Genomic DNA, 50049 nt, shown 5'->3' on the forward strand with positions numbered 1-50049 from the left:
GGGGGGGGGGGGGGTGGGGGCCCCAGGCACAGTGCCTGCTTCGCCTTCACCCCGGCCCTCTCCCGCAAGCGGGAGAGGGAGAAGAGCCTCAGCCCTTCACCATCGTCCGGTAGTCGAGACGGCGGTGGAACCAGTAAGCGAAGCCGGAGACGTTCTTCTGCATCGCGACGTTGAGGTAGGGCTGGTACAGCGGGACGCGCGGGATGTCCTTGAAGGCGAGATCGACGAAGCCCTTGACGTCGCTGTCGTAGGTGGCGGTGTCGCCGGTCGCGGCGGCGACGCGGGAGCTGTCGATCAGCTTGTCCATCTCGGGCGAGTCGTAGCCCATGGTGTTGAAGATCGACTTGCCGGAGTGGTAGCACCAGTAGAAGAAGTATTCCGGATAATCGAGCCATCCCGAGAAGATGTTGACGTAGAGCGGCATCACCTTCTTGTTCAGCTCGGTGCGCCAGTTGGCGCCCGGAATCTTGTTGATGGTGCAGCGGATGCCGATCTGCGCCAGGCTCTCCTGGATCAGGATGCACATCGGCTCGTTGACGCCGGCAAAGCCGAGATCGAACGACAGCGTGGTGTCGAAGCCATTGGCGTAGCCGGCCTCGGCCATCAGCGCTTTCGCCTTGGCCATGTCGGTATTGTACTTGGTCGGCTGCGGCCACTTCACCTCGGTCGCCTTGTCGGCGGCCGCGCCGAACATCGGGTTGGCGAGGCCGAACATCACCGCGTCGATGATCTTCTGATACGGCACCGCATAGGCCACCGCTTCGCGCACCTTCGGATTGTTGAACGGCGGCTGGGTGACGTTCATGCCGAGATACTGGATGCCGTTCGAGATCGGCAGCGACACCACGTTGACCTTGCCGTCGCGCTTCATCTCGGCGAAGTCCTGGTTCGGCAGCTCGTAGGAGATGTCGGCATCGCCGCGCTCCAGCAGCGCCCGCCGGTTGCCGGCTTGCGGCACCATGCGCCAGATCACGCGCTTGATCTTCGGCAGCGGGCCGCCGACCCACTTGTCGTTGCGCTCCATGATCACTTCGGTGCCGGCGGTCCACTTCACCACCCGATAGGCGCCGGAGCCGGCGGTGTTCTGCTTGGTGTATTCGAGGCCCCACGGATCCTTGTCGGTGGCGTGCTTCTTCACCAGCTCCGAGTTGACGACGCAGGGCACGATCACCGCGAGATCGGGGATCGTCAGCCTGTCCTTCTTGAGGAAATCGACCCGCACGGTGTGGTCGTCGACGATCACGAATTGCTCGGGCTTGGTCAGCGAGCCGGCGCTCATCTGGAAGGTCGGGAAGCCGCCGACGCTGACCGAGCGGTCGAGCGACCACTTCACGTCCTTGGCGGTGACCGGGGTGCCGTCCTGGAAGGTGGCGTTCTTCTTCAGCTTGAACGTCGCCGACATGTCGCCGATCACCATGTCGTCGGCGAGTTCGCCCTTGAATTTGTCCTTGTCGTAGTAAGGGACGCCGCCGGGGCCTTCCTTCATTTCGTGGGTGATCAAGCGATCGTAGCAATTCCAAGACACTTCATAGCCGGGGACATTGGTGCCGACGCCGTGGATGTCGAGATTGTTCGGACCGCTCTCCGAGACGACCAGCAGGCTCTCCGACCGTGCATCGGCCTTGGCGGCCGACCAGATGGCCGGGGCCGGCACCATTGCGCCGGCGGCGAGGGCGGTGGCGGACTTCAGGAAATCGCGACGCTTCATAAAGGGCTCCAAAGCACGAGACGGTACTGCTGGAACTCGTTTGCAATCGCTATGCCAGCCTTCTTTGGCTGATCAAGTATATGATTATGCAGAGAAAAACGCAGAATGCGGTGCCGCGCCCTCTCGCCTAGGATTGCGTATTGCATACAACAAGCAGAAACTGCCTAAAATATAGGCGATGGCTTGGCGTGGCTGATCTGTGGCCCTGCACCGTCGGCCGGAGTGCGGTCCCCATCGCGCACGCCGCCGAATGGGCGGCGAGCAAGAACAAAGGCGGCGGGGAAATCCCCGCCGCCCGACGTCCCGATGGATGGCTTAAACGATCCGCCCGAGGCGGTCAGTTCATCGTGGTGCTTTCGCTGCGCGCCGGCGCGTAGATCACCGTGTCTGTTGCGGACTTCGACTCGATCGCGGTGGTCGGCCGCGTCAGGGGACGATGACTGCGGTAGACTTCGAACGCGTACCACGCGGCGACGACGACGGCGATCAGCGCCACTTGGCTCGGCGGCAGGATCAGCGCCAGCGCGACCAGCGCGGTAGCAATCGTCGCGGCCTTCACGACGCTCTCGCCGTCGTGGAACATGGCGTTGAAGCGCTCCCAGTTTTCGCCCTTCCAGAACGGCGCGGAGAAACGATCGAGCGCGAAACGCGTCCAGGCGCCGGCGAAGCCGAGCTTCCGCGCCCACATCAGATAGAGTGAGCCCGCGAAGGCGAGCAACGACACCGCAGCCCCAACGGGGCCGGCTGCATAACCGATGACCACGACCAGCGCGGCCGTGAATGCAATGATCCAGTATTGCATTATGTGACCCTTTCGCCCGCGAACGGGCGCCTTTCAGATTGATTCGATGGCGGCGATAGCCAGCCTATTATGTGCTGTTTTCCACAGCCACGCCGCAAAAATATCGCGTGTTAGTTGTTCATCCGATTAGCAATTTGGCGAAAGGTATTAGGTGGTAGGTTGGTGTTGCTGCGGCAATGTTCCGTTGCGACAGAGCGCCGCAGAAATCGATCGGTCACGCAAGTAGCGATTAGTTTTCTGGATAATCATACCGTCGCGCTGACTTCATCGCGCGAGACGACTTTCAGCTTCGGCAATCTTGGCGTTCCGAATGCGTTTCGCATCGCGGCTTGCCATGAACGGCATGCCGAGCTTGCGCGCTTTCACTTGGACCGAAGAGCGCGCGCGCTTCAAGGCCGCGGCAGCCCGGACCGCCGATGCCCCGCTCGCGATCAGCTCCTTCAATCGCTCGACCTGCTCGTCGTCCCACGGCCTGCAGGCATTGCTCTTCACGGACATTGGCATCGGCTGCTCCTCTTGTGCTCAAGCCCCCGCCGTGATCGATGGCTCGGTCGGCGGGCTATTGGCGAATCTGCGATTTCAAGTGCGCAAGCGAACCATCGTCGGCTGTCGTTGCAGTCGGAGGATGTCACCGCGCGGCTCGGGCAATCAGCTGGCTGGCGGCTCCCAGTCTTTGCGACGGAATGCCGGCCGCAGCCACTTCTTGCCCAATTCCGATCGCGCGTGATTGTTCCGAGTGCTGCCGCAGAAGTTGCGCCAAGACCTCGAAGCTCTTGCCCGTCGCACGTCTGTCATCGGCCAACGATAGGGGGAGGACGTGCAGCGGCGAGATGCCGCCCGATCACCGAAAAATCCAGCGCGACTTCTGATCGTCTTGGGGGGCGCTCACCGGCCGGAATGGTCGCGATGGGGCGGCAATCGCATTGACGCTCGGGGCGATGCCTGCGCGATCCGGCGGTGCTCCAAGTCGCCCTCACAGCCTGAACCATGAGATCCGACGATGCCGCCGAAACCGATCCTGATTGCACAAATCTCTGATCTGCACATCAAGACGCCGAGCGGCTTTGCTGATGGCTCTGCCGATACAGCGATGGCGATCACGCGCTGCGTTGCGACGTTGAACGCGCTGGCGCCGCGGCCGGATCTGGTGGTGGTCTCCGGCGATCTGGTCGACACGCCGACGAAGGCGGAATACGCGTATCTGAGCGAACTGCTGGCGCCGTTGCAGATTCCGTTCGTTGCTCTTCCCGGGAGTCACGACTGTCGCGAGCTGATGCGGAGCGCGTTTCCGCAGCCCGCGTATCCGGACGAAGGACCGCTCAATCAGCTCCACCCGGTGGGCGCAATAGATGTCGTGCTACTGGATTCCAGCGTGCCGGGTCAGCCGCATGGCGAGCTCGACGCCGATACCTTGTTGTGGCTGGATACGGTGCTGTCGGCGTCGGACCAACGACCGGCACTGCTGTTCCTTCACCATCCCCCGTTTCGTACCGGCATCTACCAGACGGCCTGGCAGCCCCTGCGAAACGCTGCCGAGTTCGCCCTCCTGGTCGAACGCTACCCCTGGGTTCGTCTGGTCGCCTCCGGCCATGCGCATCGTGCCACAGCCACCGCGTTCGCCGGCACGGTGGCAACGATTTGCCCCACGCCTCATGGAGGGACGCGCATCCTGAGAGACCTGGCCGCTCCGTCTTTCGGCTCCGAGCCTGGAGCGTTCCACCTGCACGCTTGGTCGGAAGGAGGGCCTTTTGGCGAGCTGGTCACCCACCAGGTTACGATCGGCAGCTTTGGCGGGTCGCATCCGTTGTTTTCAACCCGCGACGAGACAGCCGAGGTGCCCCTCGCCGCGTCCCTCGTCGTTAACGACGCCTAAGAAATCTGGACAATTTTACCTAGGGACAATCCCGCAGCACGGGAACGATCCGCAGGCTGAGTCTTTGATGAATGGTCGAAGCGCGTACAGAGGATGGCGAAGGTGAGCAGGAGACCCGTCGTGCTGGTGGTCGAAGACGAACCGCTCCTGCGCATGAATGCCGTCGATATGATTCAAGCTGCGGGGTACGAGGTTCTCGAAGCCGGGTCGGCAGATGAGGCGATCACCATCCTCGAAAAGCGGACCGACGTCCGATTGATCTTCACCGATATCCAGATTCCCGGCTCGATGGACGGCCTCAAGCTGGCCCGTGCAGTGCACGGGCGCTGGCCGCCGATCAAGATCGTGACCACCTCTGGTCGGGTGAGTGTCGGCCCGAGCGACTTGCCGGATGGCGGAAAATTCGTACCGAAGCCGTATACCTCCGCGCAGATCAGCCGGCTGCTGCAGGAGATGCTGATGTGAGCCGCTCGTGCGACCTTGGTCCGAGCCCGCTCGGGACTTTCCGAAATTTAACCAGTGTCATTCCAGAACTAGGTCTTTTCGAGCTATCGTCTCGCCCCAGCTAAATGGTGAGGAAGGCGGGCGGGTCTGGAACAACGATGAAGCGACCACTGATTATCTTCATTTTGCTGAGCGCGGTGGCGATCGCGGCGTATTTCACGTTCAGCCACTGGGCGATCAAGCACGAGACCTTGACGTTCTTCGACCAGGAGCGCGGTCGGCCGGTCGCCGTCGATCTTGCAGTGCGGCGTGATGCCGAAATGAAGGCTGAAGCCGGCATGGTGACGCTTCCCGTCGCCATCGTCAGCCATGGCAACACCGTCAAGAATACCGAGTACTCGTTCCTGGCCAACGTGCTTGCTGCGCGGGGCTACCTGGTGGCGAGCATTCAGCACGACCTGCCCGACGACAAGCCGCTGATGACCGTTGCCGGCTCGCTCTATGTCGGGCGCCTGGCGGTGTACGAGCGCGGCGAACAGAACATTTTCTTCGCGATCAAGGAACTGAAGAAGATCGAGCCGAACGCCGATTACGGACACCTGACTCTGGTCGGGCATTCGAATGGTGGCGACATCTCGATGTTCTTTGCCCAGCAGCATCCGGAGCTGGTGCGGCGGGTGGTGACATTGGACAATCTGCGGGTGCCGTTCGTCACGTCCGGCTTCGCCAAGATCCTGTCGTTCCGCTCCAAGGATCCGCACTTCAAGACCGATCCGGGTGTCCTGCCTGATCCGAAGATCGCCAAGGAGGCGGGCATCGAGATCATCGACACCGGTGCTCAGCACACCGAGATGAGCGATCGCGGTCCGGAGAGCGTGAAGGAGCGGATCCAGTCGACGCTCGACAAATTCCTGTCGGACGACAGCGTCAGCAAGCTGCGTCCCCTGGACGTCCAGAAAGACATCAAGCGGATGTACAACGATCCACGGGCGATGGGGCCGTAGCGACTGCGCTCGGATCGACCTCGGTTAGATCGGCGATCGATCCAGTGCGAAGTGCTCGAGCCCCGGTGGTCGCTGGCCATCGATCAGGCGACCGATCATCCGGCTCGCCATGAAGCTGAATGTGATTCCGTTGCCGCCATAGCCGTAGGCGGCATAAATTCGCGGCTGACCGGGAACTTCGCCGATCAGCGGCAAGCCATCCACCGTGGTGGAAAACGCGCCCGACCAGACGAATTCCGGAACCGCTGCCGCCTGCGGCCACAGCCGATGCAGCTTGTCGAGCAGGATTCGCGCTTTCTCCGGCATCAGTGCGTCGCGCGCCTCCGGGTCGATCACCTCATCGTCGTCCTCGCCGCCGATAATGATCCGGTTGTCCGCCGTGGTGCGCGCGTACAGATAATCGGCCGAGGCCTCCCAGATCAGCGCACGATCCCGCCACAACTGCTCCGGCGGCTGCGGCAGTGTCGCCACCACCCAGCTCGATGCGGTCTTGTGCAGGTCGGATGTGACGATGTTAGGGAGGGTGTAGCCGGTCGCCAGGACGACATGCGCCGCCTCGATGCAGCAGCCGTTGTCGGTCGCAACGTGTACCCCGCGGCCGAAGCTGTCGTAGGCGGTCGCCTCGGCGTCGAACAGCATCGCGCCGCGCTCAGCGGCGGCGGTCAGCAGCGCGTGCGACAGCAACAGCGGATCGACCTCGGCAGATCCCGGCGAGACGATCGCCGCTTCGCGGTCGAAGCCGTATTCGGTCCGCAGTTCGCGGAAGTCGAGAAAGGCGCCAGGCAAGCCGGCGCGTTTGCGAAGTTCGTGCTCCTCCAGCAGCTCCTTCGCCCCATGATCGCCGGCGGCGAGATACACGGTGTCGCGCGGCCGCAGTGCACTTGGAAGCCGCAGCGAATGCGCCAACCGATACAACCCCGCCACGGCGTCGTGGCTGAGCCGGTACACATCGGCAGCGCGCTCGAAGCCGTAGAACGCCGCCAGTTCGGTCAACGATCGGTCGATCTCCCACTCCAGCATCGCCGTCGACGCCGCGGTGCTGCCGAAGCCGGGGCGTTCGCGATCGATGATGCAGACCTTGCGATCCTGCCGCGCCAGATGCTCGGCCATCATCGACCCGGTGATGCCGCCGCCGACGATCAGCACGTCGACAGCCATGTTGCGGTCGAGTGGTTGCCGGATCGGCCGTGTCAGACCCGCCGCCCATGGCGCGACGCCGCCGTGTAGTTCACTCTGCCGAGAAGCTCGAAACTGATCCATGACTCATCGTCTCCCGGCGAAGCTATCGACGCCCGATCGCGAAAAGGGCCTCGCTCCGTCGACACGGCCGAGGCCCTTTTCTGTTCCGTGTGCTGCCCGCGTCGGACTTAGCGCCAGAACAACGCCAGCAGAATAATGATCGGCAGCGGGACGCCGATCAGCCACATCAACGCACCTTTTCCGAACGTCATGCCTCATCCTCCAGTCATCTAACCTGCGGCAATAACAATGGCCTTCGCGAACGGTTCCGGGCTCGGATTTCGAATCCGGTTGCTCATCCTGATGCCGTCTTGACGGCTGCCCCGCGCCGGGCGAGGGATCAGGTCTGGTTCGAAGGCATGGAGTGCAAGATGGCTGCGAAGGTGAGCCCGCTGGCGGGTAAGACCGTCGATCCGAACAGTCTGGTCAACGTCCCGCGGCTGGTCACGGCGTACTTTGCCGGCAAGCCAGACCCTGCGGTGGCGACCGAGCGGGTAGCGTTCGGCACGTCCGGCCATCGCGGCTCGTCGCTGAACAACGCCTTCAACGAAAGTCACATCGTGGCGGTCAGCCAGGCGGTGTGCGATCATCGCCGTGCCGCCGGCATCGCCGGCCCGCTCTATATCGGCATCGACACCCATGCGCTGGCCGAGCCGGCGCTGGTCAGCGCGCTCGAAGTGTTCGCCGCCAACGAGATCGACGTGGTGATCGACGAGCGCGGCGGTTACACCCCGACCCCGGTGATCTCGCACGCCATCCTCACCCACAATCGCGGTCGTACCGACGGGCTGGCCGACGGCGTGGTGGTGACGCCGTCGCACAATCCGCCCGAGGACGGCGGTTTCAAGTACAATCCTCCGAACGGCGGCCCGGCCGACACCGACATCACCTCGGCGGTGGAGAAGGCCGCCAACGCGATGCTCGAAAACGGGCTGAAGGGCGTCAAGCGGATCTCCTATGATCGCGCCCGCAAGGCGAGCTGCGTGCATCGCCGCGATTACGTCACGCCCTATGTCGAAGACCTCGCCAATGTCGTCGACATGGAGGCGATCCGCAGCTCGGGTGTGAAGCTCGGGATCGATCCGCTCGGCGGCGCCGCTGTGCACTACTGGCAGCCGATCATCGAGCGCTACAAGCTCGACGCCAAGCTCGTCAGCGACGCAGTCGATCCGACCTTCCGCTTCATGACCGTGGATTGGGACGGCAAGGTCCGGATGGATTGCTCGTCGCCTTATGCGATGGCGCGTCTGATCGGGATGCGCGACGACTTCGATGTCGCGTTTGCCAACGACACCGATGCCGACCGCCACGGCATCGTCACCCGCTCCAGCGGGTTGATGAATCCGAACCATTATTTGTCGGTGGCGATTGCGTATCTGTTCGCGCATCGGCCGCATTGGGGCCGCGAGGCTGCGATCGGCAAGACTGCGGTGTCGAGCGCGATGATCGATCGCGTCGCCGGCAAGATCGGCCGCAACGTGGTGGAGACCCCGGTCGGCTTCAAATGGTTCGTTGACGGTCTGATCGGCGGCAGCTTCGGCTTCGCCGGCGAGGAGAGCGCCGGCGCCTCGTTCCTGCGCCGCGACGGCAGCGTCTGGACCACCGACAAGGACGGCATCATTCTCGGCCTGCTCGCAGCCGAGATCACCGCGGTGAGCAAGGCCGACCCGGGCGAATTGTATCAGCGGCTCACTGCCGAACTCGGTGCGCCGTTCTATGCGCGGATCGATGCGGCGGCGTCGCCGGCCCAGAAGGCGCTGTTCAAGACGCTGACCGCGGAGAAACTCGGCATCAAGCAGCTCGCCGGCGAGCCGGTCACTGCGACGCTGACTAAGGCGCCCGGCAACGGCCAATCGATCGGCGGCGTCAAGGTCACCACCGCCAACGGCTGGTTCGCGGCGCGTCCGTCCGGCACCGAGGACGTCTACAAGATCTACGCCGAGAGTTTCGTCAGCGCCGATCACCTCAGCCAGATCCAGCACGAAGCCCAGGCCGCGCTCAGCGCAATGTTCGCCGCAGGTTGACGCGCGACAACGTTGGAGTCGGCAAGCCGGGCGATGTCTGGCGCATAACCTGTCTTCGCTTCACTCCGTCATTGCGAGCGAAGCGAAGCAATCCAGATTTCCACGCACGACGCTGGATTGCTTCGTCGCTTCGCGCCTCGCAGTGACGGACTGCGACGCCAACGTGTGAGGTCGACCGTGTCCGGCTGGACTGAATTCGTCGCCGCCTTCGCCGTGTTCTTGCTCAGCCACGCGATTCCGGCGCGGCCGGCGGTGCGGGCGAGGTTGGTCGGGGCGCTCGGCGAGCGTGGCTTCCTGATCGCCTACAGCCTCGAGTCGTTGGTCGTGCTGACTTGGCTGATCGTCGCCACCGAGCGGGCGCCGTTCGTCGAGTTATGGCCGTTCGAGATCTGGCAGATGTGGCTGCCGAACCTGGCGCTGCCGCTGGCCTGCCAGTTTGCGGCGTTCGGCATCGGCGCTGCCAATCCGCTGTCGTTCGGCGGCGATCCGCGCAAGTCCTTCGATCCGCGACACCCGGGCGTGGTCGGCATCGTCCGGCATCCGCTGCTGTGGGCGATCGGCCTGTGGGCCGGCGCGCACGTTGTGCCGAACGGTGACCTCGCGCATGTGCTGTTGTTCGGCTTCTTCGCGCTGATCGCGCTGCTCGGGATGGTCATCATCGATCGCCGCAAGCGGCGCCAGCTCGGCGCCGAGCGGTGGGCCGAGCTGGCGGAGCGGACCTCGTTCTGGCCGTTTGCGGCGCTGATCAGTGGCCGTTTCAGGCCACAGACCTGGCGGATCAACCCGCTGCGGTTCGGCATCGGCCTAGCCGCGTGGCTCGCGCTGCTGCTGCTGCATCCGCTGGTGATCGGCGTATCGCCGCTGCCCTGACGAGCAGCAGAAACAGGCTCTCTGCAAATCGCTCGCGAGTTTGTCGTGGCACAACCAGCCTCGCGAACCGCCCGCCTACACCGGATGAAGCCGGCGAATACACCGCCGGCGTCAGACCCGGTGGACCGCAATGAGCAGCACGACAACCCAATCTTCCGCAGCCGGCCCCGCCAAACGCAAGCCGGTGCCACGATACTCGCCGCGGGCCGGCTGGACCGTGCTGTCGGCCGGCTTCCGTCCGTTCTTTCTGCTCGGCGCGATTTTCGCGGCGGTCGCGGTGCTGTTGTGGCTCCCGGTCTATCACGGCGAACTGACACTGCAGACCGCGTTCGCGCCGCGTGATTGGCACGTCCACGAGATGCTGTACGGCTACCTGCCGGCGGTGATCACCGGCTTCCTGCTCACGGCAATTCCAAATTGGACGGGCCGGCTGCCGCTGCAGGGCGCGCCACTCGCGACGCTGGCGCTGGTCTGGTTGGCCGGCCGGCTGGCCGTGACCTTCTCGGCGGATACCGGCTGGCTCGCGGCGCTGCTGATCGATGCGAGCTTCCTGGTGCTGGTGGCGCTCGCCGCGCTGCGCGAGATCATCGCCGGTCGCAATTGGCGTAACCTCAATGTCGTCGCGCTGCTGACGCTGCTGCTGGCCGGCAATGTCGCGTTTCATCTCGAGGCGCATGTCGGCGGGGCAGCGGACTACAGCATTCGCATCGGCATCGCGGTGGTGATCCTGCTGATCTCGCTGATCGGCGGCCGGGTCACGCCGAGCTTCACCCGCAACTGGCTTGTGCGCGAGCAGCCCGGCCGCCTGCCGCAGCCATTCAACAAGGTCGACATGGCGATCGTGGCGTTCAGCGCGCTGACGCTGGTGCTGTGGGTCGTGCTTCCGGTCAGCCGGATCAGCGGCGCCGCGTTGCTGCTCGCCGGCGTGCTGCATCTCGTCCGGCTCGCCCGCTGGGCCGGCGACCGCACCGTGAAGGAGAAGCTGCTGCTGGTGCTGCACGTCGGCTACTTCTTCGTCCCGCTCGGCTTTCTGCTGACGTCGGCGGCAGCGTTCGAGCTGATTCCGGCCAGCGCCGGCATCCATGCCTGGATGGTCGGTGGCGCCGGCGTGATGACGCTCGCGGTGATGACCCGTGCCTCGCTCGGCCACACCGGTCAGCCGCTCACGGCCTCGCTGTCGACCCAGGGAATCTATCTGGCGGCGCTGTTCGCCGTGGCCGCGCGGATCGCGGCGTCCCTGCTGCCGGACTGGAGCGATCCGTTGCTCCACTTGGCGGCGCTCGGCTGGGCCACAGCCTTCCTCGGCTTCGCGCTCGGCTACGGGCCGACGCTGCTCGCCCGCGGCAAGCCGCACTGACGATGTTCCGATCCGACCTTCAACCCCAGCCAGGACAGGACTCATGACCGAAGCTGCCACCGCCGAACGCGTCCTCGATGTCCGCGAGATCCCGCCGTATCAGCGCCACGAGATCATTCCGCGGCTGTTCGATCAGCTTGCGGTCGACGCGACGATGCAGATCGTGGTCGATCACGATCCGCTGCCGCTGCGACAGTTCTTCGCCGCCGTGCACGGTGAGGATTGCGAGTGGAGCTATCTCGAGCAGGGGCCCGACGTCTGGCGCGTGCGGCTGCGCCGCGCTGCGTAGCGCTCAGCGTGCGCCGAACTGCGCAAGTTCGTCGTCGGAAAAGCCGGCTTGCTGCAGGACCGTCTTGGTGTGCTCGCCGAGCCGCGCCACGCGCGGGTTCGGAGACGGATTGGCCGCCGACATCCGGAACGGCAGATTGAGCACCTTGAAGCTGCCGGCGTCGTCGTGCACTTCGGCGAGCGCCTGGCGGTGCGCGGTCTGCGGATCGGCCATCGCCTCGGCCACGGTGCGATACGCCGAGCAGGGCACGCCGAACTTGTCGAGCGCGGCGAGACATTGTTGCGACGTCAGCTTGCGCGACCAATTTTCGATCGTATCCATCAGCTCGCCCCAGTTGAGGCGGCGGTCGGCGTATTTTTCGAACCGCGGATCGGTGATCAGGTCGGGGCGCTCGGCCGCAAGCATGAAGCTGCGGAACGACTTCTCGCTCGCCACCGCGATCATGACATAGCCGTTGGAGGTTTCGACCGGCCCGAATTGCGGGCGCGACGACAGCGTCACCGGGAACTGCGACCACTGCATCTCGTTCAGCGTCAGCGTCAGCATCGATTCCAGCATCGAGACGTCGATATGCTGGCCCTCGCCGGTGCGCGTGCGCTGATACAGCGCCGAGGTGATCGCCCCATAGGCGTAGATGCCGCTGACCACGTCCGCCAGATAGATGCCGCAGTAATCGGGCCGGTCGCGGCCGGGCTGATAGGCGAGATGCGCCATGTCGAAGCCCGATGCGGCATGGATCGCAGGCGCGTAGGCCGGCAGTTCCGCCGAAGGCCCGGTCTGGCCGTAGCCGGAAATCGAGCAATAGATCAGCTCGGGATTGAAGCTGCGCAGCGACTCGTAGTCCATCCGCAGACGCTGCATCACGCCGGGGCGGAAATTCTCCACCAGTACGTCGGCGGAGGCGACCAGCCGCTGCACCGCTTCGAGCCCGGCCGGCGATTTCAGATCGAGCACGATGCTCTTCTTGCCGACGTTGAGCTGGCCGAACGCGGTGCTGCAGGCCTCGCGCACCGGCGGCCGGTTGCGCATGGTGTCGCCGTCGGCGGCTTCGACCTTGATCACCTCGGCGCCCATGTCGGACAGCATCCGGGTGCAATGCGGGCCGGCGATGGTGGTGGAGAAATCGAGCACGCGGAGCCCGTCGAGGGCTTTGGCGCCGGAAACCGGAGCGGTGGTGGCCTGCGGCTTCTGCGTCCGCGTGTCGACGGTCATTCGGTCCTCCCCATGCTTCCCGTTCGGATGACGGCGTCGAAGGCGCCGTCGCGCGGGATGTTCTGCTCGCTCAACCAGTGAGCAGGCTAGCGGGTCGTTCGGACCGGATCAACGGCTCGAGGCCGGGGGCGCCTATGGGTCGGACAGCCAGCCCATGCTGAGCGCGAACCGCACCACCTCGACGCGGTTGTGGAAGCCGAGCTTCGCCATGCCGCGCGCCTTGTAGGTTTCGACGCTCTTGGCGCCGATCTGCAGTTTGGCGGCGATGGTCTTATTGCTGTGGCCGATCGCGGCCAGCCGCAACACCTCGATCTCGCGGGTCGACAGTTCCGACACCGCGTTGTGCTCTTCGCCGTGGTGCGGGTGCGTCGTGGCGCGGCCGATCGCCCGCCCGGCGATCGCCGGGTCGAGATAGATGCCGCCGGTGCCGACAGCATGGATGCCGCGGATCAGTTCCTCGGTGGCGGAGCGCTTCAGCACGTAGCCGGCGACGCCGAGGTCGAGCAGTTGCCGCAAGTAAGCGCCGTCTTCGTGCACAGTCAGGACCAGCACCCGGCAATCCGGGCAGGCGGCGAGAAATTTGCGCGCCACCTCGATGCCATTGAGGCCGGGCATCGACAGATCGAGCACGGCGACGTCGGGTTTGAGTTCGGTGGCGCGACGCAGTGCGTTGGGGCCGTCGTTGGCTTCACCGACCACTTCGAGGCCGGGGTCGTCAGCGACCAGGGCTTTCATGCCGCTGAGCACGACCGGGTGATCGTCGGCGAGAAAGACGCGCAGTCGGGAAGATGCTTGCTGGTCCATCGCGGTCACTTCCATAGGTCACAGCGGAATTCGGGCGTAGAGGGCGGTGCCCTTGCCCGGCGCGGTTTCGAGTTCGAGCGTGCCGCCGACCAGCGACAGCCGCTCACGGATGCCGAGCAGACCGAGCCGGTTCGCCGGTTGTTTGGGGCCCGCAGAGGAGAAGCCTCGGCCGTCGTCTTCGACGATCATCGTGACCTGGCGGTCGTGCAGCCGCAGCATCACGCCGACGTGTCGGGCCGCGGCATGGCGGATCACGTTGGTCAGCGCTTCCTGCAGCACACGATACAGCGTGGTCTCGACCGCGGGCGGCAGCCGGCTGGCGCCGAGCGTGATGTGCAGATCGAACTCGATGCCCGATCTTTCGCTACAGGAATCCAGCAGAGTCTGGATCGCGGTCTGGATGCCGAGATCGTCGAGCGCCGTGGGGCGGATTTCCCACGCGAGCCGATTGGCCTGGCTGCCGATGTCGGCGGTCAGGCTCTTCATCTCGGCGATCCGCTGCTTCAATTCAGGCGCATCGCCGGCGGCCTGGCCGAGTTTGTCGAAGCCGAGCTGCAACAGGGTCAACGACTGGCCGAGCGTGTCGTGCAGCTCGCGCGCGATCCGCAGCCGCTCGGCCTCCTGGTCTTCGACGGTCCGGCGCAGCACCTGGGAGAGATCGTCCTCGACCAGCACGCGGCGCCGCTTCTCCTCCTGCAGCGTCTGCGCGACGTCCTTCGAGCGATTCAGGCCGATCTCGACCTGTCGCATCAATTGCTCCTGCAGCAGCAGCGCCGACCGGCGCTCGCGGGCAATGCCGTTGATCCTCCGCAGCACGACGTCGAGCAACGACTGACGCAGTCGGTGGGCCGCTTCGACCTCGGCGCCCAGCCAAGGCTCGCAGTGCAGTCGCACCTCCTCTTCCCAGCTTGCCGGGCAGCGATTGGCCGAGGGGCGTCCGTCGCCGCTGTCGACGCCGACCGGCTTGTTCGGCGCGCCGGCCCAGGTGACGCGGCGGACGATCTCGGGGCGAAACCACAACACGTAGTCACGCGGAGTGTTCGACAGCGACAGTGCGATCAGTCCGCAGGCCTGTGCGGCGAACGCTTTGGACGGCGGATAGGCGAGTGGCAGGCAGTCGGTGTGATACACGCCGTCATGTGCCACGCCGTGCAGCCAGCCGATCAGCGCGGCGACCTGCTTGGCGTCCGGAGTGATTCCGGTCCCGGTGAACTGGCCGTCGATCCACAGTCCGACCCCGGCCGCCGGAATGAAATCCAGCAGATCGGGATAGAAACGGATCAGACCTTCGCCGAGGTCGGACTCCTGGCTCATCCGCGTGACCAGTTCCTCGTGGACGCTGGCGCTGTGCAGGCGTGCTGCGAGCTGCTCGGCGGCGAGCCGCGCTTCGAGCTGCGACGACGCCATCTCGGCGAACAGCGCGCAGGCCTCGCGCATCCGGTAGGGCAGGAAGCGCGGCACGGCGTGGTGGCAGACCATCAAGCCCCAGGGGGCGCCGTCGACGGTCAGCGACACCGACAGCGACGCGGCGACGCCGAGCTGAGCCAGATACAACCGATGCTCCGGCGAGGCGCTGCGGATCGAACTGTGGGAAAGGTCGAGCACGGCGCCGCTGCGCGGATCGATCCCCGGCATCACCGGCGCGGCTGTTGCGCGGGCATCGGGCTGCAAGCGGATTCGGCTGCCCGGGCCGGGCTGATTCGGTATGTCGGGCTGCGGATCGCGCAGCCCGAGAAAAGAGCCGATCTCAGGCGCGCGCGCTTCGGCGATCACATCGCCGCTGCCGTCTGCCGCGAAGCGATAGACCATCACCCGGTCGAAGCCGGTGACGCTGCGCAGCTCGGCCGCCATTGCTTCACAGAATTCCTGCACCGTGGAGGCGGACTGCACGCGCCGGAGCATGGACTGAACCAGCGCCAGCGAGTTCTCCGGCGGCTGTTCGCGGCACGGGTCGAGCTCCACCACCAGCAGTCCGGAGGCGTGATGGGCGATCACGTCGGTCGGCACGGCATCGGGCGGGTCGAGCGTGAACGCATATAACGGCTGCTCGATCGGCTGGTCCGCCGTCGCCAGCGTGCGCAACCGGGCGATCTGATCGGACGAAAACACCGTGGTGGCCGCGGCCCCAGGCAGCAGCTCCGCGGGCGCGCCGAACAACGCTTCGGTGGCGCCACCAGCATGAACGATCGCCAGATTGTCCGGCGCGAGCGCCAGCAAGGCAGCGTGGGGCTGGATCGATCCAGGAGGACTCACCGCCGCGCGCCGGCCGCCGACGCGACCGGATGCGGCGCAATCCGCGACGCCAAACTCGGTCGAACTGTCAAGACCAGAGTGCATCACAATTTACTCAATTTTCCGTGTCCGGGACTTGTCGGACCGGTTTGAGGCTGTCCGGTATGACACGGACAGTCCTGGGTGTCATGTTAAATTGACAAAGATGTGTGTCAGGATAGTCTTACAATCACTCGGATGTGATCAAGGCGTGAGTCTTCGTCATCCGAGGGCTGGAAGCATCCGCATCGGCCCGTTCCAAGGCGAGACGAGTCTCGCCGTTGTCGGCCGGGTGTCGGGGGCTAACAGGAAATGCTGAGACCAAGCGAACGAATGTTCGGCGTAGCAGCGACAATCAACCTACGTGCAGGTTCAGCACGACACTGTAAGTCTCTCTGGAGGATTTACTATGGCAGACGATCCCAACAAGGTCTGGCCGACCGGTCTGACGATCGCGGAATCGGAAGAGCTCCACAAGCATGTGATCGACGGCACGCGCATCTTCGGCGCGATCGCCATCGTCGCTCACTTCCTGGCGTATGTTTACTCGCCCTGGCTGCACTAAGGAGTACGTAAGATGAATCAAGGTCGTATTTGGACTGTTGTGAAGCCGACCGTCGGTCTTCCGCTCCTGCTCGGCAGCGTCACCGTGATCGCCATCCTGGTGCACTTTGCTGTTCTCAGCAACACCACCTGGTTCCCGAAGTACTGGAACGGCAAGGCTGCGGCGATCGAGAGCTCGGTCTCCATCGGCTAATTCAGCTTCTCTTCGAAGCTGTCGTGGCTGGACCGGGATCCATGGGTCCCGGTCGCTTGCTTTGTAGCCGGAGAGCAGTGCGGAGATTTGATCTGCCGCAGTTCATCTTTGGCTTCAAAGTGGTGCTGTTCGATCGGACACCGGCGGACGAGACCGCCGGGCTCACGCAAGCTGGAATCGCTGCACGATGAACACAGTCAGCCAAAAGATGATGAAAGTCTGGGCCTCGCTCGGGCCCCGCTTTCTGCCTTTCGCGGATGCGGCCACGCCGGATCTGCCGTTGTCCCGGTTGCTGCGCCTGTCGCTGTTTCAGGTCGCGGTCGGCATGTCGCTGGTGCTGCTGGTCGGCACGCTGAACCGGGTGATGATCGTCGAGCTCAACGTGCCGGCGTCGATCGTCGGCATCATGGTCTCGCTGCCTTTGATTTTCGCGCCGTTCCGGGCGCTGATCGGCTTCAAGTCCGACATTCACAAATCTGCGCTGGGCTGGCGCCGCGTGCCGTTCCTCTACAAGGGGACCATGGTGCAGTTCGGCGGCCTGGCGATTCTGCCGTTCGCGCTGCTGGTGCTGTCGGGCGGCGGTGACGCAGGTCAGGCGCCGGTCTGGGTCGGGCAGGCTGCGGCGGCCACGGCGTTCCTGCTGATCGGCGCCGGGGTGCACACCACGCAGACCGTCGGGCTCGCGCTGGCGACCGATCTGGCTCCGCCGGACTCGCGGCCGAAGGTGGTCGGCCTGATGTACACGATGCTGATGCTGGGCATGATCGCCAGTGCGATCATCTTCGGCATCCTGCTCGCCGACTTTTCGCCCGGCCGCCTCATTCAGGTGATCCAGGGCTCCGCGGTGGTCACCATCATCCTCAACGGCGTCGCCTCGTGGAAGATGGAGGCGCGCCGCCGCGACAATCCCAATCAGGCGACGCCGCATCCGGATGCGCCGAGCGGTGGCTTCCGGCAGTCGTGGGATGCGTTCATCCATGGTCCGAATGCGATGCGCCGGCTGGTGGCGGTCGGTTTCGGCACCATGGCGTTCAGCATGGAAGACGTGCTGCTCGAACCCTATGGCGGACAAATTCTCAATCTGAGCGTCGGTGATACCACCAAGCTCACCGCGGCATTGGCGGTCGGCGGCCTGCTCGGCTTCGGCTATGCGTCGCGCGTACTGAGCCGCGGCGCCGATCCGTTCCGGATGGCGAGCGCCGGTGCGCTGGTCGGGATTCCCGCCTTCCTCGCCGTGATCTTCTCCGCGAGCTTGTCGTCGACGATGGCGTCCGCGCTGGTGTTCGGCTTCGGTACGCTGATGATCGGGTTCGGTGCCGGTCTGTTCGGGCACGGCACGCTGACCGCGACGATGAATGCGGCGCCGAAGGATCAGGTCGGTCTGGCACTCGGCGCATGGGGCGCGGTGCAGGCGTCCGCGGCCGGCATCGCCATTGCGCTCGGTGGTATTTTGCGTGACCTGGTAACCGCTTACGCGCCGCACGGGTGGGATGGTGCCGCTGCGGGTTATCACTTTGTCTATTATCTCGAACTGGTGTTGCTCATTGCCACGCTGGTGACGATGTTCCCTCTGACGCGGCGGCGCGACACGATTCTGATGCAGGGCCAGTTGACCAGGTCCTGAGATTGAGACGGAGTACCCATGACGCAAATCATCGCCCGCTTGTATGACTCCGGCAGCCGCCTGTCGGCGCTCGAAAGCGATCTGAAGAGCAGCAATTTCAAGTACGCGGTGGTGTCGGCAGGCCGGTCGTCGGCCGAAGAGACCGCTGCGGCGCTCGTCAAGGCCGGCGTGTCACGCTCGGAAGCAGCGACCTACGCCGACTATCTGAAGAAGGGTGGCGTCGTTGTCGCGGCGCAGGCCGAGTTCGGCTTCGGCGCCAAGCTGACCAAGATTCTCGACGGCTACGGGCCGAACCCGATCAGCCTGAAGTCGTCGTCCTCGCACGCCGCCGATCAGAGCGTAGGTGCGCCGTTCTCCAACATGATCCACGCGCCGGTGCTGCTCGACACGTCCGGCCCGTACAAATCCTATTCCGGTGACTTGCTGCTGGTCGACAGCGACAAGACCTTCTCTGGTACGCCGCTGGTTATCAGCAGCGATGGCCCGTATCAGTCGTTCTCCGGAACACCGTTGTTGCTCGACAGCAGCGGCCCGTACAAGTCCTTCTCAGGGACTCCTCTGTTGCTGGACACCAGCGGTCCGTACAAGTCGTACTCGGGCGAGCCGCTGTTGATCAACAACTCCACACCCTTCTCCTCCTGGCTGGGCCTGCCAGTGCTCCTCTAAGTAAAAGGAATCGACCATGAGCGAAGAATACAAAGGACATTCCGGTCACCCGCTGATCCTCAAGCAGGAAGGCGAGTACAAGAGCTATTCCGGCGAGCCGCTGATCCTGAAGCAGGAAGGCGAGTACAAGGGCTACTCTGGTACTCCGCTGATCCTCGAGCAGAAGGGCGAGTATCAGAGCTTCTCCGGCACGCCGCTGATCCTGAAGGACGAAGGCGAATATCGGGGCTTCTCCGGTATGCCGCTGATCCTGAAGCAGGAAGGCGAGTACAAGTCGTTCTCCGGCTATCCGCTGCTGCTCAACATCTGAGCCATCGGCGCCTTACAGGTCCCATGACGCCGCGGGCAGCAATGTCCGCGGCGTCGTGCGTTTGGATCGCAAAAAAGTGCTGGGCAAATTCGCCTGCAGCGGCCAATCTGTTTCCAACGACACAAAAAAAGTCGAGGAAACATGCCCCACTCCGATGCCCACCGGATCGGCGCGACCGCTGATGCTCCGGCCAATGCCTCCATCCTCCACGCCGATTGCGACCATGTCGACGTCCTGATCGTCGGCGCCGGGATTTCCGGCATCGGTGCGGCCTATCATCTGACGACGCAGTGCCCGGACACCCGCTTCGTGGTGCTCGAAGCCCAGGATGGATTCGGCGGCACCTGGCGCACCCATCGCTACCCCGGCATCCGCTCCGACAGCGATCTCTACACCTTCGGCTATCGCTTCAAGCCGTGGACCGGCAAACCGATCGCGACCGCAGCCGAGATCCGCGACTATCTCGGCGAGGTGATCGACGAGCACGATCTCGCCCGTCACATCCGCTACGGCCATCGCATCGTTTCGGCGAGCTGGTCGAGCGAGGATGCGTGCTGGACGATCGAAGCACGGCGCGGGGAGGGCGGCGAGACGGCGCGCTTCACGGCGAACTTCCTCTGGATGTGCCAGGGCTACTATCGCCACAGCGAAGGCTACACTCCGGAGTGGCCGGGCATGGCCGAGTTCAAGGGCCGGATCGTGCATCCGCAGACCTGGCCCGACGATCTCGATGTCACCGGCAAGCGGGTGATCGTGATCGGTTCGGGAGCAACGGCGGCGACGCTGGTGCCCTCGGTCGCGCCGACTGCCGCGCACGTCACGGTGTTGCAGCGCTCGCCGACCTATTTCATTCCCGGCCGCAACAAGATCGAGATCGCCGACACGCTTCGCGAGCTCGGCGTTTCCGAAGACTGGATCCACGAGATCGTCCGCCGCAAGATCCTGTTCGATCAGGCGACCTTCACCCGCCGGTCGATGACCGAGCCGGAGGTGGTGAAAGAGGAGCTGTTGGCCGGCGTTCGCGCCCATCTCGGTCCCGATGCCGATCTCGATCCGCACTTCACCCCGAGCTATCGGCCGTGGCGGCAGCGCATCGCCTTCGTTCCGGACGGCGATCTGTTCAAGGCGATTGCGTCGGGCAAGGCGTCGGTGGTCACCGATGAGATCGAACGGTTCACCGAGCAAGGTATCCGGCTGAAGTCCGGCGAGACGCTCGAGGCCGACGTCATCGTGACCGCCACCGGCTTCAATCTCAACGTGCTCGGCGATATCGCGTTCTCGATCGACGGCAAGCCGCTCGATTTCGCCGACACCGTCACCTATCGCGGCATGATGTTTACCGGCGTGCCGAACATGGCCTGGGTGTTCGGCTACTTCCGTGCGAGCTGGACGCTGCGTGCCGACCTCGTCGCGGACTTCGTCTGCCGACTGCTGAGCCATATGAAGGCGCAAGGCTATCGCAGCGTGGTGCCAGCGCTTCGGCCGGAGGATCGCGATATGCCGCTGCTGCCGTGGATCGACCCCGAGAACTTCAATCCAGGCTATCTGATGCGCGGCATGCACCTGTTGCCGAAGCGCGGCGATAAACCGGAGTGGCAGCACAGCCAGGACTATTGGACCGAGAAGGACCAGTTGCCGGCGATCGACCTCGCCGACTCGGCCTTCGTCTTCACGCCCTGAAGCGCGCTCAATTGTCCCCAGACGGCATCGATGGTCGTCGCTCCGGCGGCGGCCGAGGTGCCGTCGCTCAAGTCGGGTTAAGCAGTCGCTAATTCGCCGAACGGCCATTAACCTGCGGCATTTGTTCGCATTTTTTGAATGTCACGGAGCTGTGAGGGCGCGAAAATCGTGCCGGATCAGGCGGTTCCAGGCCGTGTGACATTGCGCCGCCGCCACCCGATGTTGTGCTGCACAAATCCGCGATTAACATCTGTTCATCAGTCGCTTCCACGGTCGGATGACGGTTGTCGGCGGTCCTTATTCATGTCGCTGATGGCGCGGGCCTTGCTCGACCGAATTGAAGCGCACGAGATGAGGATTCAGATGCGGCGAAGGATGAGCTTTGGATTGGCGGCGCTGGCGCTCGCCTGCTTGGCACCGGCGTTGGCCGGCTGCAACGAGCCGTCCGTCGCCAACGCATCGTCGCCCGAGAAGCCGGAAGTCGGCGTCGTCACCATCAAGGCGCATCCGCGCTCGATCGTGCGCGAACTGCCTGGGCGAATCGCGCCTGTCAGGGTCGCAGACGTGCGCCCACGGGTGTCGGGAATCATCCTCAAGCGGCCGTTTCAGCAGGGCAGCGAAGTGAAAGCCGGCGATCCGCTGTATCAGATCGACCCGCGTCCGTTCGAAGTCGAGCTACAAGCGGCCGAAGCCGCTTTGGCAAAGGCGACCGCTGCCCGCGATCAAGCCGAGATGCATGCCAAGCGCGTTTCGTTGCTGGCGCACGAGCAGGCGGCGTCGCGGGCCGCCAACGAGGTTGCGATCAGCAATCTGCGTCAGGCAGCGGCCGACGTGGCGGTGCGCGAGGCCGAGGTCGCTCGTGCCAAGCTCAATCTGGAATACGCGACCATTCGGGCGCCGATCAGCGGCCGGATCGGCGCGGCGCTGGTCAGCGAAGGCGCGCTGGTGGTGCAGAACGACTCCACCAGTCTGGCCACGATCCAGCAGCTCGACCATGTTTATGCCGACTTCACCCAGCCGGTGTCGGAGATGGCGCGGCTGCGCCGTGCGTTCGATTCCGGCGAGCTCGACCAGATCGCGCCCGATGCGGTGCGCGCTCACCTCGTGCTCGACGACGGCTCTCTGTATCCGGTGCACGGCAAGCTGCTGTTCTCGGACGCCAAGGTCGACGCCTATACCGGTCAGGTGACGCTGCGCGCCGAGTTCGACAATCCGAAGCGCGAGCTGCTGCCGGGCATGTATGTCCGGGTCCGGATCGAGCAGGGCATCGATGCGGATGCGATCGCGGTGCCGGAGCAGGCGGTGCAGCGCAACAGCGGCGGCGGCAGCGAAGTGTTCGTCGTCAAGCCAGACAACCGCGTCGCCGTGCAGGCGGTGCGGCTGGGTCCGCAGCAGGACGGGCAATGGCTCGTGCTGGATGGACTGAAGCCGGGCGAACGTGTCGTGGTCGAAGGCTTTCAGAAATTCGCTGCCGGCGACACGGTGGTTCCGGTGAATATCGGCGAACGTCGGTCGGCAGCCGTCACCGGCGAGACCACGGACACCGCTAGCGCGGTGCGGTAGGCGCCGCAGATGCCAGCATTTTTTATCGACAGGCCGATCTTCGCCTGGGTCATCGCGCTGTTCATCTGTTTGATCGGCGCGATCTCGATTCCGTTTCTGCCGGTCGCGCAGTACCCGATCATCGCGCCCCCGTCGATCGCGATCGCCACCGCCTATCCGGGCGCCTCGCCGGAAAATCTCTACAACAGCGTCACCCGGCTGATCGAAGAAGAGCTGAACGGCGCCAACGGCATCCTCAACTTTGAGTCGACCTCCGACTCGCTCGGCCAGGTCGAGATCACCGCCAATTTCGAACCGGGCACCGATACCCAGTTGGCCTCGGTGGACGTGCAGAACCGCATCAAGCGGATCGAGTCGCGCCTGCCGAAGGCGGTGCTGCAGCAGGGTATCCTCGTCGAGGAAGCCTCCAGCGCGGTGCTGCAGATCATCACCCTGAGTTCGACCGACGGCTCGCTCGACGAAGTCGGCCTCGGCGACTTCATGATCCGCAACGTGCTCGGCGAGATCCGCCGTATCCCCGGCGTCGGCCGTGCGACGCTGTATTCGACCGAGCGCGCGCTGCGGATCTGGATCGATCCGGACAAGCTGGTCGGCTACAATCTCACTGCCGACGACGTCACCAAGGCGATCGAAGCGCAGAACGCTCAGGTCGCGTCCGGCAGCATCGGCGCCGAGCCGTCGCCCAAGGACAAGAAGACGTCGACCCTGGTGCTGGTCAAAGGCCAGCTCTCCTCGGCGGACGAATTCGGCGCGATTGTGCTGCGCGCCAATCCGGACGGCTCCACGGTGCGGCTGCGCGACGTCGCCCGCATCGAGATCGGCGGCTTCTCCTATCAGTTCAACACCCGCCTCAACGGCAAGCCGACCGCCGGCCTGTCGGTGCTGATGTCGCCGTCCGGCAACGCGCTCGCCACCGCCAGCGCGGTCGAAGCCAAGATGAAGGAGCTGTCGCGCTTCTTCCCGGCCAACATCAAATACGAGATCCCCTACAACATCACCCCGGTGGTCGAAGCCTCGATCACCAAGGTGGTGCATACGCTGCTGGAGGCGGTGGCGCTGGTATTTGTGGTGATGTTCCTGTTCCTGCAGAACATCCGCTACACCATCATTCCGACCATTGTGGTGCCGGTGGCGCTGCTCGGCACCTGCGCGTCGCTGCTGCTGTTCGGCTATTCGATCAACATGCTGTCGATGTTCGGCATGGTGCTGGCGATCGGCATCCTGGTCGACGACGCCATCGTCGTGGTCGAGAACGTCGAACGCATCATGTCGGAGGAGGGGCTGCCGCCGAAGGAAGCGACCCGCAAGGCGATGTCGCAGATCACCTCGGCGATCATCGGCATCACACTGGTGCTGATCGCAGTGTTCCTGCCGATGGCGTTCTTCCCGGGCTCGGTGGGCATCATCTATCGGCAGTTCTCGGTGACGATGGTGTCGGCGATCGCGTTCTCGGCGCTGATGGCGCTGACGCTCACTCCGGCGCTGTGTGCCACGCTGTTGAAACCGGTGACCAAGGGCCATGCCCACGCCGAGGGCGGCGTGTTCGGCTGGTTCAACCGGACCCTGGATACGGTTCGCGAGCGCTATTCCGGGATCGTGCGCTGGAATCTCGGCCGCACCGGACGCCTGATGGTGATCTATGCGGTGCTGGTCGGCGTGCTCGGCTGGGCGATGGTGCGGATGCCGGGCGGGTTCCTGCCGGTCGACGACCAGGGCTTCATCACCGTGGACGTGCAGACGCCCTCGGACTCGTCCTATAACCGCACCTACGACGTGGTGAAGCAGGTCGAGGACTATCTGCTCGAGCGCGACGGGGTCGAGAACGTCACCTTCCTGACCGGCTTCAGCTTCCTCGGTCAGGGCATGAACGCCGCGCAGGCCTTCGTCACGCTGAAGGATTGGGGCGAGCGCGACGACAATTCCTCGGCTGCCGCGATCGTCGACGACGCCAACCGCAAGCTCGGCAGCATCCGCGACGCGCGTGTCTCGGCCTTGCAGCCGCCGCCGGTCGACAACCTCGGCAATTCGTCGGGCTTCAGCTTCCGTCTGCAGGATCGCGGCCAGAAGGGATACGACGCGCTGGTGAAGGCCAGCGAGCAGCTCGTCGCCGCCGCCAACGCCAGCCCGGTGCTGCAGAAGGTCTATGTCGAAGGCCTGCCGCCGGCTCCGGTGCTCAATCTGGTGATCGACCGCGAAAAGGCCGGTGCGTTCGGCGTCACCTTCGAGGACATCAACTCGACGGTCTCGACCAATCTCGGCTCGTCCTACGTCAACGACTTCCCCAATCGCGGCCGCATGCAGCGCGTGATCGTGCAGGCCGATGCCGCGGGCCGGATGAATGGCGACGACATCCTCGCATACACGGTGAAGAACAGCCGCGGCCAGCTCGTCCCGTTCTCGTCCTTCGCAACCGTGGAATGGGCCAAGGGGCCGACCCAGATCGTCGGCTTCAACTACTATCCGGCGATCCGCATCAGCGGCGAGGCGCGGCTCGGCTTCACCTCCGGCGACGCGATCGCCGAAATGGAGCGGCTCGCCGATCAGCTGCCGCGCGGCTTCGGCTACGATTGGACCGGTCAGTCGCTGCAGGAGAAGCTGTCCGGCTCGCAGGCGCCGATCATTCTGGCGCTGTCGGCGCTGGTGGTGTTCCTGGTGCTGGCGGCGCTGTACGAGAGCTGGACGATTCCGCTGTCGGTGCTGCTGACGGTTCCGCTCGGAATCGCCGGTGCGGTGATCGCAGCCTCGATGCGTTCCCTGCCGAACGACGTGTACTTCACGGTCGGCCTGATCACGATCATCGGTCTTGCCGCCAAGGACGCAATTCTGATCGTCGAGTTCGCCAAGGATCTTCGCAAGGAAGGCAAGAGCCTGCGCGACGCGACGATGGAGGCCTGCCATCTCCGGTTCCGGCCGATCCTGATGACCGGTCTGGCATTCTGCTCGGGCGTGCTGCCGATGGCGATCGCGCACGGCGCGGGCGGCAAGAGCCAGCAGGCGCTCGGCACCGGCGTGATGGGCGGCATGATCGCGGTGGTGATCCTGGCGCTGCTGATGGTTCCGGTGTTCTTCGTCGTGGTGCAGCGCCTGTTTGCCGGCGATCGTTCCGACGATCCGGTGGCGGAAACCGTCACGCATCAGGTTCCGATGCACGCCCAGTTGCCGCACGACCAGGCGTAAATCCGTCCCCCGATTTGCGGCGCTCGTCACAACCGCCGGGGCGGAACGAATCGAATTATCTCCAGTTGGTTGTCGACAGGTGCGCAACTCTCCTCATCGACAACCGGAGGTAATTCATGAACGGAGACCAACCCATTAGCTGGCTGATGTTCTTCACGCTCGCCGCGGGCGTCGTGGTGGTCGGGCTCGCTTTCGTCAACTTCATCCGCTCGCGCTCCAATCGCGAGATCGCCGCCGATACGCTGGAGGGCAACGGTTCGGGGCGGGGCGCCGCAGCCGACGGTGCGCTGCCGGAGCTGGCCGGCGTCGCAGTGTTCGCGTTGATCGCGATGGGCCTGCTGGCGGCGGGAGCGAACTACAAATCGGATGAACGCGCGACCGCGCAGATCAGCAACCCGATCCCCGAGGCCGGCACCACCGGCTTGGCTCAGCCCAAGGGCCTCCAGAACGAGCCGAAGCGCTATCAGCCGAACAACCCCGGCACCGATACCCGTACCTCACCGACGGGCTCGGATGCGGGCGTGGGCGACTCGCCCGGTTCGACCGGCACGCTGACGAAGTAATTGCCGGAAAAGCCTGCCAAATTGATACGAGGGCCTCGGTCGAAAGACCGGGGCCTTTGCTTATTTGGAGCAGTTCGTCGATTGATGGAAACCGGTCTGTCCGTTCTTCCCGGGAGTGCAGGGTACAGGGTCTTCCGCGTCAGGCCCGGCCAGGAGAGGCGGGCGAGCGACGGCTGACCAAATGCTCACGGCTTGCAGATTGGAGCGGACACAAAAACGGGGGCCTTGGCCCCCGAAAGTCGTGCTCGCTTGACGGAAGCGCTGATCAATGCGCCGCTTCGTAAGCCGCATTCTGCTGTTCCATCAGCGCGATCTTTTCGCTGATCCTGGCGCGCTGAGCCGTCAGGGTGGAAGCGACGCCCGGCGATGCGGCGGCCACCTTCAGCGCATCGTCGTACTTCGACAGATTGCGCTTCTCGCCGTCGATCAGGCCGGGCAGCACGCTGCCGTCGAGGCCGTCGAACAGCGATCGCACGCTCATGATGGTGCGGTGAACCACGCTCATGAACGAGCCGGAATCGTCGGCGGTCTCGCCGGCATTGATCAGCATCCCGGCAAGCTCTTCGGCGTTGCCGTGATGCAGCGCGATCATGTCGCGGAACAGTGGGGTCATGCCCTTGCCTTCGGCGTCCTCGAGCGCTTCTTCGTAGCCGTTGCGCGCATCGATCGCCGTGGTGTGCAGCGTCTTCAGATGGTCGATGATGTCGTGGTCCACGTCAGCCTCCATGCTCGGTGCAGCGATGCGCGAGCGACGCCCGCCATCTCGTGCGCGATAACCGGCATCAGGAAACTCGGTTCCGCGTAGCTACCGCGGCGTGGAGATGAATTAGTTGCGGTGCTCGTCGTCTTGCGGCTCGAGGCCATAAGGCCTTACCAGGGCCCAGACGTGCGCAGGTATCATGTTCTTCATTTTGTGTTTGTAGTGACGCCGCAGATGCAGCACGGTCTCCACCGCCTTCATCTCGACCCGGGCGCGGGCGAATTCGAGCCCGCGCGGGCCGACCTTCGGCATCAGCCAGCCCATCAACGGCCGCAGCCAGTTCGGCATGCCGCGTACCGGCAGGCCGCCGGCGGCGAGCTCGGTGTTCTTCAGGAAGCCCTTCACCGGCGCGACCCGGTTGCCGGCGCTGGTCGGCTCACTCAAGCGAACGTCGTCGCCGAGCAAGTTCAGAAGTTCCTCGCCACGCTCGTTGCGAACCAGCAGCCATTGCTCCCCGCGTCCGCCCATGTAGCCGACGGTGATATCGGCGAGCGTATTGGTGTAGTCGACGCAGGTGCGGCAGGTGATCGGGAAGAAGTCCGGCGGCAGCTTGGAGATCGGTAGCAGCAGGAACGGAATCGCCTTGCTGCGGCCGTCGTCGAACCGAAGCTCGACGTGATAGTCGGCGCGGAATTCGAGATAGGTGATGGTTTCCGGCTTGTCGGACAACAGATCGAGGAAGCCGTGAAACGCCTCGGTGGTGGTATTGTCCGAGCACGGCGTGCCGATCACATACAGCCGTTCCAGTCCGAGCTGTTGCTCGAGCCGGCGCAGTGCGTAGATCTGGCAGGGCACGCCGATGACCGCGAGCCGCTTGTAGCCGGCGGCGACGGCGGGCTCCAGCAGCGCCAGCGACGGGGCGTAGCCCATCCGCATGCCGCGGCATTGCGCCATGCCTTCAGGCCTGGTCACCAGCACAGGCATCGGCTTCCATTTGTCGGCCGGGTCCGGCGCCATTGCGATCACCGCATCGACCGCGCCGGTCTCCAGCAGCCGCTGCGCGATCGTCGTGGTGATGCCGGTCCATTGCGCTCCGTCGCGCGGCTGTTTCATCGCGGCCTGCACCATGCGGCGATACGGACCGAAGAAGGCTTCGTCGCCGGATGCCGCGTCGCGGGTGCGGCCATGGACACGTTGTTCCATCGCCGGATAGTCCGGCTTGATGAACTGGCAGGCCTGCCCGCATTGCTTCGGATCGCTCATCCGCGAGACGCCGCAATCGGTGCACAGCTCGCGCGCCGCCGGCGCGTTCAGCGGCGGCGTCCACAGCGCGGACTGAATGTTGCGATCGTCCATGGGCGCGTCTTCTAGGAACCGGCGGATGGCGTCGCCATTCGCCTTAAGTTGCTGAACCGATCAATAGAGCCAAAGCCGGGCGATCGATAGATCTGCATCAAATTCGCGGCCGATCGCCACCAGACCAATTCGTCGCAGCCGGCTCACATCGAGCGGCGTGTCGGTGCGGTGTGGCGTGAACGAGGCGAACGGACATTCGATCACCTGCCAGTGCGGTGTCGCCTGGAAGGCGTGGCGATAGGATTGCTGCGGCCGCAGCAGATCGGTGGTGCGAAGATGCAGGCCGTAGGCCTCGCCATTGCCGAGCAACTCGGCGGCGATGCCGTGAAAGCTGCTTGCATCAAACGCGCCGCCGTCCGGCGACAGATCCATCGCGATCTGGATGAAGCCGCCATTGTTGGCGGTCGAGACGGCGCCGCGCATCCGCGCTGCCATCCGGCCCTCGATCTCGGCAAGCTGCAGCGTGCCTTGCGAGACGCCGCCCATCACCGTGTCGGTGATCACCCGCCACCGCCGCTGTCCCGCCGCAGGCCACAGCTCGTGTTGCATCAGCGGATCACCATCGGGAACGTCACGGCGATTGCCCAGGCGAACAGCACCGCATTGGCCAGCGCACCGGGGAGCGGATGATTGGTCGCCTTGTAGGTCCAATTGCTGATCAAGCCGAAGGCGAGGAACAGCAGCAGGATCGCGGGCACGATGATGATGAGGAAGAACAATTTCTGCAGATTGAGCGCCACCGCGGCGGCCAGCGAGGCGAGGAAGCAGAATTTTGCCAGCGCATAGGCGCCGCGCTTGGCGCCCTGGCCATGCGCCATCCATTCTGCGGTGAGGAAATACGGGATCGTGCCGCACGCCACGGCCGCGATCAGGTGGATGCGCGGTTCGATCGGCATGAACGAGAACAGATAGCTGTCCAGCGCGATGCCGAAACCGAGGATGTTGTACGCAATTGCCGCCACGGTCGCGATCACCAGCGCGGCGATTGCGACGCGCGGGTGGGCGGGATCTGGCAGGGCGTCCAGCGCCGTCAGTTCCTGTTGGTGAGGCCGCGTGGGATGCGCCGCGGCGCGGCGGCTGCGCAGCCGGATCAGCACCAGGATGGCCGCGGTCAGCAGGCCGTAGAGCAGGAAGTGCAGCGTCAGATAGTCGCCGAGCAGGATGGTCAGGAAATCGGTCGGCGCCTTCCACAGCAGCAGCGGTGTCAGCACCGCGGGCACGATCGCGGTGACCAGAAGCTGCTTCCAGGTGAGGCTCGCGCCGATCGGCGCCGCGGCGGCACGCGGCAGCAGCTTCGACAATGGCCAGGCCAGCGCGATCAGGCCGCCGAACAGCAGTGCCAGCCAGCGCGGCCGCTGGTCGATCCAGCCGGAGCTGGTGCGGCCGAACGCGTCGTTCATCCAGTGCAGCGCTTCGCGCATCGAATCCTGGCTGTACAGCACGCCGATATGTTCGACGCCCGAAGCCAGGACGAAGCGCCGCGCGGTGCCGTCGGCGAAGCTGCCGTAGGTCCGGCCCGCGACGGCGTTGCCGCCGGCGACCTGATTGACGATGCGCAGGCCTTCGTCGTTCAGCATTTGCGGCTCGAGCGCGCCAACGATCACCAGCAGATTGTGCGGCAGCGTGGCGGTGGATTTGCGGGTGAACACCGACACCGCGACAGTGGCGGTGATCTCCGGATGCGCCACCGCATAGGCCACCACGATGTCGGACGCCATCGAGTGGCCGAGCACGGCGGCGCGGCCGTCGCTTTCCGGCAGCTTGCGGGCATAGTCGGTGACCCGGCCGAGTTCGTCGACCAGCACGCCGGTGATCTTGGTCGGCTCGTCGACGTCGCCGACCATCGTCACCGGATTACGGCCGTGCCCGGTGAAGTCGAAGGTGACCGCGATGTAACCGTTGCGCGCCAGGGTCTGCGCGAACGGCTGCATCAATTGCTGCGAACCGGCAAAGCCGTGGGCGATCACCACCACCGGTGCTTTGGTGGCGGCCGGTTGCCGAAACACCGTGACCGGCGTCTGACCGACCGTTGTGTGAGTGATGAGCAGGCCGTCCTTGCCACGCTGCAATTGCCACAGGCCAGCGGCAATCGTCACCAGCGCTGCGAGGGCGACCAGAATACGAAGCGACTTCAGCGTGCGGCGCGCGGCCATCAATCGACGTCCGGGACGTGCTTCTTGCGGATGCGGCGGATCGTCCACCAGATCGACAATGCGGCGATCGGAACGAACCCTGCGGTCAGGAGGTTGGGATCGATCTTCAGGCGACCGGCCTCCGCGGCGCCTTTCACCATGTAGGCGAACAGACCGACCACGTAGTAAGTGATCGCTGCGGTCGACAGGCCTTCGACCGTGGTCTGCAACCGAAGTTGCAGCCGGGTGCGGGCGTTCATCGATTTGAGCAGTTCCTGGTTCTGCTGCTCGAGTTCGACGTCGACCCGGGTGCGCAGCAGGTTGGCGGCGCGGGCGAGCTTGAGCGACAGGTCCGATTGCCGCGCCTCGGTGGTGGCGCAGGTGCGCATCGCCGGCTTCATTCGGCGGGCCAGGAACGACGACCAGGTCGGCAGTCCGCCGACCTTGCGTTCGCCGAGCGTCGCCAGGCGGCCGTTCATGATCTCGTCATAGGCGCGGCTGGCGCCGAACCGGTACAGGCTCGCGGCCGCGCCGGCTTCAACCTCGGCGGCGAGTTCGGTCAGCTCCTGGAGCAGCTTGTTGTTGTTGGCGAGATCGCCGACGCGGCGCATCTCCGCGGTGACTTCGGCGAGGCGCTTCTCGCTCGCCGCAATCGACGGCGCGAGCCGCTGCGCCTCGGGCAGGCCGAGCAGCGCCAGCGTCCGGTAGGTCTCGACTTCGAGCACGCGCTGCACCAAAGCGCCGGCTCGCTCGGGCGACATGCCGCGATCGATCACCAGCACCCGCACGAAGCCGGACGGGCCCGGCTGAAAATCGGTGGCGAACAGCGCCGCGCCGTCTGAGTTTTCCGCGACCGCCAGACTGGCGCGATCGAACAGCCGATCCGGCGCGGTGCGCGGCAGATCCTCCGGCATGACGTGCAAGTCGACTGCGACCAAGAGCGGCCCCGGCTGCGGCAGCAGACGCATCGGCGACGCCAGCGACGAGGCTTCCGGGTGAAATGGAGCCGCGGCCGGATCGGCCGGAATCTCCCAGGTGTAGGTGGTGAACTCGGAGTGCTGCTCCCAGCGCAGCATCGTGGTGCCGAACCGGGCGCGATGATGTTTCTCGCCAGCGGGAGGCGGCTGCAGGCCGCGCGACTCACAGAAACTGATCATCGCGTCGCGGTCGGCGGCGGCGCGTGCGCCCGAGGTCTCGAATGCGAAGTGCAGGACGCGCGCCGGGACGCTCAGCGCAGTAAACGGTCGCGCATGAACTTCACCCAGCACGACCGCGCGCAATGGATGCGGCGAAAGTCGAACGTCGCCGTCACCGATCAGAACTTCAGCCGTCATCTCGCTTTTGACCTTGCTCAATATTGCGCCTAGTTGACTTGAGTACCATTGCGTGGCGATAGACAGAAGCTGAAAGGTTCTGCAGAAGACTGTCGCAGGCGCCGGAATTGTCCGAGATCAACGACCCCGGAACCCCGCCGGGCTTCTACGAGACTTCGGTGTCATCCGTTTGCAATCTGGCTCGGGCTGGTCATAAGGTTCGGCCGAACTTCGCCGCGGGCCCGTCGCGGTTGTCGAATGGAGCGTGTGGTGAAATTTCCAGTCCGTATTGGTACGCGCAAGAGCGTGATGGCGCTTGCCCAGACTGAAGACATCGCCAAGCAGTTGAGCGCGGCTGCCAGTGAGCTCGATCCCCAGATCATCAAGTTCGAGACCGTCGGCGACAGCGATCAGGTCAGCAAGCTATTGCCGCACGGCGGCAAGGGCGGCGCCTTCGTGGCCGAGATTCGCGCCGCGATGCTGCGGGGCGAACTGCATTGCGCAATGCACTCGCTCAAGGACATGCCGGCCAACGAAGAGACGCCCGGCCTGATCGTCGCCGCCACGCTGGCGCGCGATCCGGCATGCGACTCGCTGGTGCTGCGCAAAGGTCTCACTCTGGAAGAGCTGAAGAAGTCGCGTGGCAAGGGCTACACCATCGGCACCAATGCGGTGCGGCGCGCGGCCTATGCCAAGCGGCTGTTTCCGGAAGTCCAGGTGATCCATTTCCGCGGCGCCGCCGATACCCGGATGCGCAAGCTCGACAATGGCGAGAAGCAGCGGCTGCCCGACGGCAGCGAGGTCGGTCCGGCCGATGCGCTGATCATGGCGCGCGCCGGCATCGAGCGCGTCGGCTTCGTCGATCGCGTCGCTCACGATTTCACCCCGGAAGAAATGCTGCCCGCAGCCGGCCAGGGTATCGTCGCGGTGGAATGCCCCGTGCACGAGTGGAAGACCCGTCAGTATCTGGCGCTGATCGACGATCAGAAGTCGCGGATGTGCTGCGACGCCGAGCGCGAGGTGCTGTGGGTGCTCAACGGCCACTGCAACTCGCCGATCGCGGCGCACTCGATCATCACCGGCGACGAGATGACGTTGCGCGCTTCGGTTCTCGATCTGGAGGGCGGGATGTTCATCGAGGCGGTACGCACCGGTCCGGCCAATCGGCCGCGCGAACTCGGTCGTGCCGTCGGACTCGAACTGCTCGACAAGGGCGCAGCCGCGGTGATCGAAAAGACCCGGCCGGAGTAATCGCAATGGCCACAGTGTTTCCGTTCTCCGCGATCGTCGGCCAGGACGAGATGAAGCTGGCGCTGCTGATCGCAGCGGTCGATCAGAAGGTCGGCGGCGTGCTGGCGTTCGGCGATCGCGGTGCCGGCAAGTCGACCGCGGTGCGTGCGCTCGCGGCGCTGCTGCCCAAGATGAAGACCGTGGTCGGCTGCCGCTACAATTGCGACCCCGATCAGCCCGAGCGCTACTGCGAAGAGTGCAGGGAGAAGGTCAAGCACGGCAAGGTCAAGACCGCGCAGGTGCCGGTGCCGGTGGTCGATCTGCCGCTCGGCGCGACCGAAGATCGCGTCGTCGGTGCGCTCGATCTCGAACGCGCGCTGGCCAAGGGCGAGAAGGCGTTCGAGCCCGGCCTGTTGGCGCGGGCGCATCGCGGCTTCCTCTACATCGACGAAGCCAACCTGCTCGAAGACCATCTGGTCGATCTTCTGCTCGACGTCGCCGCCTCCGGCGAGAACGTGGTCGAGCGCGAAGGCCTCAGCATCCGTCATCCGGCCCGCTTCGTGCTGGTCGGCACCGGCAACCCGGAAGAAGGCGAGCTGCGTCCGCAATTGCTCGACCGCTTCGGCATGTCGGTCGAAGTCAAGACCCCGGACACGCTGCCGGAGCGCATCGAAGTGGTGCGTCGTCGCGACGCGTTCGAGACCGATCCTGAGGGCTTCGTCGCCGCCTGGGCCAAGGAAGAGACCAAGCTGCGCCGCAAGATCTCGCAGGCCAAGGAACGGCTCCCCGACGTCACCGTCAGCGATGCGGCGCTGGAGCGCGCCGCCAAGCTGTGCATGACGCTCGGCACCGACGGCCTGCGCGGTGAGCTCACGTTGATGCGGGCCGCGCGCGCGCTCGCCGCGCTCGAGCACGACAAGACCGTGACCGACGAACACCTGAAGCGGATCGCGCCCTCTGCCTTGCGGCACCGGTTGCGCCGCAATCCGCTCGACGACGCCGGCTCCAGCGTGCGGGTCGACCGCGCGCTTGCCGAAATCTTCGGATGAGCATCGAGGTCGCATGGTCCGATGCGGTGACCGCGGCGCAATTGTTCGCGGTCGATCCGGTCGGTACCGGCGGTGTGTTGCTGCGCTCGCGCGCCGGCCCGGTGCGCGACCGCTGGCTCGCGATGCTGCGCGCCGCGCTGCCGCCCGAACAACCCTATAAGCATCTGCCGCTGCATATCGCCGACGGCCGCCTGCTCGGCGGGCTCGACCTGTCGGCGACGCTGCTCGCCGGCCGTCCGGTGGCCGAGCGCGGCCTGCTGTCCGAAGCCGACGGCGGCGTTCTGGTGGTGGCGATGGCCGAGCGGCTGCAGTCGTCCACCAACGTGTATCTCACCGCCGCGATGGACGCGCACGAGACCGCGGTGGAGCGCGACGGCCTGTCGCTGCGGATGCCGGCGCGGTTCGGCGTGGTGGCGCTCGACGAAGGACTCGAGGACGAATTCTCGCCGGCGGGTCTGCGTGACCGGCTCGGCTTCCATCTCGATCTCGATCAGTTCGCCTGGCGCGAGACCGACGACTTCCCGATTTCGCTCGACGATATCCGCGCCGCGCGCGAGCGGCTCGCGAACATCAAGGTCGAGAGCGAGCAGATCGAGGCGGTGTGCACCGCCGCGGCCGCGCTCGGCATCATCTCGCTGCGTGCACCTTTGCTGGCGATCCGCGCCGCCAAGGCGAGCGCTGCGTTGTTCGATCGCACCAAGATCGAACAGGACGACATCACGCTCGCTGCACGCTTGGTGCTGGCGCCGCGCGCCACCGTGTTTCCGCAGCAGGAGCAGCCGGATCAGGCCGACGAGCCGCCGCCGCCCGAGCCTCCGCCGCCGGAAGACGACAATCAGGACAACAACGATCAAGAGCAGCAGACGCCCGACATCGACAAGGCGCTGGACGAAGTGATCCTCGCCGCCGTCAAGGCCGCGATGCCGCCCGGCGTGCTGGAGGCGATGCGCGCCTCGGCCGGACGGGCGCGGGCTCGCTCCGCCGGCAAGGCCGGCGAACTGCAGAAGTCGAAGAAGCGCGGCCGTCCCGCCGGCAGCATCCGCGGCGAATTGCGCGACGGATCCAAGCTGAACGTGATCGAGACGCTGCGCGCCGCAGCCCCATGGCAACCGCTGCGGCGGCGCCAGGCCGAAGGTCGCAACGGCAGCGCGCCGCGCATCCTGGTCGAGAAGGACGATTTCCGAATCGCACGCTTCAAGCAGCGCACCGAAACCATCACCATTTTCGTGGTCGACGCCTCCGGCTCGGCGGCGCTGCACCGGCTCGCCGAGGCCAAGGGCGCGGTCGAACTGTTACTTGCCGATTGCTACGTCCGCCGCGATCAGGTGGCGATGATCTCGTTCCGCGGCACCATCGCCGAGATCCTGCTGCCGCCGACGCGGTCGCTGGCGCGCGCCAAGCGGAGCCTTGCCGGCTTGCCCGGTGGAGGCGGCACGCCGCTGGCGTCCGGGCTCGATTGTGCCTTCATGCTGGCGGATTCGATCAAGCGCAAAGGCCAGACGCCGACCGTGATCGTGCTCACCGACGGCCGCGCCAACATCGCGCGCGACGGCGCGCCGGGACGGCCGCAGGCCGAAGAGGATGCCAAGACATCGGCGCGCCAGTTCCGCGTCGCCGGGATCAGTTCGGTGGTGATCGACATGTCGCCGCGTCCGGGGCCGCAGGCCGAAGCCTTCGCCAAGGAAATGGACGCACGCTATCTGCCGCTGCCGCACGCCGACGCCACCGTGCTGGCGCAGGCGGTGACCGCCGCAACCCGGCAGGACTGATCGGCCACCTTCTACTGGATTAGTCCGGCTCGGCGGCGTCAGTCAGGCGTCGAGTACGAATGCGTCGTCGGTCCCGGAGACGGCCGGCGGAATTGCAACCGGCGGCGCCGGCAGTTCGGAGGAGGTCGCCAGCCGTTCGACGCGCGCGTTGACGGCGGCGTTGCGCTGCGGCGCTCGTGCGATCCGCCATTCCAGTTCGCTGCGATTCTGCAGTTCGGCGAACTTTACCGCAAAGCCGTCGGGGCGGTGACGGACGACGCGGCCGACGCAGCCCCCGACCGCCAACGGCGTGCCGATCTCCGGCTGCACGTCCGCCGACACTGCGGCACCCGAGATCGACATGTCGATCACGAAGCAGGTGTGCATCGATCCATCGGCCAGGGTCAGCGTCGAGTGCGGGCACGCCGGCACGATCCTCGCCTGCTCGCGCGAATCCTTGATCTGCGGATCGAGCATTTTGCGCTCCAGCCAGGTGAGCTGGTTCGACAGCCGCTCGCGCATCGCGCGGGTCACCGAAAGCTCCAGCAGGAAGCCGCCGGGAAGCGTGTCGCTGATATGACCTTCGAGCTTGCCGAATTCGCTGAAGTAGGAGGAGATGTGGTCGCCGACGCGGCCGATCACCGGAACGTCGATGATCATGCGGAACGGTGAGACGCGGCTGGTTCGGCAAGCGAATTGGCGCAGCTTGCCGCTGTGATCGTACCAGTTCGCCAGCGAGTAGTTGCCGCCAACGGTGACATTGACGGCGCGCTGCTTCAGAAATCGCTGGACGGACACGTCTATATTCCTGGTGGAGAATTATCCGACAGGTAACGCATTCCCCCGCTTTTCGTTCTTCGATAACGGCATACCGACAGCGATGATCCGAACTGTGGTTATCGATTTCTTCTGTCCGCCGATCGTGTTGTCGAAGTCTGGAACTGGGGTTGCTCGCAGCAGCAGGATCGCTGCATCGACGTCGATTCCCGCTCGTGTCGCGCGAGTAATCGGTCGGTTGTGCAACCGAGTTTTGCTGGACGCATCGCGATCGGTGCTTCGGGGGCGGTTGCCGCGGCGGCAAACAAAAAGGGCCGGCGCGCGCGCCGGCCCTTCGATCACGATCGCGTCGCCCGAAGGCGAGGGGCTCAGCCCTTGTAGTCGCGGACGCGTTTCACCATCTGCTCGACATGCGCGATCGACGCGTCGGGCGTGATGCCGTGGCCGAGATTGAAGATGTGACGGCCGGACGAGAAATTCTTCAGCACCTCGTCGACACCTTCGTCGAGCGCCGAGCCGCCGGCGATCAGCAGCAGCGGATCGAGATTGCCCTGCACCGCGACCTTGGTCTGCACCTGTTCGCGCACAAGCTTCGGCTCTGCGGTCCAGTCGATGCTGACGGCATCGACGCCGGTGCGCTCGATGAAGGCCGGCAGCAGCGCGCCGGCGCCGCGCGGGAAGCCGATGATCTTGGTGCCCGGCTTGACCTTGCGGATGCCTTCGACGATCCGGCGGGTCGGCTCGATGCACCACTTCTCGAATTCGCGCGGCGGCAGGATGCCGGCCCAGGTATCGAAGATCTGCAGCACGTCGGCGCCGGCATCGAGCTGCTTGAGCAAATACTGAATCGAGCTCTCGACCAGCACGTCGATGATCTTGGCGAACGCGCCGGGGTGCTGATACGCCATCAGCCGGGCCGGGTGCTGATCCGAAGTGCCCTGGCCGGCGACCATGTAGGTCGCGACCGTGAACGGCGAACCGCAGAAGCCGATCAGCGTGGTCTCGGGTTTCAGTTCGCGGCGCACGATGCGCAGCGCTTCGAACACCGGCTCGAGCTTGGACAAATCGATCGCGCTGTTCAGCGTGCCGACCAGATCGGGCGAATTCAGCGGGTCGAGCCGCGGGCCTTCGCCGACTTCGAACCGCACCGAACGACCGAGCGCGTAGGGCACCACCAGAATGTCGGAGAAGATGATCGCGGCGTCGAAGCCGAATCGCCGGATCGGCTGCAGCGTCACCTCTGCGGCGAGCTCCGCATTGAAGCACAGATCGAGGAAACTACCGGCTTGCGCGCGCGTTGCGCGGTATTCCGGCAGGTAACGTCCGGCCTGCCGCATCATCCACATCGGGGGAGAGGCCTGCCGATTGCCGGAAAGCACTTCCATGAACGGTTTGGTCACCAGATTCTGTGTCAAGAGAGCTACCCACTGTTGTACGACAAGTCTTCTTGACGGTCTGATACACTGCGCGCACCGTCTTGACCACGCCGACCTGCGGCGGAGATGCCGCGAATAGGAATTTCGAGATGAACGCAACCGCACCCACCCCCGCATCGTCCGAGACGCTGAGCGGCAACCCGGCGCTTCCGCCGCCGGTCCCGGGCGAACGTCACGACATCGACAGTTTCGGCGGGCGGCTGACCTATTGGTCCGCGTCGCCGTCGGAGCCGTCGTCCGAGCCGCCATTGCTGCTGATCCACAGCGTCAATGCCGCAGGCTCGGCCTACGAGGTTCGGCCGATCTTCGAGCACTATGCGCAGAGCCGGCCGGTCTATGCGATCGAATTACCGGGCTTTGGTCATTCGTCGCGGGCAAAGCGTCAATACTCCGTTCGGATGATGACGGACGCGATCCATACGGTCGTCACCGAGATTCAGAAGGTACACGGGGACAAGCCGATCGATGCGCTGGCGCTGTCGCTCGGCAGCGAATTTCTCGCGCGCGCCGCGAGCGAAACGTCGCAGGCGTTCCGCAGCTTGGCGCTGGTCGCCCCCACCGGCTTTGACAAGAAGAACCAGCGCTGGACCCAGGGATCGCGCGCGATTCCGTGGCTGCATGCGTTCTTCGAAAATCCGGTGTGGAGCGAGAGCATCTTCAAGCTGCTCACGATGAAGCCGGTGATCGGCTGGTTCCTGAAGAAGGCGTTCGGCGCACCGAACATCGATCAGGGCATGCTCGATTACGACTATCTGACGACGCATCAGCCCGGTGCCCAGCACGCGCCGTATTACTTCGTTGCGGGCTATCTGTTCAGCCAGGACATTCTGCGGATCTATCAGGACCTGACCATGCCGGTGTGGTTCAGCCACGGCGTGCGCGGCGATTTCGTCGACTACAGCCTGAAGACCACCGTCGAGGGCCGTCCGAACTGGACCGTCACTGTGTTTCAGACCGGCGCGCTGCCTCATTTCGAGGTGCCGGGAGAATTCATGCGGGCCTATGACGAGTTTCTCGGCCGGGTGAGCAAGATCGGGGCCTGAGGCTTTCGCAATGTCCGACCTGGTTTGGAGTCGGGACGGGCTCGATTGGCCTCATCGCGAGGCCAGCCGCTTCGTCGAAGCGGGCGGCTTCCGCTGGCATGTGCAACGGATGGGATCGCCCGCGGCTCCGGCGATCCTGCTGATTCACGGCACCGGCGCGGCGTCGCACTCCTGGCGCGGTCTGGCGCCGCTGCTGGCGCGGCACTATCACGTCGTCGCGCCGGATCTGCCCGGCCATGGCTTCACCCAGTCGCCGCGCGGGCATCGGATGTCGTTGCCGGGCATGGCAGCGGATGTCGGTGCATTGCTGCGGGCGATCCAGATCTCCCCGCGCCTCGTCGTCGGCCACTCCGCGGGCGCGGCGATCCTGGCGCGGATGTGCCTCGATGGCGCGATCGATCCGGCGATCCTGTTCAGCCTGAACGGGGCGTTTCTGCCCTATGGCGGGCCGGCTGCGAGTTTCTTTTCGCCGCTCGCCAAGATGCTGGTGATGAATCCGTTCGTACCGAGCCTGTTCGCCTGGCAGGCCGGGCACCGCGGCGCGGTCGAGCGGCTGATCGGCAATACCGGTTCGACCATCGATCCGGCGGGGATCAAACTCTACGGCAAGCTGGTCTCCAGCCCCCATCATGTCGCCGCGGCGCTGCGGATGATGGCGAACTGGGACCTCGAGCCGCTTTTGAAATTGCTGCCGAATTTGAAGCCGCTGCTGGTGCTGGTGGCGGCGGAAGGCGACCGCGCGATTCCGCCCTCGGTGGCGGTTAAGGTACGGGAAATTCAGCCGAAAGCGGTGATCGAGCGGATTCCCGCGCTCGGTCATCTCGCCCACGAGGAACGTCCGGCGCTGATTGCTGCGTTGATCGAACGCTACGCGGAAAAACTGGAGAATATCGAATAGATCAAAGACGGATTGTCAGGACCTGCTTACAGATTGCCGCTAGCCCTCTGTCAATTTTTTGTTACAGTGGTACCCATGCTCGATCCTGGCTCCAATCCTGCTGTTCGTTCTCTTCGCGATCATGCTCCGCATGCGGTGGTGATCGGCTCCGGCTTCGGCGGTCTCGCTGCCGCCGTGCGGCTCGGCGCCAGGGGGTATCGGGTTACTGTTTTGGAGAAGCTCGATCAGCCAGGCGGTCGTGCTTACGTGCACCGGCAGGATGGCTTCGCGTTCGACGCCGGCCCGACCATCGTGACTGCGCCGTATCTGTTCGAAGAGCTGTGGAAGCTGTGCGGCAAGCGGATGTCGGACGACATCACGTTGAAGCCGATGTCGCCGTTCTATCGCATCCGGTTCGACGACGGTACGCACTTCGACTATTCCGACGACCGCAACGCGGTGCTGGATCAGATCGCCAAGTTCTGTCCCGACGACGTGCCGGCCTACGACCGCTTCATGGCGGCGTCGCACGAGATCTTCAAAGTCGGTTTCGAGCAGCTCGGCGATCAGCCGTTCAGCCACTTCACCGACATGCTGAAGATCGCGCCGGCGATGATCAAGCTCGAGAGCTATCGCAGCGTCTACGGTTTGGTCGCCAAGCACTTCAAGGATCCGAAGCTGCGCCAGGTGTTCAGCTTCCATCCGCTGTTGATCGGCGGCAACCCGTTCATGTCGAGCTCGGTGTACTGCCTGATCACCTATCTGGAAAAACAGTGGGGCGTGCATTCGGCGATGGGCGGCACCGGCGCGCTGGTCGCCGGGCTGGTCAAGCTGATCGAAGGGCAGGGCAACGAGATCCGCTACAACCAGGATGTCCGCCAGATCGTCGTCGAGAACGGCACCGCGACCGGCGTGAAGCTTGCGGACGGCGAAGTGATCAAGGCCGATATCGTGGTGTCGAATGCCGATTCGGCCTCGACCTATCGCTATCTGCTGCCGCCGGAGACGCGTAAGCGCTGGACCGACGCCAAGATCGAGAAGTCGCGCTACTCGATGAGCCTGTTCGTCTGGTACTTCGGCACGAAGCGCCGTTACGAGGACGTCAAGCACCACACCATTCTGCTCGGGCCGCGCTATCGCGAATTGATCAGCGATATCTTCAGCCGCAAGGTGGTGGCCGACGATTTCAGCCTGTACCTGCATCGTCCGACCGCGACCGACCCGTCGCTGGCCCCGCAGGGATGCGACACGTTCTATGTGTTGTCGCCGGTGCCGAATCTGCTCGGCAATGTCGATTGGCACAGCAAGGCGGAGCCGTATCGCGCTGCGATCGCCAAGATGTTGGGCGCGACCATTCTGCCGGATCTCGAAAATCAGATCGCAACTTCGAAGATCACAACGCCGCTCGATTTCCAGGACCGGCTGTCGTCGTTCCGCGGCGCTGCGTTCGGTCTGGAGCCGGTGCTGTGGCAAAGCGCCTGGTTCAGGCCTCACAATCAAAGTGAAGACGTCAAAAGGCTTTATCTCGTCGGCGCCGGAACGCATCCCGGCGCTGGCCTGCCCGGGGTTCTATCCTCGGCGCGGGTCCTCGATGCGCTGGTCCCCGAGGCCGACAGTTTGGTGACATCATGAGTTTGCAATCCGATATGTTGGCCCAATCCGACATGCTGGCGTGCCGCGAGATGATCAAGGAAGGCTCGCACACCTTCCACGCGGCCTCGATGGTGTTGCCGCGCCGGATCAGCGATCCGGCGATCGCCCTGTATGCGTTTTGCCGCGTCGCCGACGATGCCGTCGATCTCGGGCTCGATCGCGCCGCCGCGGTCGAAGTGCTGAAGGATCGCCTCGATCGCGCCTGCCGCGGCGTGCCGCGGGCCTATCCGTCCGACCGCGCCTTCGCTGATGTGGTGGCGCGGTTTTCGATTCCGCCGGCGATTCCCGAGGCGCTGATCGAGGGCCTGGAGTGGGACGCGCAGGGCCGCCGCTTCGAAACACTGTCTGATCTGTATTCCTATTGCGCCCGCGTCGCCGGCACCGTCGGCGTGATGATGACGCTGGTGATGGGGCAGCGCAAACCCGACATCGTGGCGCGCGCCTGCGACCTCGGCTGCGCGATGCAGCTCACCAATATCGCGCGTGATATCGGTGAAGACGCGCGCAACGGCCGCATCTACATGCCGCTGCAATGGATGCGTGAAGCGGGCGTCGATCCGGAAGTTTGGCTCGCCGATCCGAAATTCACGCCGCAGATCGCCGGCATCGTCAAGCGGCTGATCGACACCGCCGACGCGCTGTATGATCGCGCCACGCTCGGTATCGCCAACCTGCCGCGCTCCTGCCGTCCCGGCATTTTCGCGGCGCGCGCGCTGTACGCCGAGATCGGCCGCGAGGTCGAGCGCTCCGGCCTCGATTCGGTGTCGAGCCGTGCGGTGGTGTCGACCGGTCGCAAACTTGCGGTCCTTGCCCGCCTGCTGGCGTTCCAGGAAACCGAATGGGCCCCGGCGAAGTATCTGCCGGCCAAATTCGGCGACATGGAGGAGACCAAGTTTCTGGTCGACGCCGTGATCGCGCATCCGGTGCGCGAGATGCCGCCGCGCCAGAAGATCAAGCCGGTCGAGCAGAAGGTGGCCTGGTTGGTCGACCTGTTCACCCGCCTCGAACGCCGCGACCAGATGCTGCAACGCAGCCGGGTGTAGTTAGCAGATCTCCGTCTCAATTTCGTCATGCCCGGGCTCGTCCCGGACGTCCGCGAGCGGCGGTTGCGCCGACATTTGTGGCGCATGGTTCGAGACGGCGCTATGCGCCTCCTCACCATGAGGACATTGCGCGTAGCGACACTCCACGAATCTCAATTGGGCCATCCGCTCGCTTCCACCTCAGCCTGAGGAGAAGCGTAGCGGCCGTCTCGAACGGATCGGCCGCGAGCGATACGACCTCGGCACCGTTCAAACGCAACTGATTTGCAAAATCTCTCGAAGCCGCCACACTGGCGTGATACCGATGCTGACATTGTTCAACGGATCACGACCATGGCCATCGATACAGACCTCGAACGCTCGCCCGAAACTTCGCAACACGCCGCCGTTGAGGCTCGCCGGACTGCGGCGCGAGCCTGGTTCGAGGGACTGCGCGATCGGATTTGCGCCGAGATCGAAGTTCTGGAGCGCGAGGCGCCGGCCGAGCTGTTTCCCGGCGAGCCAGCGACGTTCACTTACAAACCTTGGCAACGCAAGACCGGCTCCGGCGGCGGGGTCGGCGGCTTTCTGTCGAACGGCCGTCTGTTCGAGAAGATCGGCATTCACACCTCGTCGGCCAATGGCAAGCTGACTCAGGAGATGGCCAGGAATTTGCCGGGCGACGGCGTCAGCCTGGACTACGTCTCCACCAGCATCAGCCTGATCATGCATCCGCGCAGCCCGCGGGTGCCGACCGTGCATATGAACACGCGGTTTCTGTCGACGTCGCAGGGCTGGTTCGGCGGCGGCGCCGATCTGACGCCGATGCTGCCGGAGCAGCGCAGCCAGGACGCCGAGGACGCGGTGATCTTCCACAATGCGATGAAGCGCGCGTGCGACGCCCACGATCCGGCCTACTATGACAAGTTCAAGCCTTGGGCTGACACCTACTTCTTTCTGCCGCATCGCGGCGTCGCCCGCGGCGTCGGCGGGATCTTCTTCGATCATCTCGACAGCGGCGATTTCGATCGCGACTTCGCCTTCGCGCGCGAGGTCGGCTCGGCGCTGCTCGACGTCTATCCGAAGATCGTGCGCAAGCGCATGGTCGAGCCGTGGACCGACGAGGAGCGGGCGCAGCAGCTCGCCTGCCGCGGTCTCTATGTCGAGTTCAATCTGCTGTACGATCGCGGCACGATGTTCGGTCTGCAGACCGGCGGCAACACCGAAACGATCATGAGCTCGATGCCGCCGCTGGTGAGCTGGAGCTGATCCGCCCCGCGCGGCGCGGGGGCGGACCAGAGCTGGCTGTCACCCGCGCGTCGGATTGCGGAGGTTGGCGATGGAGCAGTACTACGGTCTGATCGAGCTGATCGCGGTATTCGGTTGCCTGGTCGTCGGCTGGCTGGCGCTGGAGCGCCAAGGCAAGCGCCTCGACCGCGCCCGCGCCGAACGCGACAAGGCCGACCCGCGATGAACAGCGACAGCGCCTTCAACTACTTCGAGATCCTGATGCTCGGCACGTTCGCCGCCGGCTGGGCCGTGCTCGAATGGCAGGGCCGGCGGCTGGACCGGAAGCGGGAGTCGGAGAAGATTAGTGGTCTCTAGCAATCCTTCATCTTTAGATATTCCGTTACGCAGAAAATCGTTGGAGGTGAGCTCGTCCATGTTATTAGCAATTTTGTTGGTATTGGTCGAAAGAGGCGAGGAACCAATACGTGAGGTTTAATCCAATTTTTGGTCAACGCGAAGCTGCAGAGAAATTTCTTGCATGGCCGGTTGTCGATCTCCCGACGCCCGACGTGCCGCTATTCAAAGATTATGATCTTGCTTGGGATTACTATAAGCAGAATCTTGAGGAGCGGCGCGAAATAATAAGAAGAATTTTGATTGTTACGTCGGCGCCTAGTGCAGTTGCTTCGGTGGTGGCGTTTGCTGTGCGCCTCAAGATTCTCGATGATCTCAGGCCGATTCTAGGTGTCACTCCAACACAAATATTGCCGCTTACGGTTTGTGCGATTTGGGTGATTTACATTTATTCGCTACTTCAATTAATCAGTCTTGCGAGCGAAGAACGAGTATCGCAGGACTATCTCAATTTTATCAATAGGCTGCGTAGGTACCTCGGCGAAGAAGTGCCAAAGATACAAATTCGATTCTTCTTCAAATATCGAAAGTTTGAGGATGAGCTCGATGCGCTCTTGTCAGATAAAAACGCCGCGGTAGATGCATCGCCCGCGCGGTCGAGCCTGAAGAAGATTCTTTGTCATCTTGTCGATTTTCTTAAGTTCTTCAGAAAGCCTCGATTTTGGCGAGCGTCAGGTGTCATGTTTCTAATGGCAGTTCTGTTTTCCGTCTCGACTGGACTGACTTGGCTTTGGGTAAGTCCAGGATATATTTGCAAGTGGTGTATTTTTCTAACGATGCCTATGGCTTTCCTTTTTCATGTTGTTTGGTTTCGAAGAGTGGCGGGCGATCGCAAATGAGAGTTTGTGTTGTCGCTGGCGTTCGTCCTCATTTTTTGAAGCTGGGAAGACTTTCTAGTGTCTTTCGTGAACGTCGCGTTGATTTTCGAATTATTAGGATTAATCAACAAGTAGTTGATGGGTATGATTATTACGAGCAGCTCGACAAATCCGTCATCTGCAGGGACCTGATGGCGGGTTCTTTCTCATATGGTGGTGCAGGGAAATTCATTGAAGAGAGTCTTCGGCATATGCGGGCGCGCATATGTTTGGTTATTGGAGATACGAAAACTACATACGTTGGCGCTGTCGCTGCAAATCGAGCTGGTGTGCGATTGGTTCATTTTGAAGCTGGAATGCGATCATTGTGCTCCAGCGGAATTGAGGACAGAATAAGGTCTGCGGTAGATCGCAGATCTGATGTTCTGATTTGTTGCCATGAATCAGATAGGATAAATCTAATAAGAGAAGGACGAGACGAGAAGGGTATCTTTGTTGCAGGTAGTTTGTACATGGAGCGAATTTATTCAGAAATCATATGTGATGAAAACGTCAATCATCTTGATCGTTCTGTATGTTTAGTTACAATTCATAGGAAAGAAAACCTGAGGTTTAGTTTGCTAAAAGATGTTGTTGAATCGATCTCATTATTGGGGGTGCCTGTAAAATTTGTCGTTCACGATTCCGCGCTTGATCTTCTCCAGAATTTACGTTGGCCAAGCCATGTCGCGTTTCATCGGAGTATGTCTCGGAGGGAATTGCTCGAGTGCCTCTGTCGGTCGCTGCTCGTCGTCACTGATTCCGCTGGCCTGAGTGAAGAGGCTGTGGTTCTCAGGGTGCCTACAGTTGTAGTGAGGTCAGATACGGAGCGACCATGGCTTCTGGGACGGAATTGCGTGCTGGCTAGTGCGTCGGAAATTTTTGACGCGGCTGCAAGAGCTCGGCGCGAGTTTTTGCCCCTATTTCCCTTGCCGAGGCATCGCTACGTTTCCGATCGTATTGCAGAAGTTGTCGGCCGTTTAGCCTTGGCGGGGTAACGTTGACTCATCGCCGCCGCGGCATCCGGAATGGCAGCATGGCTTGCACGACGGGCATGCGGAAGCGGTCGAGGGACAGGCTTTCGTGCATCAGCGTGACTTTCTCGCCGAGCAGCGTCGTCTCCACCATCGAGCGGGCGTAGAACGGGGTGTCTTCCAGGGTGCGGACGAGCTTCGCATCGGTCTCGCTGCGCGCGCTGCGGTCGACCCGCCAGCCCGAGCGCGGCAGCGGCAGCAGCTGCGGCGGGGTGAATTCCTGTTTGTTGCCCGCCGCGTCGAAGGTGACGGCGAGATCGACCCGGCTGCCGTCGCGGCGCTCGGCTTCGTACAGGATCACGGTCTTGTCGCGCATCGCGCCCCGCGCCCATTCCCAATGCCGGAAGCCGGTCTCGATCGGCTCGTCGCCGGCATTGCTGTCGAGATAGCCTTCGCCCTGCCAGGACAGGTTCGGTCGCCGCAGATCGACCTCGACGCGCGCGCGCGGCGCGATCGGCCACCAGCGGTGATTGCCCTGCGGATTGAGGACGAAGAAATCCTTGGTGATCGCCCGCGGTGTCACTCGCACCCGGCCCTCGATCCGTCCCGGCACCGGCGCGCCGGTTTCGCGGATGTTGATGGTCAGCGTCTTGCCGTCCCAGCCGAGGTCGCTCGGCCCGATCAGGAACGCGTTGACGTTGCGCGCCACGCGCCCGCGGCCGCGCTCGGTCATGGTCCAGCGCTTGCCGGCCTGATGATACAGCGCCACGTTGATGGCGCAGTGGTCGAGCGGATCGGCGGGCGCACGGCGCCGCGCGAACGCGTAGTAAGGCGAGAACACGCTGCCGATGAAGGCGATGATCGTCAGCCCTTCGCGGCCGTCGTCGCTGATCGCGTCGACGTACCACCAGGCGTAGCCGTTGCGTGGAATATCGGCGTTGAATCCGGCGCGGCGCTCGTCGGTTTCATTAGGCCATGCAATCATAATCTCACGTCGTCTTGGCAGAGGCGGGGCGTAGCGCAGGCTTCGCACCCGCCGGGTTGGCTTCGAGGTCGGCGAACAAGGTCGCCGCGGCGGCGCGGCCCGACAGGGCGGCCATCGGCACGCCGGGGCCCGGATGGGTGCTGCCGCCGGCCAGGTACAGGCCGGGGATCCTTGTACGCGCTCCGGGACGTTCGAACGAGGCGCTCCAGCCGTGCGAGGCGCGACCATACAGCGCGCCACCAGTCGCCGGAAACAACCGATTGAAATCGGCCGGCGTGGTCACCTCTGTCTTGCTCGCGTCGGCGTCGATTCGCAGCCCGCAGCGCTGCAGCACGCCGAAGGCGCGCTCGGCGGCGCGGTCGATCTCGCCTTGATCGAACGCCTTGCGGTCGCCGACCGGCGGCGCGTTGATCAGCACCAGCAGTTCTTCCTCGCCGCTGCTGGCGAGACGCGCCTCGTCGTCGATGCGATCCTGCGCGCAGACATACACCGTCGGTTCGTTCGGCACTTCGCCGCGGCCGAAGATCTCGGCGAATTCGCGGGGATAATCGCGCGAGAAGAACACCGAATGGCGGCACAGCGGAAAACCGTGTGTCTTCGCCACCATGCTCCAGGTGATGGCGGAGAGCGAGCGCAGCCGCGGTGCGAGCGGTGCGACCGCCGAGCGTACCGCTTCGCCGAACAGTCCCGCCGGGAGCGCGCCGACATCGGCATTGACGATCACCGAATGCGCTTCGATCCGCTCGCCGCTGTCCAGGACCACGCCGGCGGCGCGGCCGCCCGACACCATCACTTCGCGCACGCTTTGCTCATAGCGAATCGTCGTGCCGAACTTCGCCGCGCAGTCCGCCAGCGCCCGCGCCAGCGCGTGCATGCCGCCGTCGATGATCCACACGCCTTCATGTTCGACATGCGCGACCAGCATCAGGGTCGCCGGCGCATCGAACGGCGATGACCCGCAATAGGTCGCGTAGCGGCCGAACAGTTGCCGCATCCGCGGATCGTGGAAGTAATCGCCGAGCGCTTTCCACATCGTGGTGAAGGGACGGATCTTGCGCAGCTCGAGCAGGCCACCGAGTCCGCCGGCGGTCGCGAGCTTCGGCAGGCTCGGGGCGGTGGCGCGGAGAAACGGCTTTTCCAGAATCTCGTAGATGTGCCGGCTGTCGGCGCAGAACTGCCGATAGCGCTTCGCTTCAGCTGCGCCGGCGAACGCGCCGATCGCATCGGCCGAGCGCGCCTCGTCGGCGAACAGATCGAGATGTTGGGTGTCGTCCCAGGCGTGGCGCGCCAGCACGGACAAAGGCCGCAGGTGGACATGGTCGGAGAAATTCAGGCCGGCTCCGGCGAACAGTTCCTCGAACACCCAGCGCATCGTGAACACGGTCGGGCCGCTGTCGATCCGCGCCGGCCCGATCGCGACTTCTCGCATCTTGCCGCCGGGGCCCGCGGCGCGTTCGAGCACCGTGACGTCGAAGCCGCGTGCGGCCAGGGCCAGCGCAGACGTCAGTCCCGCGACGCCTGCGCCGATCACTACGACGCGATTTCTCGCGGTCTGATCCCGCATCCGCTTTCTCACTCCGGCTCAGCTGTCTTTGAGCCATATCATTGACAGGTGTCCATAATAACTTACAGTTTCGCATGACAAGTTAAATTGACACTTGTGCCTCAGCGCGGGAGTGTGGCCATGGATGTGACCAATCGGATCGAGCGTGCTCTGACGGAAGCGCTCAATCAGGCCGACATGGCCGGATGCCCGCCGCGGCTTGCGGCGGCGATGCGGAGTGCGGTGTTCCCGCGCGGCGCGCGGGTCCGGCCCCGGCTTTGCCACAGCGTGGCGCTCGCCTGCGGCGAAGACAATCCGGGCATTACCGAAGCTGCCGGTGCCGCGCTCGAATTGATGCACTGCGCCTCGCTGATCCATGACGATCTGCCGTGCTTCGATGGCGCCGACCTGCGTCGCGGCCGTCCTTCGGTGCACAAGGCGTTCGGTGAACCGCTTGCGGTGCTCGCCGGTGACGCGATGATCGTGCTCGCGTTCCAGACCATCGCACGGGCCGAAGGTCCGGCGGACCGGCTGCTCAAGCTGACCCAGCTCATCGGCGGCGCGGTCGGCGTGCCGTTCGGCATCGTCGCCGGTCAGGCCTGGGAATGCGAGTCCGAGATCAATCTCGCGCATTATCACCGTTCCAAGACTGGCGCGCTGTTCGTTGCCGCGACTGCGATGGGTGCGGCTTCGGCCGGTTCCGATCCGGAGCCGTGGCGGATGGTCGGCGAGAAGATCGGCGAGGCCTATCAGGTCGCCGACGATCTGCGTGACGCCGCCGCCGATGTCGAGGAGATCGGCAAGCCGGTCGGCCAGGATATCGCCCATGATCGCCCCAGCGCGGTGCGCGAGATGGGGATCGACGGCGCGATTTATCACCTGAAGTCGCTGGTGCGCGGCGCCGTCGAGGCGATGCCGGACTGCACCAATGGCAACGAGTTGCGGTCGCTGATCATGTCGGAAGCGACGCGTCTGGTGCCGGCGAAACTCGCCGCCACAGCGGCCTGATGCATCCGCCGGCGTGGCCCTCGCGGGCCGCCGGTGGTAGCAGAACCGAATGGTCCCCTTGAGCCTGCGTGACCGGCTGCTCGGCTGGCGCGATTCGATCCTGTCGAATCCGCGGTTTCAGCGCTTTGCCGCGGTGTTTCCGCTGATGCGCCCGGTTGCGCGCAGCCGCGCCGTGGCGATGTTCGACCTCGTCGCCGGCTTCGTCTACTCGCAGATCCTGCTGGCCTGCGTGCAGCTTCGGCTGTTCGACATGCTTGCCGAGCGTCCGGCCACGGCCGAGGACCTCGCCGCGCGGCTGTCGTTGCCGGTCGAGTCGATGCGCATGCTGCTCGACGGCGCGGTCGCGCTCAAGCTGCTGCAGATGCGCAGCCAATCCCGTTATGGCCTCGGCCAGCTCGGCGCAGAGCTGCGCGGGAATCGGGGCGTGCTCGCGCTCGTGGAGCATCACGCGATGCTGTATCGGGA

At 64.4% G+C, this 50049-nt stretch carries 47 protein-coding genes; 31 read left to right on the forward strand and 16 right to left on the reverse strand.

Annotated features, from left to right (window positions below):
- Nucleotides 1-88: 88 nt before the first annotated feature.
- Both DY468_RS14605 and DY468_RS14610 read right to left on the reverse strand, forming a co-directional pair.
- Nucleotides 89-1708 carry an ABC transporter substrate-binding protein gene (locus DY468_RS14605; protein WP_164605529.1) on the reverse strand — a complete coding sequence of 540 codons (1620 nt, stop codon included), beginning with the start codon at nt 1706-1708 and terminating at the stop codon, nt 89-91.
- Nucleotides 1709-2045: 337 nt separating this feature from the next.
- Nucleotides 2046-2510 carry a hypothetical protein gene (locus DY468_RS14610; protein ID WP_164605530.1) on the reverse strand — a complete coding sequence of 155 codons (465 nt, stop codon included), beginning with the start codon at nt 2508-2510 and terminating at the stop codon, nt 2046-2048.
- 310 nt (nt 2511-2820) lie between these two features.
- Here DY468_RS14610 and DY468_RS24625 point away from each other — a divergent pair, with 310 nt between their 5' ends.
- From DY468_RS24625 to DY468_RS14630, 4 genes are all read left to right on the forward strand, one after another.
- The gene (locus DY468_RS24625) at nt 2821-3237 is read left to right on the forward strand and encodes a hypothetical protein (protein WP_205512337.1); all 417 of its coding nucleotides are present in this window, start codon (nt 2821-2823) and stop codon (nt 3235-3237) included.
- 273 nt (nt 3238-3510) lie between these two features.
- Nucleotides 3511-4383, forward strand: coding sequence for a phosphodiesterase (locus tag DY468_RS14620; RefSeq protein ID WP_164605532.1), 873 nt, complete (start codon nt 3511-3513; stop codon nt 4381-4383).
- A 93-nt stretch (nt 4384-4476) separates the two neighbouring features.
- On the forward strand, nt 4477-4848 hold the full coding sequence (locus tag DY468_RS14625; protein WP_205512339.1) for a response regulator: 372 nt from the start codon (nt 4477-4479) through the stop codon (nt 4846-4848).
- 137 nt (nt 4849-4985) lie between these two features.
- Nucleotides 4986-5831 carry an alpha/beta fold hydrolase gene (locus DY468_RS14630; protein WP_164605533.1) on the forward strand — a complete coding sequence of 282 codons (846 nt, stop codon included), beginning with the start codon at nt 4986-4988 and terminating at the stop codon, nt 5829-5831.
- A gap of 24 nt (nt 5832-5855) precedes the next feature.
- Here DY468_RS14630 and DY468_RS14635 read toward each other — a convergent pair whose 3' ends face one another.
- Nucleotides 5856-7091 carry an NAD(P)/FAD-dependent oxidoreductase gene (locus DY468_RS14635; RefSeq protein ID WP_164605534.1) on the reverse strand — a complete coding sequence of 412 codons (1236 nt, stop codon included), beginning with the start codon at nt 7089-7091 and terminating at the stop codon, nt 5856-5858.
- Nucleotides 7092-7441: 350 nt separating this feature from the next.
- Here DY468_RS14635 and pgm point away from each other — a divergent pair, with 350 nt between their 5' ends.
- From pgm to DY468_RS14655, 4 genes are all read left to right on the forward strand, one after another.
- Entirely contained in the window at nt 7442-9094 is a 1653-nt protein-coding gene (gene pgm / locus DY468_RS14640) for a phosphoglucomutase (alpha-D-glucose-1,6-bisphosphate-dependent) (RefSeq protein WP_164605535.1), read from the forward strand.
- 177 nt (nt 9095-9271) lie between these two features.
- The gene (locus tag DY468_RS14645) at nt 9272-9964 is read left to right on the forward strand and encodes an NnrU family protein (RefSeq protein ID WP_164605536.1); all 693 of its coding nucleotides are present in this window, start codon (nt 9272-9274) and stop codon (nt 9962-9964) included.
- Between the two features lie 130 nt (nt 9965-10094).
- A complete protein-coding gene (locus DY468_RS14650) occupies nt 10095-11321 on the forward strand; it encodes an NnrS family protein (protein ID WP_164605537.1) in 1227 nt (408 codons plus the stop codon).
- Nucleotides 11322-11364: 43 nt separating this feature from the next.
- Complete coding sequence (locus DY468_RS14655; RefSeq protein WP_164605538.1) at nt 11365-11610, forward strand: DUF2249 domain-containing protein; 246 nt, start codon at nt 11365-11367, stop codon at nt 11608-11610.
- Between the two features lie 3 nt (nt 11611-11613).
- Here the strand turns inward: DY468_RS14655 and DY468_RS14660 are convergent, their stop codons facing one another.
- The 3 genes from DY468_RS14660 to DY468_RS14670 all read right to left on the reverse strand — a co-directional run bounded on the left by DY468_RS14660 (nt 11614) and on the right by DY468_RS14670 (nt 15963).
- The gene (locus DY468_RS14660; RefSeq protein WP_164605539.1) at nt 11614-12822 is read right to left on the reverse strand and encodes a CaiB/BaiF CoA transferase family protein; all 1209 of its coding nucleotides are present in this window, start codon (nt 12820-12822) and stop codon (nt 11614-11616) included.
- A gap of 132 nt (nt 12823-12954) precedes the next feature.
- On the reverse strand, nt 12955-13626 hold the full coding sequence (locus tag DY468_RS14665; RefSeq protein WP_164605540.1) for a response regulator transcription factor: 672 nt from the start codon (nt 13624-13626) through the stop codon (nt 12955-12957).
- An 18-nt stretch (nt 13627-13644) separates the two neighbouring features.
- The gene (locus DY468_RS14670; protein ID WP_164605541.1) at nt 13645-15963 is read right to left on the reverse strand and encodes a GAF domain-containing protein; all 2319 of its coding nucleotides are present in this window, start codon (nt 15961-15963) and stop codon (nt 13645-13647) included.
- Nucleotides 15964-16306: 343 nt separating this feature from the next.
- Between DY468_RS14670 and pufB the strand changes: the two genes are divergently transcribed.
- The 9 genes from pufB (at nt 16307) to DY468_RS14715 (ending at nt 26237) form a co-directional block, all read left to right on the forward strand.
- Nucleotides 16307-16462, forward strand: coding sequence for a light-harvesting antenna LH1, beta subunit (gene pufB, locus DY468_RS14675; RefSeq protein WP_011157052.1), 156 nt, complete (start codon nt 16307-16309; stop codon nt 16460-16462).
- Nucleotides 16463-16474: 12 nt separating this feature from the next.
- Nucleotides 16475-16654, forward strand: coding sequence for a light-harvesting protein (locus tag DY468_RS14680; RefSeq protein ID WP_164605542.1), 180 nt, complete (start codon nt 16475-16477; stop codon nt 16652-16654).
- Between the two features lie 187 nt (nt 16655-16841).
- The gene (locus DY468_RS14685) at nt 16842-18278 is read left to right on the forward strand and encodes a PucC family protein (protein WP_164605543.1); all 1437 of its coding nucleotides are present in this window, start codon (nt 16842-16844) and stop codon (nt 18276-18278) included.
- Between the two features lie 18 nt (nt 18279-18296).
- The gene (locus DY468_RS14690) at nt 18297-18944 is read left to right on the forward strand and encodes a hypothetical protein (protein ID WP_164605544.1); all 648 of its coding nucleotides are present in this window, start codon (nt 18297-18299) and stop codon (nt 18942-18944) included.
- 16 nt (nt 18945-18960) lie between these two features.
- Nucleotides 18961-19254, forward strand: a complete 294-nt coding sequence (locus DY468_RS14695; RefSeq protein WP_164605545.1) for a hypothetical protein — start codon at nt 18961-18963, stop codon at nt 19252-19254.
- Nucleotides 19255-19395: 141 nt separating this feature from the next.
- Complete coding sequence (locus DY468_RS14700) at nt 19396-20934, forward strand: flavin-containing monooxygenase (protein WP_246700985.1); 1539 nt, start codon at nt 19396-19398, stop codon at nt 20932-20934.
- A gap of 363 nt (nt 20935-21297) precedes the next feature.
- The gene (locus DY468_RS14705; protein WP_164605546.1) at nt 21298-22497 is read left to right on the forward strand and encodes an efflux RND transporter periplasmic adaptor subunit; all 1200 of its coding nucleotides are present in this window, start codon (nt 21298-21300) and stop codon (nt 22495-22497) included.
- 9 nt (nt 22498-22506) lie between these two features.
- Nucleotides 22507-25674: a multidrug efflux RND transporter permease subunit gene (locus DY468_RS14710; RefSeq protein WP_164605547.1), complete on the forward strand. Its 3168-nt coding sequence runs from the start codon at nt 22507-22509 to the stop codon at nt 25672-25674.
- Nucleotides 25675-25790: 116 nt separating this feature from the next.
- Nucleotides 25791-26237 (forward strand): hypothetical protein, encoded by a 447-nt coding sequence (locus DY468_RS14715; RefSeq protein ID WP_164605548.1) that lies wholly within the window; start codon nt 25791-25793, stop codon nt 26235-26237.
- A gap of 265 nt (nt 26238-26502) precedes the next feature.
- On the opposite strand, the gene DY468_RS14720 is transcribed toward DY468_RS14715, so the two are convergent.
- The 5 genes from DY468_RS14720 to DY468_RS14740 form a co-directional block, all read right to left on the reverse strand.
- Entirely contained in the window at nt 26503-26952 is a 450-nt protein-coding gene (locus DY468_RS14720; protein ID WP_164605549.1) for a ferritin-like domain-containing protein, read from the reverse strand.
- Between the two features lie 111 nt (nt 26953-27063).
- A complete protein-coding gene (locus DY468_RS14725; RefSeq protein WP_164605550.1) occupies nt 27064-28293 on the reverse strand; it encodes a Coenzyme F420 hydrogenase/dehydrogenase, beta subunit C-terminal domain in 1230 nt (409 codons plus the stop codon).
- Between the two features lie 60 nt (nt 28294-28353).
- Nucleotides 28354-28842 (reverse strand): CIA30 family protein, encoded by a 489-nt coding sequence (locus DY468_RS14730; RefSeq protein WP_164605551.1) that lies wholly within the window; start codon nt 28840-28842, stop codon nt 28354-28356.
- Nucleotides 28842-30446, reverse strand: coding sequence for an alpha/beta hydrolase family protein (locus DY468_RS14735; RefSeq protein WP_164605552.1), 1605 nt, complete (start codon nt 30444-30446; stop codon nt 28842-28844). Before DY468_RS14735 ends, DY468_RS14730 begins: the two co-directional genes overlap by 1 nt.
- Complete coding sequence (locus DY468_RS14740; protein ID WP_164605553.1) at nt 30446-31759, reverse strand: DUF3422 family protein; 1314 nt, start codon at nt 31757-31759, stop codon at nt 30446-30448. The genes DY468_RS14735 and DY468_RS14740 overlap by 1 nt, the downstream gene beginning before the upstream one ends.
- Before the next feature lie 237 nt (nt 31760-31996).
- Here DY468_RS14740 and hemC point away from each other — a divergent pair, with 237 nt between their 5' ends.
- Genes hemC through DY468_RS14755 form a run of 3 tightly spaced genes read left to right on the forward strand, consistent with a single transcriptional unit; the run spans nt 31997 to nt 35786 of the window.
- Nucleotides 31997-32989 (forward strand): hydroxymethylbilane synthase, encoded by a 993-nt coding sequence (gene hemC / locus DY468_RS14745; protein ID WP_205512358.1) that lies wholly within the window; start codon nt 31997-31999, stop codon nt 32987-32989.
- 5 nt (nt 32990-32994) lie between these two features.
- On the forward strand, nt 32995-34017 hold the full coding sequence (gene bchI, locus DY468_RS14750; RefSeq protein ID WP_164605555.1) for a magnesium chelatase ATPase subunit I: 1023 nt from the start codon (nt 32995-32997) through the stop codon (nt 34015-34017).
- Nucleotides 34014-35786 (forward strand): magnesium chelatase subunit D, encoded by a 1773-nt coding sequence (locus DY468_RS14755; RefSeq protein WP_164605556.1) that lies wholly within the window; start codon nt 34014-34016, stop codon nt 35784-35786. The genes bchI and DY468_RS14755 overlap by 4 nt, the downstream gene beginning before the upstream one ends.
- Before the next feature lie 42 nt (nt 35787-35828).
- Here the strand turns inward: DY468_RS14755 and DY468_RS14760 are convergent, their stop codons facing one another.
- The 3 genes from DY468_RS14760 to hemE are packed head-to-tail and all read right to left on the reverse strand — an operon-like array spanning nt 35829 to nt 37957.
- The gene (locus DY468_RS14760; RefSeq protein ID WP_164605557.1) at nt 35829-36563 is read right to left on the reverse strand and encodes a PilZ domain-containing protein; all 735 of its coding nucleotides are present in this window, start codon (nt 36561-36563) and stop codon (nt 35829-35831) included.
- A gap of 21 nt (nt 36564-36584) precedes the next feature.
- Entirely contained in the window at nt 36585-36884 is a 300-nt protein-coding gene (locus DY468_RS14765; RefSeq protein ID WP_164605558.1) for a hypothetical protein, read from the reverse strand.
- A 26-nt stretch (nt 36885-36910) separates the two neighbouring features.
- On the reverse strand, nt 36911-37957 hold the full coding sequence (hemE, locus tag DY468_RS14770) for a uroporphyrinogen decarboxylase (RefSeq protein WP_164605559.1): 1047 nt from the start codon (nt 37955-37957) through the stop codon (nt 36911-36913).
- A gap of 110 nt (nt 37958-38067) precedes the next feature.
- On the opposite strand from hemE, the gene DY468_RS14775 reads away from it, so the two are divergent.
- The 9 genes from DY468_RS14775 to DY468_RS25015 all read left to right on the forward strand — a co-directional run bounded on the left by DY468_RS14775 (nt 38068) and on the right by DY468_RS25015 (nt 46072).
- A complete protein-coding gene (locus tag DY468_RS14775; protein ID WP_164605560.1) occupies nt 38068-39021 on the forward strand; it encodes an alpha/beta fold hydrolase in 954 nt (317 codons plus the stop codon).
- Nucleotides 39022-39031: 10 nt separating this feature from the next.
- Nucleotides 39032-39919 carry an alpha/beta fold hydrolase BchO gene (gene bchO, locus DY468_RS14780; RefSeq protein ID WP_164605561.1) on the forward strand — a complete coding sequence of 296 codons (888 nt, stop codon included), beginning with the start codon at nt 39032-39034 and terminating at the stop codon, nt 39917-39919.
- A gap of 75 nt (nt 39920-39994) precedes the next feature.
- Nucleotides 39995-41530, forward strand: coding sequence for a phytoene desaturase (locus DY468_RS14785; RefSeq protein ID WP_164605562.1), 1536 nt, complete (start codon nt 39995-39997; stop codon nt 41528-41530).
- Entirely contained in the window at nt 41527-42594 is a 1068-nt protein-coding gene (locus DY468_RS14790) for a phytoene/squalene synthase family protein (protein ID WP_164605563.1), read from the forward strand. The genes DY468_RS14785 and DY468_RS14790 overlap by 4 nt, the downstream gene beginning before the upstream one ends.
- 333 nt (nt 42595-42927) lie before the next feature.
- Nucleotides 42928-43842: an oxygen-dependent coproporphyrinogen oxidase gene (gene hemF / locus DY468_RS14795; protein WP_164605564.1), complete on the forward strand. Its 915-nt coding sequence runs from the start codon at nt 42928-42930 to the stop codon at nt 43840-43842.
- A gap of 70 nt (nt 43843-43912) precedes the next feature.
- The gene (locus DY468_RS24920; protein WP_283808779.1) at nt 43913-44047 is read left to right on the forward strand and encodes a hypothetical protein; all 135 of its coding nucleotides are present in this window, start codon (nt 43913-43915) and stop codon (nt 44045-44047) included.
- Nucleotides 44044-44178, forward strand: a complete 135-nt coding sequence (locus DY468_RS24925; RefSeq protein WP_283808780.1) for a hypothetical protein — start codon at nt 44044-44046, stop codon at nt 44176-44178. Before DY468_RS24920 ends, DY468_RS24925 begins: the two co-directional genes overlap by 4 nt.
- A gap of 110 nt (nt 44179-44288) precedes the next feature.
- Nucleotides 44289-45056 (forward strand): hypothetical protein, encoded by a 768-nt coding sequence (locus tag DY468_RS14800; RefSeq protein ID WP_164605565.1) that lies wholly within the window; start codon nt 44289-44291, stop codon nt 45054-45056.
- A 170-nt stretch (nt 45057-45226) separates the two neighbouring features.
- A complete protein-coding gene (locus DY468_RS25015; protein WP_502706228.1) occupies nt 45227-46072 on the forward strand; it encodes a UDP-N-acetylglucosamine 2-epimerase in 846 nt (281 codons plus the stop codon).
- A gap of 7 nt (nt 46073-46079) precedes the next feature.
- On the opposite strand, the gene DY468_RS14810 is transcribed toward DY468_RS25015, so the two are convergent.
- Nucleotides 46080-47033 (reverse strand): carotenoid 1,2-hydratase family protein, encoded by a 954-nt coding sequence (locus DY468_RS14810; RefSeq protein WP_164605567.1) that lies wholly within the window; start codon nt 47031-47033, stop codon nt 46080-46082.
- A 4-nt stretch (nt 47034-47037) separates the two neighbouring features.
- Entirely contained in the window at nt 47038-48597 is a 1560-nt protein-coding gene (crtD, locus tag DY468_RS14815; protein ID WP_164605568.1) for a 1-hydroxycarotenoid 3,4-desaturase CrtD, read from the reverse strand.
- 120 nt (nt 48598-48717) lie between these two features.
- Here crtD and DY468_RS14820 point away from each other — a divergent pair, with 120 nt between their 5' ends.
- Entirely contained in the window at nt 48718-49584 is an 867-nt protein-coding gene (locus DY468_RS14820) for a polyprenyl synthetase family protein (protein ID WP_164605569.1), read from the forward strand.
- 49 nt (nt 49585-49633) lie between these two features.
- On the forward strand, nt 49634-50049 hold a 416-nt coding region (locus DY468_RS14825; protein ID WP_283808781.1), incomplete at its 3' end, for a methyltransferase family protein.

Source organism: Rhodopseudomonas sp. BR0M22 (genome assembly GCF_010907035.1).
Lineage (GTDB): Bacteria > Pseudomonadota > Alphaproteobacteria > Rhizobiales > Xanthobacteraceae > Rhodopseudomonas.

Coding starts and splice junctions, on each gene's coding strand:
- DY468_RS14605 (WP_164605529.1), bottom strand. CDS start 1,708: ATGAAGCGTCGCGATTTCCTGAAGTCCGCCACCGCCCTCGCCGCCGGC.
- DY468_RS14610 (WP_164605530.1), bottom strand. CDS start 2,510: ATGCAATACTGGATCATTGCATTCACGGCCGCGCTGGTCGTGGTCATC.
- DY468_RS24625 (WP_205512337.1), top strand. CDS start 2,821: ATGCGTTTCGCATCGCGGCTTGCCATGAACGGCATGCCGAGCTTGCGC.
- DY468_RS14620 (WP_164605532.1), top strand. CDS start 3,511: ATGCCGCCGAAACCGATCCTGATTGCACAAATCTCTGATCTGCACATC.
- DY468_RS14625 (WP_205512339.1), top strand. CDS start 4,477: ATGGCGAAGGTGAGCAGGAGACCCGTCGTGCTGGTGGTCGAAGACGAA.
- DY468_RS14630 (WP_164605533.1), top strand. CDS start 4,986: ATGAAGCGACCACTGATTATCTTCATTTTGCTGAGCGCGGTGGCGATC.
- DY468_RS14635 (WP_164605534.1), bottom strand. CDS start 7,091: ATGGATCAGTTTCGAGCTTCTCGGCAGAGTGAACTACACGGCGGCGTC.
- pgm (WP_164605535.1), top strand. CDS start 7,442: ATGGCTGCGAAGGTGAGCCCGCTGGCGGGTAAGACCGTCGATCCGAAC.
- DY468_RS14650 (WP_164605537.1), top strand. CDS start 10,095: ATGAGCAGCACGACAACCCAATCTTCCGCAGCCGGCCCCGCCAAACGC.
- DY468_RS14655 (WP_164605538.1), top strand. CDS start 11,365: ATGACCGAAGCTGCCACCGCCGAACGCGTCCTCGATGTCCGCGAGATC.
- DY468_RS14660 (WP_164605539.1), bottom strand. CDS start 12,822: ATGACCGTCGACACGCGGACGCAGAAGCCGCAGGCCACCACCGCTCCG.
- DY468_RS14665 (WP_164605540.1), bottom strand. CDS start 13,626: ATGGACCAGCAAGCATCTTCCCGACTGCGCGTCTTTCTCGCCGACGAT.
- DY468_RS14670 (WP_164605541.1), bottom strand. CDS start 15,963: ATGCACTCTGGTCTTGACAGTTCGACCGAGTTTGGCGTCGCGGATTGC.
- pufB (WP_011157052.1), top strand. CDS start 16,307: ATGGCAGACGATCCCAACAAGGTCTGGCCGACCGGTCTGACGATCGCG.
- DY468_RS14680 (WP_164605542.1), top strand. CDS start 16,475: ATGAATCAAGGTCGTATTTGGACTGTTGTGAAGCCGACCGTCGGTCTT.
- DY468_RS14685 (WP_164605543.1), top strand. CDS start 16,842: ATGAACACAGTCAGCCAAAAGATGATGAAAGTCTGGGCCTCGCTCGGG.
- DY468_RS14690 (WP_164605544.1), top strand. CDS start 18,297: ATGACGCAAATCATCGCCCGCTTGTATGACTCCGGCAGCCGCCTGTCG.
- DY468_RS14695 (WP_164605545.1), top strand. CDS start 18,961: ATGAGCGAAGAATACAAAGGACATTCCGGTCACCCGCTGATCCTCAAG.
- DY468_RS14700 (WP_246700985.1), top strand. CDS start 19,396: ATGCCCCACTCCGATGCCCACCGGATCGGCGCGACCGCTGATGCTCCG.
- DY468_RS14705 (WP_164605546.1), top strand. CDS start 21,298: ATGCGGCGAAGGATGAGCTTTGGATTGGCGGCGCTGGCGCTCGCCTGC.
- DY468_RS14710 (WP_164605547.1), top strand. CDS start 22,507: ATGCCAGCATTTTTTATCGACAGGCCGATCTTCGCCTGGGTCATCGCG.
- DY468_RS14715 (WP_164605548.1), top strand. CDS start 25,791: ATGAACGGAGACCAACCCATTAGCTGGCTGATGTTCTTCACGCTCGCC.
- DY468_RS14725 (WP_164605550.1), bottom strand. CDS start 28,293: ATGGACGATCGCAACATTCAGTCCGCGCTGTGGACGCCGCCGCTGAAC.
- DY468_RS14730 (WP_164605551.1), bottom strand. CDS start 28,842: ATGCAACACGAGCTGTGGCCTGCGGCGGGACAGCGGCGGTGGCGGGTG.
- DY468_RS14735 (WP_164605552.1), bottom strand. CDS start 30,446: ATGGCCGCGCGCCGCACGCTGAAGTCGCTTCGTATTCTGGTCGCCCTC.
- DY468_RS14740 (WP_164605553.1), bottom strand. CDS start 31,759: ATGACGGCTGAAGTTCTGATCGGTGACGGCGACGTTCGACTTTCGCCG.
- hemC (WP_205512358.1), top strand. CDS start 31,997: ATGGAGCGTGTGGTGAAATTTCCAGTCCGTATTGGTACGCGCAAGAGC.
- bchI (WP_164605555.1), top strand. CDS start 32,995: ATGGCCACAGTGTTTCCGTTCTCCGCGATCGTCGGCCAGGACGAGATG.
- DY468_RS14755 (WP_164605556.1), top strand. CDS start 34,014: ATGAGCATCGAGGTCGCATGGTCCGATGCGGTGACCGCGGCGCAATTG.
- DY468_RS14775 (WP_164605560.1), top strand. CDS start 38,068: ATGAACGCAACCGCACCCACCCCCGCATCGTCCGAGACGCTGAGCGGC.
- bchO (WP_164605561.1), top strand. CDS start 39,032: ATGTCCGACCTGGTTTGGAGTCGGGACGGGCTCGATTGGCCTCATCGC.
- DY468_RS14785 (WP_164605562.1), top strand. CDS start 39,995: ATGCTCGATCCTGGCTCCAATCCTGCTGTTCGTTCTCTTCGCGATCAT.
- DY468_RS14790 (WP_164605563.1), top strand. CDS start 41,527: ATGAGTTTGCAATCCGATATGTTGGCCCAATCCGACATGCTGGCGTGC.
- hemF (WP_164605564.1), top strand. CDS start 42,928: ATGGCCATCGATACAGACCTCGAACGCTCGCCCGAAACTTCGCAACAC.
- DY468_RS24920 (WP_283808779.1), top strand. CDS start 43,913: ATGGAGCAGTACTACGGTCTGATCGAGCTGATCGCGGTATTCGGTTGC.
- DY468_RS24925 (WP_283808780.1), top strand. CDS start 44,044: ATGAACAGCGACAGCGCCTTCAACTACTTCGAGATCCTGATGCTCGGC.
- DY468_RS25015 (WP_502706228.1), top strand. CDS start 45,227: ATGGCGGGTTCTTTCTCATATGGTGGTGCAGGGAAATTCATTGAAGAG.
- DY468_RS14810 (WP_164605567.1), bottom strand. CDS start 47,033: ATGATTGCATGGCCTAATGAAACCGACGAGCGCCGCGCCGGATTCAAC.
- crtD (WP_164605568.1), bottom strand. CDS start 48,597: ATGCGGGATCAGACCGCGAGAAATCGCGTCGTAGTGATCGGCGCAGGC.
- DY468_RS14820 (WP_164605569.1), top strand. CDS start 48,718: ATGGATGTGACCAATCGGATCGAGCGTGCTCTGACGGAAGCGCTCAAT.